We start from the raw sequence: 57671 nt of genomic DNA on the forward strand, positions 1-57671 counted from the left end.
AATTTTCCAGTTCCCAATTGGTCATTGGGTAAAGGATAATTTTGGGGGAAACATGCCGCTTGATTGAAGTATTGGCTAATCGCCAAGTTTTGGCCCAAACCAAGGTAGCTGGTTGAAGAAAGAGTGAAATTTAGATTTCCTACGTTGACATTGAAAAGATCATCGCCTGTTTTCGTTTCATAGGTGATCTGAGTTGAAGCCCCACCAAGATCCATAATACCCGTTGTTTCCTAGTTATTAGCAAAAGACCCATTGTAGTAGTTGGCGGTTAGCCAAGCATAAGCGCCTTCTGTTTGACCCGTGATTGTTTTAACTCTGATATCCGCATCAGGGAAGCGCTTGGCCAACTCTTTGATTAACCAAGTTTCTCTCAGTCGCTGAAATGGTTCTCATGCCAGCGGTAGAATAAAAGTACACGTTATCTGGAGTTGTTTTAGTTTCTACAAATAGGCTATCAATATAACTATCTAAGTTTGCCTCTTTGAGAGTTTGTATACCACCCTTGATACTTTGGTGTTTAATTTGTTCATCAATCACAGGTAGCCCATGATCAGATGATGTGTCTTGGTGGTATTGATATTCGAATAATCTCGAGCCTGAGCTGCCTGCATCAATTACAAACGTACTTTCTGCTAGGGCAGATGACGATACTAATATTGCGACTAAAAAAGATAATTTTCTTATATTCATGAAAGTGCTCGCATGAAAGTGCTCGGGGTCAGGTCTTTCATTTTGCCCTTCAACTAATCCGTTATATTCTAATTTAGTAATGTAGCTGACAAGCTTTTGTCCAGAACTGTGTTACTTAGTTTCATTAAATATCTGTTTCATTAAATATCCATGTTAGTTAAAAATCCGCTTATATAGTGGATTTTTCTTCAGGGTAAGACTCAGACCTTTCATCAAAAGTGTATAGGCACCATCCTATCGCACATTGAAAAACTAGTCGCAAAATAATACTGTATACGTATACAGTTTTTTGTGGTTTTTTATGTCTATTCGAAATCTAAAAGACGGCTCAAAAAAGCCGTGGCTATGTGAATGCTACCCACAAGGGCGTGGTGGTAAACGTGTTAGAAAAAGGTTTGCTACAAAGGGGGAGGCCAAGTCTTTTGAGTTGTTCACCATGAAAGAGGTGGACGATAAACCCTGGCTAGGTAAGAAAGCCGATCACCGTCGTTTGCAAGACTTGCTTGATACTTGGTGGTCGGTGCATGGGCACACCGTCAAAACAGGTAAGAACTCCTATGCTGTGATGGAGAAAACGGTAAAGATGCTTGGCAATCCATTGGCCCGACTGTTTACGGCGAACGACTACCTTCATTACCGTGCCAATCGTGTTAGTCACCACCCAACAAGGCCAGATCTCGTGATATCTGCAACCACTCATAATATTGAACTCAAAACTCTAAGAGCAATGTTCAATAAGCTTATCAAGTACGACTATTGGGATATGCCAAACCCACTTGCTGGTATTGAACTGGTAGCGAGCAGTGAGCGAGAGTTAGCGTACTTGACCAAAGAGCAGATCAACCCATTTCTTGAGCGTGTGCGGAACGATAATAGCCCTTCATCAGAGCTAATATATGTAGCTTGCAAAATTTGTTTGGCGACTGGAGCTCGCATTGGAGAAGCATTAGGCCTAAAGCGTTCTCAGGTAACGGCGCATAAATTATTGTTTACTGAAACAAAAGGGAAGAAGAACCGAACGGTCCCAATTTCAAAACACTTGCATAGTGACGTTCTTAGAGTCGCAGTTAGTGACTTTGAGTTGTTTGATGTGACGTATTATGCTGCATGGGAGTGTGTAAAACGTGCTTTGCCTGAACATGTGCCTAGTGGACAAGCAACACACATTTTAAGGCATACATTCGCCAGTCACTTTATGATGAATGGAGGGGACATTTTGGTATTGCAGCGAATTTTAGGTCACAGTAAAATTGAACAAACGATGGCTTATGCTCATTTTTCTCCTGACCATTTAATGCAAGCTGTTCAGCTAAATCCACTCGAAAATTAGTGGCGACAAAATGGCGACAGCTGTCAATTAACCTCGGTTTTAGTCGGTTATTGTCAGTATGTCGCCAATATTTAACTTACTTCTTTTCTTTATAAATCATTTAGTTATGCAACTTCGCTCTCTTCACCAATAAAACCACCCGTTTGATGAGCCCAAAGCTGAGCGTAAATACCTTCATTTTGAATCAGCTCACTATGTGTGCCTTGCTCGATAACTTGGCCTTGATCCAACACTATCAGGCGATCCATGGCGGCGATGGTGGATAATCTATGCGCGATCGCGATAACCGTTTTTCCTTGCATGAGCTCATTAAGGCTTTCTTGAATCGCAGCTTCGACCTCGGAGTCAAGGGCAGAAGTGGCTTCATCAAGGATAAGGATCGGTGCATCTTTCAGTAAGACTCGTGAAATGGCGATACGTTGCCTTTGCCCGCCAGAGAGTTTGACTCCACGTTCACCCACCTGAGCATCGTAGCCGTGATTGCCAAAGGGGTCATTAAGGGCTTGGATAAACTCGTGGGCATGAGCTTGCTTGGTCGCTCGAAGCAGCTCCTCTTCCGTCGCATCAGGATTGCCATAGAGGATATTGTCACGAATAGAGCGATGAAGTAATGACGTATCTTGAGTGACCATACCTATGTTATAGCGTAGAGAGTCTTGCGTGACATCAGAGATGATCTGGTCGTCGATTTTTATATTGCCACCTTCAACATCATGAAAGCGCAGTAATAGGTTAACTAAGGTTGATTTTCCAGCGCCTGAACGGCCGACTAATCCCACCTTCTCACCAGGTTTTATATTGAGGTTTAAATTGCTAATAACCCCATTATTTTCATCACCATAATGAAAACTGACGTTATCGAATGTAATGGCACCCTGCTTAACATTTAACGGCTTAGCCTTGTCTTTATCTTGAATGTCAATTGGCTTAGATAGTGTTTTCATACCGTCTACCACTGTGCCCATGTTCTCGAACAAGGCACCGACTTCCCACATAATCCACATTGACATACCATTGATACGCAGCGCTAGGGCAATTGCAATTGCAATTGCTCCAATACTGATGGAGCTGTCCATCCACAGTACAATCGACAGTGATGCCACAGCAAAAACAAGAAGATAGTTAGTAATTTCGACCGCAACATCAAATCCCGTAACCAGCCTCATTTGACGATATACAGTGTCGAGAAAGCCTTGCATGCCTTTCTCTGCATAGTCGGTTTCACGCTTACTATGAGAAAATAGCTTTACCGTGGCGATATTGGTATAGCTGTCGACAATTCGACCTGTCATAGTCGAGCGTGCATCCGCTTGTTTTGACGCAACTTTTTTCAGTTTAGGTACGAAATAAAGCTGAATACAGATATAGCAAACTAGCCAAACCAACATCGGAACCATTAAACGCCAGTCTGCCTGAGCTAATAATACGATGATGGCGGTAAAATAAACCGCTACATAAACAAACACGTTCATTGTCTTCATCACGGTTTCACGCACAGCTAGTGATGTCTGCATGACCTTGGTTGCAATGCGACCCGCGAAATCATCCTGATAGAAATTCAGGCTTTGTTTGAGTAAGTAGCGATGCGCTAACCAACGAACAGACATCGGATAGTTACCAAGCAGTGTTTGATGGATAACGAGGGAATAAGCGATAACTAGGATGGGCATTATGATCAGCAGCAACCCTCCATATAGCAGTAGTTCGGTTCTATTTTCCTGCCAAAATGTGTCTGGGCTGCTGCTTGACAACCAGTCAACAAGGTTTCCCATTGCACCAAATAACGAAACTTCTGCAATGGCTATTATCGTTGCCATCAGAGACATGAGTATTAAAGGACGCTCAAAGCCTCGAGTATAATATCGACAAAATGCCAAAACCCCATGGGGTGGCTGTGCTGGTTCTTCGTTAGGAAAAGGTTTTGTAAACCCTTCAAATATCTTAAACATAACTAGCCTTCAAATCTACGACGTTGAAAAGCCATTGAAACCAATAGCGTATTGTGTCAATGGTATCTTGTTAATATTTAGAATGTAACCATCTATCAACTTTTTGTTATCGAAATTGCTGCATAATATCCAGCCGTAAATCGTAAACATGCATATTTGCAGAAAAATTAACGGCTTTTTATGAAATTTTAAGGAATATTATCCGTTCTTTAACCTAAATGGGAGTGATTTCAGTGATTGTTATTTTAACATTTTGTCTACAATTTTCCCAAGTGAGTAATGAACAATGAGTCTATTGCAATGTTAAAACAACAACCAAAACAGCAAAAAGCCGTTTCTACAGTGCAAAACGCCAATTGTGTCGTAATGGTTCCACCTAAAGAATTTGCGTTTAATGCAGAGACTGCACTTGATAATGAGTTTCAGAATCAGGTAAACCAAACGACCGAGCAAGTGCGAAAATTGGCCCTGCAAGAGTTTCGATTGATGGCTGACCAGCTTAGTGATACTGGTATTCAAGTGATCGAATTTGATTATCCAATCGGTCAGATTGAAACGCCAGATGCGGTGTTCCCAAACAACTGGTTTAGCACTACATCAGATGGAGCTTTGTATACGTTTCCGATGGCGTGTAAGAACCGTCAGCAAGAGGTTAGGCCTGATGCTTTATGTGCTGCCTTAAAAAGCGCAGGGCGCAATGTTAAATCACAAGATTCACTCGTTGAGTACTTGGAACAGGATGCGCACCTAGAAAGTACAGGTGTTATGGTTATCGATCACTTGAATAGAACCATTTATGCGGCGCTTTCACAGCGTTGCGATCGTGAAGTGTTAGAAGACTATGCTGAGCGAATTGGCTACGATCGTGTGGTGTCTTTCCAAACCGCGCTACCTTCGGGCAAACCGATATATCACACCAATGTAATGATGGCGATCGGTGAACATTTCTGTGTTATTTGTGATGAAGTTATTCCTGAGTTTGAGCGTCGTTTTGTGACTAAGTCACTGGCGAAAGATAAGCAAGTGATATCGATTAGTCTTGAGCAGATGAACCAGTTTTGTGGCAATATCCTTGAATTGGAAACGAGGACTGGCGATAAGGTGATTGCGATGTCGCAATCGGCTTATGATGCCTTTTCTCCCACCCAGAGGGCGCAATTGTCCCGACATGCTAAGTTGATGCCATTTAATGTGCAAACAATAGAGTCAATAGGTGGTGGCAGCGTACGTTGTATGTTGGGCGAAGTTTTTTTGCCAAGTCGCTAGGCTTGGCTCATTGTTGGTGCTTTTAACAGCGTTTTAATCGCGGAAAGGTTGGCATAGAATATAATCAATACAAAATGTATTATTCAATAAGTCCGACTTCTTTATAGTATTTGAGTGCACCAGAATGAAGTGGGGCTGAGAGTCCACTTTTTACCATCTCTTCTTTTTTTAGGTAAGAAAAGGCAGGATGCAGTTTTTTAAAGTTGCTGAAGTTTTCAAATACTGATTTAACGACATGATATATCACATCCTCTGGTACTGCAGTAGAAGACACAAAAGTGGCACCAACACCGAATGTTTTAATGTTGTCGGGGTTACCTTTATACATACCGCCTGGTACATTAGCGTTTCTGTAGTAGCTTTCATCTGATAATAGCTTGTCAACTATAGGGCCTGAAACGCCGATGATTCTGCTTTCGCATCCTGTGGTTGCTTCTTGAATGGCTGCACTTGGGTGCCCTACAACGTAGATCATTGCATCGATCTTATCATCGCACAAGGCCTTGGATAATTCGGAAGCTTTGAGCTCTGAGGCAAGTTTAAAGTCGTCTCTAACCCAACCATACCTTTCCATTAACACATCCATGGTCCCACGTTGGCCTGAACCTGGGTTACCAATATTGACTCGTTTGCCTTTTAAATCTTCAAAGGTTTTAATACCCGAATCTTTTCGTGCGACAACGGTAAATGGTTCTGGATGGACTGAAAAGACGGCACGAAGCTCTTTAAATGGCCCAGCTTCGGCAAACTTACTCGTGCCTGTATAGCTATGATATTGCCAGTCAGATTGGACAACGCCTAAATCAAGTTCTCCCGCTCTTATGGTATTGATATTATAGATAGAACCTCCCGTAGAAATGACAGAGCATCGAATTCCATGAGTCGCTTTGGTTTTGTTGACCAATCGGCAAATAGCACCACCAGTAGGATAATAAACACCAGTAACACCACCAGTACCAATAGTGACGTATTTATCTTTTGCCAATACAAAAAAGGGGCTGGTTGAAAGAATGAAGGTAACAAGTGCTGGTAAGATGCCTTTAAGTAATGCCATAGTCATTCCTTTTTTCTTATGGTCGGCTACTAAACTAAAGTCTAGCTATTTGTTAGAACTCGTCGAAAACTATATGCATCATGGTAGTTAATATTCAAGAAATTGTCCGATTCTTTGAGGTGCCTCACTTGTTGAGCGTTATTAACTGCAGGCTTGCCATTGCGATCAAGGTGGTTGTTTTCAAAGCCAACGCGAACGTCCATACCTTGTTTAAGGGCATGAGTTAAGCATTGATGTTCTTGATTGCCAAAGGCACAAATTGCAATACGAATATCGCGCTGACGAAGTGCAGTGATTTCTAAATTATCCAAGTCTCGAGGGTGTGGATGCCCTTGCGTTTGGTAACGTCCTAAAACAATTAAGGCGTGTTGGTTTTGGCTAGGTAAAACACCCTGATCGAGCAGTTGTAGATAACGTGATATATCTGATTGGTCATAAAGAATAATTTGGCTGATAATACCTTGTTCTGCTGCCCAATGGAAAAAGGCCTGACTGTCATTGAAATCGGTGTTGTTTGGAAGTAACTCACGTAGCGCAAATGAAGCCGCTTCTGGCTTAACGGTTTTTATTAAGTGTTTTTGTTGGGAGGGGGAGTAAATACCGATCGCTTCAGTGGTTAATTGAACTATCATACTATCCCCTACTGCTTGCTTAACATGAGCATAAAGGTGATTATTAAGTTTTACATCAAGGCTGTGTGCTCCTTTAGCGTCACGGCAGTGAAGATGAACCATAGCGGCTCCAGCATCGCGACAAGCAATAACGTCATCAATGATTTCTGTATCGGTTAAAGGGATGTTAGGGTTATCTTGCTTGGTTTTACGTGCTCCGTTGGGCGCGACAATAATAGCTCTATGTGAGCCGTTGTTATCATATGATGAGGTCAAATCCATTTTTTCGACACCTCATTTAGAGTGCTTTTTAACTTGGTGACTATTTCTTCTATATGTTGGTCTTGAAGGATAAAAGGAGGGGCGAGTAGAATATGGTGGCCTTGTCTGCCATCAATGGTACCTGCCATCGGATAGCACATAAGACCGTTTTGCATAGCCTGAGCTTTTATCATGTTATGAGCTTGAGTCGTGCTGTGGAGCGGCGCTTTACTTTGTTTGTCTTTGACTAATTCAATGCCCAGCAATAGCCCTTTGCCGCGTATGTCGCCGACATTGGGGAGAGGCCCAAGTTCATCAATAAGTGCTTGCTTTAGCTTACTTCCCAAGCGGTTTACGCTGCTAATAAGCTGTTCATCTATTATGGCATTAATGGTCGCCAGTCCGCATGCACAGGCGACGGGATGCGCCATGTAAGTATGCCCATGTTGGAAAAAACCACTTCCATTAGAGATAGATTGGTATACCTTGTCGTTTGCTATTGTTGCCCCAATAGGTTGATACCCAGCTCCTAGACCTTTAGCAATACACACCAGATCTGGCTCGATATTTTCTAGTTCAAATGCGAACAAGCGTCCACTTCTTCCAATACCACACATAACCTCATCCAAAATAAGCAGCACATTATATTGGTCACAAATTTCACGGATACGTTTAAAGTAACCCTGTGTAGCTGGCACTGCTCCTGAAGTTGCGCCGACTATAGGTTCTGCAATAAATGCCATGACTTTTTGTGGGCCAAGCTCAAGAATCTTTTCCTCAAGCTGGTTTGCAGTACGTATTGAATACTCCAGTTCGGTCTCATCTTGCTGTTGGTAACGATACGCATAACATGGATCGATATGGTGGGCAGGTGAAAGCAAGGGTTTAAAAGGTTCACGGCGCCACTCGTTACCACCAACACTTAAGGCGCCTAAAGTATTTCCATGGTAGCTCTGCCTACGCGCTATAAACTCCGTTTTAGTCGACTGTCCTTGTTCAACAAAATACTGTCGAGCCATTTTAAGTGCAGCTTCTACCGCTTCAGAACCCCCACTCACAAAGTAGACGCGATTGAACTGAACAGGCATTAGAGAGCATAGCTTTTCGGCTAACTGCTCACTTGGCTGACTAGTAAAAAAACCTGTGTGAGCATAAGGAATACGTTTAACCTGCTCTGTAATTGCTTGTTTTACTGCTGCATGGTTGTGTCCTAGGTTTGATACAGCTGCACCTCCACATGCATCAAGATAGGAATTTCCATTATTATCAAAAAGGTATATGCCCTCACCATGGCTAATAGTAGGTAAAATGTTGTGGCAATGTCGATGAAATACGTTGGACATGAGAGAGCTCCATAAAGGTCGATACTTTAATACTGTCCAACAATGAGTAGTTCTGCAACTGACAAAATGTCGAGTGGTGTGAGTTTTAGAATGGTCATAGAGGGTGGACAAGCAGCAGATTAGCTGCTTGTAGTATGTGGATAGATTTATTTTTAGATGTTATTGATTTTCGGAATGTGTAGCGAATTTTTCGAGAATTAGAACTAAGGCAACCGCACTCAGCATAAGAAGAACAGCGACCGTTATTTGTGCCGGTTGTGAGGTGATCGCTTCAAAATCAAGTGGGGAAAGATTGCGCTCAATCAAAGGTACTTGCTCGCCGCTAGAGTTAGTTCTCCAAGTAAGTGTTTCTTTCCAAGGCCATATTTTGGGTAATGTACCGATCATTAATCCGGTAAGGAAAATCAAAGTAAGGTCTCTGAAATGTTTGAGCAGCCAAGTAAGTATGTGCGAAAAGCTTAGTAACCCAATAACGCACCCGGAAATGAAAAGTAGCAGAATAGGAATATCCACTGATTTTACTGCCCCTAAGACGGGCGTGTACATCCCAATGAGAAGGAGAATAAAACTGCCCGAGATGCCAGGGAGTATCATGGCACAGATTGCAATGGTACCAGCGAGTAAGATATTTATGCCAGTAGGTTCAAGCTGCAGTGGCTGGAGTATAGCAATACTGTACGCGAAGCCAATACCCAGTAGAAGTAATAGCAGTCGGCTGGGGCTTTTTTTCTCTATTTGCTTGAGCATATGAAAAACTGAAACCACGATCAGGCCAAAAAAGAAAGACCAAAGTGGGATTGGATGAGTGACTAGCAGCCAAGAAATCAGTTTTGCTAGGGTTGCAATGCTCGTGAAAACACCAGCAAATAATGCGAGTAGGAAAAGGCCGTTGATATGCTCAAAAGCTGTTTTAATTCCATCCCGCTTAATAATACCAATGAGCTGTGGATTAATACGGCGAATGCTCTCTAATAGAGTGTCGTATATTCCCGTTATGAAAGCGATTGTACCGCCAGATACTCCCGGGACAACATCAGCTGCTCCCATGGCCAAACCTTTTATGAAAGTTGATAAGTATTTCATTCTTTAGAGCAAATTAATGAGGGTATATGGATTATAGCGATAATGGCTATCAAACAGTACCAAATTATGTACACAGCTCCAGATTAATACGGGACTGATTTTATATTTATTTGCATGTATTTGCAAAATGCGATTAGCGATTTGCAAAAACCTTATAATATCAGGACAGAAATCTGAAGCAAAGTATCATTTTTATGGGTTTAAAATATTGGCACGCATAGTGCATTAATCAGGTTGACCCTTATTAAGCCGAGGGTCACCTAGCCAACTGACGTTGTTAGTGAATAAATTTGTTCACAAAATATATATGCCAATCGCAATTATTGCGGTTGGTTTTTTTTTATTTCTATCGTCGGTTCACTTTACACCAATAAAAGAGACAAATTTCTAGTCAGATCTCGACAAGTCTCTTAGATATTATCCATAATGTACGCTTTATTTTTGCATTTAAACGGCAGCTATTAGGTTGTTGCGTTTGGATGTATTGTGAGTACTGACAGCTGGCGATGGGTTTCAGTTATGAATTGTGCAACTAGTACTTGGTGATTAACCAGGGGATAAGTTGCCAAATATGTCGAAACGTTATGCAGTTGCCTAGTTATGGATGATGGGTGACAGACAACAAAGAGGTTATATGAATCAGGTAATTTCAGTCGGACCATTAGAGTCTTTCTTAATCGCTATTTGTGTATTATTTCTGGGCCATTTTGTAAATTCAAAGCTTCCCATCCTTAAGAAATTTAACATTCCAGAGCCTATAGTAGGCGGATTAATAGTCGCATTTGCCATTACAATGATGCACTTTGAAGGTATCAACCTAGAGTTTTCATTACCATTACAAAACACATTTATGCTGATGTTTTTCAGTACTGTAGGGCTTGCAGCTAATTATACACAGTTGATAAAAGGTGGGGCTAAGGTGTTTGTTTTTCTCGCGGTCGCCTCATTTTACATTATCATCCAAAATGCTGTTGGTGTTTCATTGGCAACGATTCTTGGCCTAGACCCTTTAATGGGACTTATTGCAGGTTCAATTACTTTATCTGGGGGACACGGCACTGGCGCTGCATGGTCCCAGACTTTTTCAGAAACGTATGGGCTAAGTAACACACTAGAAATTGCAATGGCATCGGCGACCTTCGGGCTAATTATTGGCGGAATTATTGGTAGCCCAGTTGCCCAAAAATTGATTAATAAAAATGGCTTTGAGTCTGACTATGGGAGCGGGGCAAACACCCATGAAAGGTTCCCTGAGTTGGTGACCTATAACGAGTACGAAGAAGATAAGGTTACAGCAAAAAAGGTCATTGAGATTTTGTTTGTCTTGTTAATTTGTGTTACCGGCGCGAAGTACCTTGAGCAATGGGTGACGAGCTTGCAAGTGAGTTGGTTAATGATCCCTGACTTTGTGTATGCCCTATTTATTGGTGTATTTATCACTAATGTCATGGAAGTGGCTAAAGTGAATCGTATGGATGTTGAAACCGTAGATATTCTCGGCACTGTATCTTTGTCACTGTTTTTGGCTATGGCTTTAATGAGCCTGAAACTTTGGAATATATTTGATCTCGCTATACCATTTTTAATCATATTGTCGGTGCAATCGGTGGTGTTAGGCGTATTTGCCTACTTTGTTACCTTTAAGGTCATGGGCTCGAATTACGATGCCGCTGTTATGTCTGGTGGCCATTGTGGCTTTGGTTTAGGGGCAACACCGACCGCAGTGATGAATATGGGGTCATTGGTGAGTAAGTATGGCCCATCTCCTCAAGCCTTTGTAGTTGTACCAATTGTTGGTGCATTTTTTATCGATATCGTTAATTTGATTATTCTGCAGGGCTATATATCACTCATTGGTTAAGTCAATTTTGAGCTTCTTTGAACAATAAGCCCCAGCTTGAAAGTTAAGCTGGGGCTTTTTGCATTATGAATAATAAATATACGGGTTTAATAATAGGAATACATATTTAATGGTCGAGATACAAATAGTTCTGCCAGCTTTTCATTCTGATCAGCACTTTGCGCATAATCGAAACATGGGTGAACTTATTGGAATACACAGCGACTTCAACAGCAGTACCCATTGGAAGGTGGTAACTAGATAGATCATCAGTAATTTCTAAGGTGACAAAAACACGGCCACTAGTGCGAAGTGCCTCAGTACCCAATAGAGATCCACGAGCTTGAAATTGGCTCTCACCGATGGCAGGCAATACATCGACAACCTTTCCTTTGAACACTTTACCTGGAATGGCTCTAAAGAGAAATTCAGCTTCATAGCCGGGTTGTAAGCGTTGCAGGGAGTTTTGTCTAAATGCGGCGGCGTATTGGGTTTCCTCTGTATGGACAAAAGTCATTACAGGGGCAAGAGGAAGAGGCACTGCCATCACACCAGGTCGCAGGGCGAGTTGGGTAGCAAAGCCATCCGTTGGTGCTCTTACGATGGTTTGTTCCAAATCGAACTCTGCTTGGCGAAGTTCTGCAAGGTATTGAGCAACCAAAGTATTTTCACCACCTATATCAGAGTTTAGTGCAATTTTTGCTTGGCTAACCCTCGCTTTTGATACATCGACAGCGGCTTCGGAAGCTTTGTATTCTTGACGGCGTGTGTCAAGTTCTTGTTCAGTGAACGCCCCTTTTTCATAGCCACGTTTGTAGCGCGAAAATTCTCGCTGTGCCTTATCCCGATCAGCAATCGATTGGGTTAAAGCAGCTTGGGCTTCAAGAACATCAGCTTGAAGGCTAAGAGCATTTTGACTGGCTTCTTTGATCTTAGCTTTTAACTTATCGACTTCTGCTTCAAAAGGCGTAGGGTCAATAATAAATAGTACATCCCCTTGTTTGAGAGGTTTATTGGCTTCAACAGGCACATCAATAACTCGTCCTCTAACACCAGAAACAATTGGTGTGGTGGAAAACACCTGATTTCCAAGCTGAGTGAAAGGGTGGTTATAATTCATTAGTAAGATCAAAGTGCCGACAAGCACAACACCTCCTAGAGCTGCTGTGGGTACGGTCCACTTATTGAGAGGAATATTGAATACTTTGAAAACAGCTATACATAAAGCGGCGTACGTTAAGATAAGGAGTAAATCCATTATTGTTTCTCCTCATTACTCTCAGAATATACATCTGCCTGGGGCTTTGATGTGGTATTTATCGTATCAAGCTGCTGTTGTAAACGGCCTAACTGTTCACTAAGTCGGTCCATTCTATGATGAATATCATGTTGCTCTTCTTCGAGTTTTTGGAACCCCCAACCTCGTTCTTGTCGCCATAAAGTCGCCCATATCCAAAGAAAAGGCCAAATTGTATGGAGTGTAAATAAACTGACCCATCCTGCATAATGGATGGCATCTTGGTGCGGATGCTGCCTTTCTTTTGCAATCTCATAGGGGATATCGTGGATCACAATGATGCCGTAAAATATGACTAGCGCGACAAAGATCAAAAGACCGAGTGCGAAGTAATCCAAAAACATAAACCTGCTCCCTTTTTATGTTTGTTACCAGTATTAATGATGATTTAAGTGGATATTTTATTAAGAATAATGAATTCGTTATGTTTTATCGCTTTCTCTCTTAACAAATTGAGAAATTTGCTACTCAGTACAAACTTGATTTCTGCCGTTTGCTTTAGCTCGGTAGAGTGCCTTATCTGCACGATGAAAGGTTCGTTGGGTATTTTCGCCTTCAAGGTGTAGGGTTATACCTATACTAACACTTAGGCCTCGCTCGCCGAGTATGGCTTGCCAACCATACTGAAAAATACGTTCGCGGTAGTTTTCTGCATGCATTGAGGCTTGCTCAATAGTACATCGTTCAATGATGACTAGAAACTCTTCACCTCCAAAGCGTACACAGGATGCTCCTCTGAATTTGAAGTAAGTAGCGAGTTCACTTGATACATTTACTATGGCTTTATCACCGACTAGGTGACTCAATTCATCATTAATCGATTTAAAGTGATCGATGTCGACGATCAGCAAGGCAAATGGAACATCATGCAGCAGTAAATCTTTAAGCTTCACGTCTAGCCAACGCCGATTATTTAGATTGGTTAGGGGGTCAGTAAATACATCTTGTTTAAGTTTGGCAACAGTATTTTTCTGATTTTCTGTGGTTTCTTTCAGCTCTCGATTTTCTATTTCAGACAAAATGAGTTTTAGGTGTAACTCAAATCTAGCGAGGCGTCGTAGCTGAGATGCGCCAAGTTCGGCAATAGGTACTTGCTTCATCAAATCGCTTTCAATTCGAAATGCGCGTTTTTGGCATTCTAGCGCTTGTTTGAATTTTTCTTGCTGTTCATATAGCTCACCCAATACCGTATTAAATTTTAGATCAAGAATCGGAGATGCATAGAGAGTCATTTTTTTTTGTGCTGAATCCAATACCCAGTTAGCAAGGTGTGGCTTTTTTGTGTTGTTTAAGCAGTGGGCTAATTCAAAACGAACCATTTTTGATAACCACATTGAATTCATATTCCCAGCCGTATATTGAATATTACCTAAGCACTCCATAGCTTGGTTATACTTATTTTGTTTGCGGTAGAGCTTGGCTTGATAAAGCAGAATTTGACTCATGAATGTTTTATCGCTAACCAATATCGCAAGCTCTGAACATTCTTTGAGGGTATCTTTGGCTGCTGCTGTACGATTGAGTTCAATATAGCAAGCGAGTATGTAAAGTTTGTATTTTAGACGTAGAGAACGACTGGATATAGCATGATCAATAGCGTCAATTTTTTGGTAGTACCTCAGCGCCCGGGCATGGTCTCCATAAGTTCCACATAAATTCCCCATACCTACTACAGCTAACACGTAGGCATCGATATGACTGTTATCGACGGCAATAGTGGAACAGCTAATGTATTCTTGTAGGGCTGCAGAGTACTCGCTGTTTTCTACTAGTCTCTCTGCTAAACAGTGTTTAATTTCAAGAATGAGATCAGAATCATTGGGTAAAATGAGGTGCTCTATCGCAAGTCGGAGCTCTTCAATACATGATTTTGGTTGTTTTAATCGTCTGCGATATTCGGCACTGATGACTAAACACATTGCTTTTTCTTGAGCCGTTGTGGCGATATGTTGCAGGATGTGATTCCAAAAAATAATTGCTTCTTCACCTAATATTGAAGAGGCATCTAACCCAGACTCAGAGATTTTTTTCAGTAAGTCTTCCATTTTATTCTTCCATGAGTTGGTCGTCTTCTAACTGTTCTAGGGTGAAAGGGAACATTAAGATATCTTGTAGTTCAACTTGGGGTAGGGGCTTATCGAGCCCTTTTCGATGCCAAGGATATATTTCGATCATTTTGGCTAACACATGATACACCTGCGTAGCGGGATCGCCTTTTTCAGCGAGGAGTATGCCTAACCGATCGCTGCTTAAACGAGAAAGTAAATCTTTCTGGGTACATAATGAATGGGCAAGTTCAGAGCACACTTCAATGTAGTCGGAATCGTTATGTTGGATAGTAATCACAGCATGATTGGACCGCTTCAATTCCATTTTAGATAGTACTAATTGTTCCCACCAATAAATTTCAGAGACCATCTGGCTGAGCTGTTTTTCTGGGTCATACTCGTGCTGTCCACGAATTCGATTTATGAGTTTACGTGCTCGTTGCTCTAATTGTTTTTTAGATGAGCGAGCTTTATCATTTGTGACCCGTGCAGTCTGTTCTTTTAAGTTGTTTGTCGAATATTTGCGGTATTTCTGAAATGCGTTGAGAGCAGCTTTGTAATCGCTTTGCTCTTCGGCAACTCTTGATTGCTGAAAACAGATTTGCGAAAGTAATTCGCCATTGTCAAAAGTGTGGGCAGAGCGCTCAGCCTGAATTAACAGTTGCGCAGCTTTATCTGGGCATTTTCTCATCAGTTCTAGACGTGCCAAACTGACATAAGAATTTGCCTTCATCCAGACGAGATTATACTCCTCAGCAAGAGCTTGTGCTTTTTCCGTCGCTACTTCTGCATCTTCTATACGTTTTAGCCCAAGTAAAGCAAGTCCTCTAAAATCCCAAACCTCTGCCTGCCATGTTCTATCATCATTTTGTTCTAGTGCCTCAGTCGCCCCATCGAGTATCGTAAGCATTTCGACATAATTGCTGAGAAGATAAAGGTCCCAAGCGAGAAGTACTCGAGCCTTGCCCTCGAGAGAAGTAATACGTGTATTATTGGCAACGGTAACTGCTAGCTCATGAGTCGTTTTAGCTAGGTTGTATTCATGGGTGATTCGCCAAACATTGCCCAAACCAATTAAGCATTCAATTTGAATCTTAATCTCATCAACCAACGTCGCTTGCTCAAGTGCATTGATCCAAAACTGTTGCGCGGAATAATATTTGGCTTGTCCCCAAAAATGGAGGGCGTGGATATGGAGTATTTCAGCTAAATAGTCATCGGTGTCTAGCGTATTGAGTGTATTGTGGGCTAACTTTATGTATTTGAGTCCAAGTTTGTAGTCCATCAAGCACAATGAGCATCGAGACATAATTATCAGGCATTGCACAGCTCCTTCAGGGTATAAGACCTGATTTGCACGAGTGACGCATTGTTCAGCAGTCGCTAAAACTTTCTTCGGTTCATGCTCAATATGTGCTCTAAGCTGTTCAATTTCTGTATCTAAAAGGTTCTGGTTTTTATCCAATGAGCCAACCCCTTCACAGCAAAATATACAATATGTATTCATCGCCATTACACAAAGATTGACTAATACGACTACAGCACGAATACACTCAAGACTTAATGGCTTGCTTCAAATATAGCAACTATGAAAGCAGTTCTCTAAGCGTTAGAGGTGTTTGAGTCAAACCAAGACTCTGTGCTGCTGTCATACCACTCTTACCTTGGTAGCATAAGTTATGCCATGCTCTAAATATATCTAGTAATGGTAATAAACCTCCAGGGCGGAGTTTACGTCTAGGCTCATTGATAAAGTCTTCAAAAAGTGCTTGAAATCTATGCTGATAAAAGGCGGTTTGACGCACGCTCGCTTTGCTAAGCCATTCTTTAGGTTGATTATTATCTCCAGCAAGGTAACAAATGCCCTTAGAAGCGCCATCGGCTGTGGTGATTGCCCAGCGGTCTCGCCACCACCCCATATGAAGGATATCAATTTTGTCGATACTATTGCTACTCCTCCAGCCTTTATCTTCCTCTACATACATCAGGTCGATATTTTGACGCTGGATTCTTGATAGGCCAACGCTCAATGCTGCAGAGCGTAACACAGGATCTTGAGGGAGATACATAGTCACTCTTCGCTCATTGTTACAAAGTGAAAGGACATGTAAAAAATGTGCGTATGAAGTATAGGGTGGCCTGATTAGAGCGCCTTTGGTTGGGTAATGAAGATGACTTAAATTGCCCATGGGATCTTCGACATTACTCCTAGCTAGAATAGCTTGGTATTTTTGGTCAATTCGCTCTTTCAATACCAAAGATCCTGAGGGAATCGGTGTATATGCCTCTAGAGAATATTCATGACTTACAAGCCGAGAAGAGGGTTGGTAGGGATCGTGGTCAATACTGCCCTGCGGCTCTTCATTTCCAGAGTAATTAACGTGCTGGCATAGTATGTAGCCAGTTTGAGCCTCACCAGTAACGAACCAAAGCACACCATTATTGCTTTTAGGTTGTAATGGTAGGTAATCGGATGCTAATTCATATTGATTGGCGTGATTAACCCAGCGAGCATCGAACATAGCCAGTTTTCGACGGCATCTACTGGCAATATGATCTAAATGGTCATAGAAGGTTTTTGGGTTGATTTCTAACTTGCGACAAATCTCACGTACAGAATATCCAGTGAAAAGAAACCCCAGTAAGCTTTCTTGGAAGGATAGTTTATGATTTGTGCCAGACCATTTATCAACAAAGGTTGATTGACATAGTTTGCAACGATAACGTTGGCGGTCACCACTATAGCCAAAAGCATGATATACGTGCTTGTGAGTGTGAACGGAAAGACCAAAGTGTTCACAATAACTATTTCGGCAGGCGGGTAAACCGTCACTGTGAAGTTGTCTTAAACGGTGTAACTCGTTTATGACTTCTTGGTTGTTAAGTAAGGGGGGAAAAGCGCCACATTCCCGACAAACCATCGTAGGTCGTTTGGGATTAGCATGTTGCAGCACATATCTATACGCTTCGCTCAGTCCAAAATTACTACACGCCAATGTTTTACAAAAATTGAGTTGCAACCCATCTGCTTCCATAGGCAGTTTGCCAGATATCACTATTTCCACCTCGGAATTATTAAAGCTACCGAAGCAACCCGCTTGGTAGCAAAATATGATTCGTTATATGTTGATGGCTGTTTCTAGTGCCACTTTCATCATGTCATCGAAAGACTCCTGGCGTTCTTCTGAACTGAGCTTTTCTCCACGTATAATGTGATCAGAGACAGTTAGAATCGTCAGCGCTTTTGCTCCATGATCGGCTGCAACGCCATAAATACCAGCAGCTTCCATATCAATACCTAAGATACCGAGCTTCTTCATCTTTTCGAAAATCTCAGATTCTGGGGTGTAAAAAAGATCAGCTGAGAAAACGTTACCAACTTTGATTGATACATTCTGTGAACGTGCTTGTTTAACCGCTTCTTCTAATAAACCAAAATCTGCAATTGCAGCAAAGTCATGATCATTGAATCGTATACGGTTTACTTTGGAGTCCGTTGATGCGCCCATGCCAATAACGATATCCATTAAATTAACATCATCTCTTACCGCACCACAGCTACCTATACGGATAATATTTTTCACACCATACTCTGTGATAAGTTCATGTACATAGATACTAGATGATGGGATCCCCATACCGTGGCCCATAACAGATATACATTGTCCTTTGTATGAGCCTGTATAGCCGAACATGTTGCGTACATCACAAACTTGTTTGGCATCTTCAAGAAAAGTTTCCGCAATGTATTTAGCCCTTAACGGATCGCCTGGCATTAAAACCGTTTCTGCGAAATCATCTGGATGAGCATTAATGTGTGGGGTTGCCATAGTATTTACTCCGAATAATTAGTCAATATAACTTCTGATCACTAATTGTGTTGATTTGAAAATCGGTAGGGGAATACTAGCCAGATCTGGTTTGCTGCCATGAGATGCACATCACAAAAGTCACTGTTATCGTTACTGTTACTTGTGGTGATAACGTTTTATGTTGAAAGAGTTAAAGCAATCGATTTGCAAAAAAAGATTGTTTTTTATTTGACCTCAAAGTGTTGTGAACAAGTATCTAACCTTAACTTATACAAATTTAAATATTGTACAAATAAAAGAACCTGTGCTATTTCTTATACAAGAATTTTTTTTGTATACCATTCAACTGAGGACTCAGAACATGACAAACTCGATTAAAGTGGGTATCAGCTCTTGTGTTTTAGGGGAAAACGTTCGTTTTGACTCCGGGCATAAAACCAGCAAATTTGTGACCAAAGAATTAACGCCATATTTTGAATTTGTTCCTGTATGCCCAGAAGTTGGTATGGGAATGCCTGTTCCGCGTCCTACGATTCGTTTGATATCTGACCAAGAAAGAGTTGCATTGGTTGAGACCAAAAATCCTGACATTGAACACACGGCTAAAATGCTGGATTTTTCCGAGCAAAAAGTTGGGGAACTTAAGAACCAAGATTTGTGTGGATACATAGTTTGTGCTAAGTCGCCTACCTGTGGTATGGAACGAGTTAAAATATATCGTAAAGGTGGGGCGGAAAACACCGGTGTTGGGCTCTTTACTCAAGAATTGATGAAACAAATGCCGTGGTTGCCTGTAGAGGAAGACGGCCGTTTAAATGATCCAGTGCTAAAAGAAAATTTTATCGCACGAATATTTGTGCTGAGAGATTTTTATGACTCGATGGGAGACGAGCCTACCGCAGGAAAATTAGTTGCTTTCCATTCACGATACAAACTGACTTTGATGGCCCATCATCCTCAATCCTATAAAAATTTGGGCCGATTGGTCGCGAATATTAAAGATTATGACTCAAATACTTTTTACCAAATGTACAGAGAAGGTTTAATGAAAGCGGTTGTTCATCGAGCGAGCAGAAAAAACAACACGAATGTGTTGATGCATCTACAAGGCTACTTCAAACGAGCTCTCGGTAAAGATGAAAAAGTTGAATTATGCAGAGTGATAGAAGATTATCGTCAGGGAATTTTACCCTTATTGGCTCCAATTACTTTAATTAAACATTATTTGGCGGCGTATCCAGATGAGTATCTATCAGAGCAGAAGTTTTTACAGCCTCACCCTCAGGAAATGAGGCTGAGGTACGGGTTATAAAATGAAGAAATACGCCATTAGAGAAATCTCTGAAATGACCGGGGTTAAGCCAGTAACCTTAAGGGCTTGGCAGAGAAGATATAGCTTGATTGAACCTGAAAGAACGCCAAAAGGTCATAGACTCTATACCCAAAAGCATATTGATTTAATTGATAAAATTCAAGGATGGTTGAACAAAGGAGTATCAATAGGTAAGGTCAAAGCTCTTATAGAAGCAGGCAACAGTGAATCTATCAATATGATAGATAATGATACTCAGTTAGAGGATGTTGAATCTGTACTAGATGCCTTAGCCAACTTGAACAAAGGTCAGGCTGAAACTCTTATTAATGCTGTGGTAAAAGAGTATCCGCTCAAGGTCGTCGATAGTCAGTTCATTCAACCAATACTGAAGGCGCTGTTTCCCGTCAGACAATGTTTGCGTACACTTCAATCAGGTTTGTTTCATTCATTAATGTTGAACAAGTTGAACTCGGTCATTGAGTCTGAGAATAAAGCAACTCGCTCTGGCAAGGCTCTGGTTATTAGCATACTTGGCAATACCGATATTGGTTCTCGTTTGATGGCACTGTCGTTGGTTGGAAAGGGGTACAATATTACCATGTTGGATGAAGTTGATGATTTATCGGGATTAGTTATTCATCCTGCAGTTGAGGAGTTTTCTCTTATTAGTATCTACAGTGCTAGAGCTATCAGTGAATCTCAATTGGCGGCGCTTAACCAATTAGAGGCTACGTTTTCTGGGCAAATAATGGTTTCTGAACTTCTACAACAGTTACGGTGTGAACAGTGAAGCTTGTTTGGTTAAGACGAGACTTAAGAACTGATGATAATACGGCTTTAATTGAAGCCCTCAGTTATGGTCAACCTGTCGTCTGTATTTATATCGCAACGCATGAAACATGGAAAAATCATGGTTTAGCACCTATTCAAGCCGACTTAATATTTCGAAGGTTACAGCAACTTAGCCAGGAGTTGGCAGCGCTAAACATTGATTTGTTATACGACGAGGTTCCACAGTTTTCAGATAGTGTATTGCGGGTTGCCGATGTTGCCAAAAGCCTGAAGGCTGACACAGTATTTGTAAATCGTGAATATGAAGTGGATGAATGCCAGCGTGATGATTGCTTGGTCAGCCAATTATTAGCCGATAACATCCATGTAAAATGCTGCGAAGATAAATGTATTTTTGCACCAGGAACAATAATTAATAAGCAAGGTCGTTACTTTAAAGTCTTCACTCCGTATAAAAATGCATACCTTGCCAAGCTTGGTCAACAGTCGTTCGAGGTCAAAAAAACGCCAAAGGGAGTAGTATTACCCACACCAGAAGCGGTGAGGTCATTGCTGTTCCATCAAGATTCTTCTTTTAGCTACCCAAGAAAAAACAGTACGGCATGGCATGCAGATACGCACTCTATTATTGCTGAGCTAAGAGACTTTGATGCCAAGCATGTAGATCGTTATGCTAGTGATCGTGATTTTCCATCCATTTCTGGCACCAGTAGACTGTCCCCCTATCTCGCCATTGGAGCTTTATCAGTTCGTCAATGTATGGCTCGACTTATGTATGGTCAAACACTACCTTTAAACCAAGGACGAGCAGTGTGGCAAAGTGAATTGATATGGCGAGAGTTCTATCAACATCTTATCTATTTTGAAGCTAAGCTCTGTAAAGGACGTTGCTTTCTTACTTGGGGTGAAGGTGTTACTTGGCACAATGATAGTCAATGGATTGAAGCGTGGAAAATGGGTCAAACGGGCTACCCCATAGTGGACGCTGCTATGCGACAACTTAATCATACAGGATGGATGCATAATCGTCTTAGGATGATTGTTGCCAGCTTCCTTATTAAGGATCTCCATATTGATTGGCGAATAGGTGAGAGATATTTTATCAACAATCTTATTGATGGTGACTACGCCTCCAATAATGGAGGGTGGCAGTGGTGTGCTTCTACTGGGTGTGATGGACAACCCTATTTCAGGATCTTTAACCCTATTACGCAAGGAGAGCGATTTGATCCATCTGGAGCCTTCATCCGACACTGGTTACCTGAATTAGCCGAGGTACCAGATTCCTATATTCATAAGCCTTGGGCGTGTCCGGATGTAAGAAACGTGTCATATCCTGATCCAATAGTTGATCATAAGGTCGAGAGGGAAGTAACCTTACGCCTTTATAAGGAAGCTAAGGACGCTTAACATGCTGCGTATTCTTCTCCCTCTTTTATGTTGCTTTAGTCTGAATGTGTTGGCGGTAACTTATCAAATGCCAGCAGAAGGGAGCAATATTGTTGGGCGAACCCAATATCACCAAGTGGTAGAAGGTGAAAGCCTTTCAGACATAGCAAAGCGCTATGATGTCGGTTTTTTATCTTTAATGGCGGCTAACAAAGGTGTCGACCCTTTCTTGCCTGCTGAAAACTATGTCTTGATTATCCCAACTCGTATCATACTTCCGAGTGTACCAAGAGAAGGTATTGTTATTAATCTTGCTGAGCTTCGCTTGTACTATTTCCAGCCAGAAAATAATGTGGTGCATATTTTTCCAGTGGGGATTGGACGAATTGGTAGGGATACGCCGGAAATGGCGACAAGTATCAGTCAGAAAAAGCGTAATCCAACCTGGAAGCCGCCAAAATCAATTCGTAAAGAATACCGAGAAAAAGGTATCGACTTACCAAACATTGTGCCAGCAGGCCCTGACAATCCGCTTGGAGATTATGCAATGCGATTGGCTTATGGTATTGGTGAGTACCTTATTCATGGAACAAACAAAGATTTTGGTATTGGACTTCGTGTAAGCTCAGGTTGTATCCGTATGGATCCGAAAGATATTGATTGGTTGTTTCCCAAAGTGGATTTAGGCGAAAAAGTGAGAGTTATTAATGAGCCAATTAAAGTTGCACTTGAGCCTGATCGGAGTGTGTTTGTTGAAGCACACGAGCCATTGACCCGAAGCGATGGTAGTAAAAAGCCGTTAGTGTTACCTGAGGAATTACGATGGTGGTTAGACGAATTCGAGCTATCTGATGTTAAAGCAAAAGCGGTCATCCTAGCCCAAAATGGTGTACCCGTTGAAGTGGTTTCACCTGATTTTATTGATTGATAAATTTTGACTAAAAAAACAGAAAGGGCCTGTGTTCACAGACCCTTTCTAATCGAATATTGACAGACTTACTTTGTGTAAGACTGGGCAATGTTGTCGATGCGCTCGTTAGCACGTTCAGCTTCTTCACGAGCTGACATTGACTCAGATTTAAGTGCCTGAACATCTTGGCTTAGCTGGCTAACCTGATTGCTTAGCTCGTCAAGTTTTGCTGAAGATGCGTCGTCTGGGCCTGAAGCACAACCTGCGAGAAAAAGTACAGAAGAGGCCGCAGCTGCGATCAACATTTTGTTCATAGAAGAACTCCTTGCATGTAAAGTATCAAAAAGACGTCCTATACTTTTACGCTCATATAGTGACGATTCCTAAAGTGTAGACTCTATTCTGCCTGTCAAAAAGCAAGGGAAAGTCAAAAAAACCCAAGAATTTAAGCAATTATCGAATTAATTGATACATGTCTCACAGCCAGTGGATGTAAATGTTAATGTTCTAACTAGAATGAGTACCAAACCAAGATGAAATGGAAAATTTCTGTGATCTCTACCCACTCCTACACTTTCAGGGTATCATGGCGCGTTTTTTTAATTTCCGTGTTTGGGTTTAAACAAAAGTAAGACTGAGACACACATAAACAGGAGAATACTTTGCACTTTAGAGAGTTAGGGTTAGACAATCGCTTATTGAAAAATCTTAAGCATTTTGATTTTAAGCAAGCTACAGAAATCCAGCAGCAAGCCATACCGGTGTCTATAGCTGGAAAAGACTTGCTTGCTTCTTCAAAAACAGGCTCAGGAAAAACGCTTGCGTTTGTGTTACCTATGCTACACAAGTCCTTAAAGAACAAAGCATTTTCTGCCAAAGATCCCCGAGGAGTTATTCTTGCCCCTACTCGAGAATTGGCAAAACAGGTGTATGGTGAGTTACGCTCTATGTTGGGTGGGCTGTCTTATGAGGCGACGTTAATTGTTGGTGGTGAAAACTTTAACGACCAAGTTAAAGCGTTGCGCCGTTACCCAAAGTTTATTGTCGCTACACCCGGTCGTTTGGCTGATCATCTTGAACATCGTTCGTTGTATTTGGATGGGCTGGAGACTCTGATTCTAGATGAAGCTGACCGTATGTTGGATTTAGGCTTTGCCCCTGAGCTGCGCCGGATTAGCAGTGCAGCCAAGCATCGCCGTCGCCAAACTTTGATGTTCTCAGCGACACTTGATCATGCTGAAGTCAACAGCATTGCGTATGAAATGTTGGATGCTCCAAAGCGAATTGCAATAGGAGTTTCAAACGAGCAGCATAAGGACATTACTCAGACATTTTATCTTTGTGATCACCTCGATCACAAAGAATTGGTTTTAGAACGTATATTACAGGAAGCTGAATATAAACAGTTAATTATATTTACAGCAACTCGTGTTGATACTGAGCGTCTGACTGAAAAACTCAATGCAAATAAATTAAAAGCTGTCGCCTTAAGTGGGAATCTTAATCAAACTCAGCGAAACACAATCATGAGCCAATTTGAACGTGCCGTATTTAAGATTTTGGTTACAACGGATGTTGCCTCTCGTGGGCTCGATATCGCCAATGTGACTCATGTGGTCAACTTTGATATGCCAAAGCATACCGAAGAATACGTCCATCGTGTTGGCCGTACAGGTAGAGCGGGAAATAAAGGTGATGCCCTTTCTTTAGTTGGCCCCAAAGATTGGGATAGCTTTAAACGTATTGAAACCTATTTACAGCAGGATATTACTTTCTCTGAATTAGAAGGCCTCAAAGGGAAGTTCAAAGGCGTGAAACCTAAAAAAACAGACTACCGAGTTAAGAATAAAGTGGTTAAGAAGTCTAAGCCAACTAGTAAAAAGCTGAGCAAAAAACCAGTGCAACGCGACAAAGGTTTTTACCAGAATGTTGCTGTAGGTGATTCGGTCTTTATTCCGAAAAAGAAAATTTTACCTAAAGATGATGATTAAATTTATTTAGTATTTAAAAAACATAAGGTTGAAAGCGAAAATCTTTACTCTTTCAACCTATTATATCTATAAAAACCACCACATTTGGTGGTTTTTTTGTTAGTTACAGCTCAAACTATATTTAGTATTTAAAACTTTAGATAAAACAAAATTTCCCCATACTTTTCATAGGTATCGAGTGCATAAAAATTTCATTTTTAACGGGCAACTATCCAGCCTCTACATAGAGAAATTTTTATCCTAATGTTTGAATTTTTAAATGAAGCCTAAGAATGAAAAATATAATGCCAAAAGATACTTACTGTCTGGCTGCATTTTGATAAAAATAATGATTGCATTTAGAGTTCTGAATGTTTAAACGAGTTCAAACTTTGAGCTTTTAATTCGTTAAAAAGTTCTTTGTCATCACGTTTTATAATTAAGACTATGAATCATATCCTTTAATTTATTTATAACAAATATGAAACATATTTAGTCTAAATTTTAACCGTAAATTCAGATAAAGGAAGATAACATGAGTTTTAAGCTGTGGAAGATTTTGCTAGTTTCACTCGTTGTAACGCCTGTTATGGCAGATACAGACGTATACTTGACCAATAATTCATCACAGCCATTAACCATACAAGTTAGTCATGATGGCTCTGACACATTGGAGTATGGGAAGGAGTGGCAGCAACCTGTAGAGACACTCGGTCCATGGGAAACGAAATTGGTTTTGAGTTTTAATCGTTGGGAAGGGGTAAAGTCGGGCCAAACATATAGATTTAACACAGTAGTCTCGAACTCTGTTGGAGAAGCTATAGAGCTGAACCAAGTGATGGATGGACATTGGTATAATTCATCAATCCAATATGGTGTGTCATCTTCAGATCTGGAACTTGCATTGCGAGATGACCGAGAAGTTCACCGGTTTAGTACTTCTGCATTTGGTGAACACAACTCGGAACTGAGCTTTAAGTCTTCTAAAACTGCTCGCTATGATGACCTTCACTATACGATTACGCCAGTGAAAAGCGGAGAGGTATCCGAACCGGACGAAAATACACTAAAAATCATGACGTATAATATTTGGGCTTTACCTGTCATGGCTTCCCATATAGATGATCGCTTCGATATTATTCCTGATCATGTATTGGGTTATGATGTTTTGGCCCTGCAGGAAGTGTTTGCTAGCGGACGTAATGAATTTTTGCGTGAGTTGGCGAAGGAATACCCTTATCAAACTGAGATGTTAGACAAGAAGGGTGCGAACATACACGATGGTGGTGTCATCATTGTAAGTCGTTTTCCTATTGTGGAGCAGGCTCAGTATGTATTTCCAGATTGTGCGGGCACAGATTGCTTCGCGGATAAAGGTGTTAACTACGCAGAAGTTATTAAAGGGGGTAAGGCTTACCATGTGTTTGCTTCACATACGGCCTCTTCTGATACAGATAAAGCTAGGGAGTACCGACAACGTCAGTTTAAACAGATCCGTGCCTTGGCTAAATCCTTAGAAATCCCTTCCCAAGAAACGGTAGTCTACAGTGGTGACTTTAATGTTAATAAGCTGAAGTTCCCCATTGACTATCAACTTATGATGGAAAATTTGAGTGTTATTGAGCCAGACTACTCGGGCTACACAGAATCAACGTTCGACCCCCGTGTTAATGACTTTTCCGGTAAGGCTTTATCGGGAGGAGAGCATGTTGAATACCTCGATTATGTCATGGTGAGCAACGAATATGCAGTGAAAATGCATAATAATAATCGCGTAGATGTCCCTCGTACTACCGATGAGAGGCTCTGGAAACACTACAACTTGTCAGATCATTTTCCCGTTAGTGCAGTGATCAAGTGATGGCCTATCATTATATTTTATTTATGCTCGCGGTTATCGCGGGCATTTATCTTTGGCCAGAAGAGGAAATGCAAGTTGATGTCGCGGGCAAGGCCAAGATACAGCAACCTAAGCTGGGTGTGGAGACCATGGACAATCACTCAGCTAACCGAGCAGTCCAAACGGTTTCCCCTCATTCAGTTGAGGTACTTACAACCCCTTCTAAGACACTATTAGTCAATAGCCAAGGTAGAGATTTAGTTGCAGCTTTGGAGCGATTTTGGCGTGATTGCCGGCACCTTGATGATTGCTCTCGCCAACTCTCAAATTTAGAACTGCAATTACCTGATTTTCGATATCAGCTGCTCTTGCGCTACCTCGAACTCAATAAAGACTGGCAACAAATTTGGGGAGGTACTGAACTTAATCGTTTCATTTTACTGGCCGATAAAGTAGAAGAATTTAAGCAGATTGCAGTAATGGTTTGGGGCGATTTTGCCGATGTGATTTTTGCCGATGAGTTTGCCTTTTATGATTTCAGTCTTGAGCTGCAAAGTCTTTCTCACGCTCCCTTAGAAGATTTTGTCGATAACTACCAAACATTATTAGATAAATGGCATCCTCAAGCGGAGTTATTGGCACTTGTATCAAATAGTGCAAAATATGAGAAAGGAATTAGTTCAATCCCCAGCTCATACTCTCTAGAACAGGTTCATGAGATAAAAATCCAATTAGCGAAAAAATACCTGACTGATGAAAGTTTTACGGCGATTAAAGCTAGAGAAAAACAAGTTACTCAGCAAAAGAATAGCGTTGAGCAATACCAAACCAAGCTTTTAGCTCTTCAAATATCGCTTGAAAGCCAAAGTATGATGACAGAATTATCAGATAGTGAATGGCAAATCTATGCTGAGCAACAAATTAGTCAATTTCGCAAAGACTATTTTCGCTATCGATAAATTACCGCCATCCCTCGGGACTCTCTCCAAGAGGTACCTCTCATTCATATTTACAATCTTTTGTAAAGATAGAGTATTTGCTCTTCATATATGCCCTCAAACAAAAGAGCTGTAAAGGCTGTAATATTGGATTTACAGCAAGGTACATTTAGCCTCTAACTTACTAATTTAAATGATAATACTATCCCTTGCATATTAACCGATTAATCAATTTTAAAATTCCAAGTCGCCATAGATTGAATTTCGAACAATTTGTTCATTAAGTGATCTCTATCTGAAAAATAGAACAAAAATCGATCGCTTTTGTTCCACTTATTGATACAGGTGATAGGTTGGGAGGGGTAGGGCAAAGCTCTATTAGGGATAAAAATTCAAATAAGGATCATTTTTATGAGACCAAACCTACCTATCAGCTTGATGCTTGCAACAACTATGGTTGGCTTCCAGTTGAACGCAAAAACTGTAAACACAACAGACGCACAATCAAAATCTGAGGAGATTGCACAACAGAAACAAGCGCTTGCTATGCACATCAGCGCTGTCTATGACGACTTAGAGGAATCAATCAAATCACAAATCACAGAGAAGAATCTGGCGACTGGTTTGGATTCTGTAGACAGTGCTCAGCCATACTCTGCATTCAAACAGCAGATGCAACAGGCCGACTTTCAATACCGTCAAACTAAAGGCATTACCCAATATACTGATTCAGTTATGGAGCTAAGAATTGCTGATGCGTCAATGATCAAAGATTGGAAGGGAGGAGAAAGCCCGCTGTTCGCGTTTGAACCTTCTGGTGATGATTCAAATTGGCAATATATCGAAGCTTATGATGTTTACGGGCAAATCCATGAATTGGATATTTACCAAATGCCAGATGTCCCTGTGCTTGTGGTTGACAGTAATGGTGCGAAAGAGCTTCGTGCAGGCTTAATGGCGATGCGGGCAGAAATGAATCGTTTAGGTCAAGATTCTAATTTGATTACCGATGGTAGTTCTACACCACTGACTAAATCCCAGCAAGGCGTTAGGCGCTCGTCTCAACTTAGCGATGTGGAACCACTCAATACCACTCAATTAACTAAAATTCGCCTTGATGATGATGAAGAGCCATGGATCTCAGGCAAGGCAGAAGTGTACGCCATCATTACAGGTGTTGATCCAAGCCGAGTTGAACCTGAAATTGACTTGGTCGATATGCCGTATTTAGATTACGATGGTAAAGATTACTACCCAAGCCAAACCATGATTTTCTGGCCACGTTATCGTTGGGGCGCTGTTGATATGATATTGATGGAACAAGACGACGGAACGGACTATAAAGAGCTAGCGAAAATCTTAGTTAAAGCCGCAGGAGACATTTTGAAAATGATCCCTGACCCAGAAATTCAAGGTTATGCCATCATTGCTCAAATAACGAATAGAATTATTGATGTTATTCCGGACGGAGTATTAACCAACGATGATGACTATCTTGATTCTTACTATACCCTGATGCAAAACACCCCTTATGTTGAGCGACCCGGGGCTGGTGGTAATGTTGTAGCAACCTTTAAGCCAGTGACGATTTCTCCCACCGAATAAATATCGATGATAAAAAAGTAGCGAAAACTAATAACATTCGCTGCTTTTTATTTTTGAACATTTAAATGTTACTAAATAGTAGAAAAACTATTTTACATCCTAATATCATCTGATCTGATGAAATCATCAATATGTATATATCATACATGAATTTTAAATATTAAATCCTGGTTTTTATTTAAAATACAAATAAATCAATCCTATTGAAATCACCGAAATTATAATGTTAAATATATTATTTACTGAATCATACGTCGTCATTATGCTTATGAAATATATATTTATAAAAATAATTTTAATGTGTTACCTGCGTCCTAAATATAAAATAAATAAAATTAAATAGGTAGTAATTATCACATTCAAAAGTCAATTTAACTGCTCATATAGTTATTTTTTTTAGATAAAATTCGAATTTAATGTTTATTATCAAGTTGTGTCTGTTTTTGGTGTCTATTTTTAGATAATTTGCCGTGTTGTTATTCGTTTTATTATAAATATAATTTTTATAGTTTCTCTCAACAAAAATATTCACTATGCCGGGTTTTGGATCTTTTAGAAAATTAATATTTATCGTTGTAACAATATTAATTCTTAGCTCTTGTGGAGGAGGGGGTGGAGAAGATTCATCCCCTCGTTCTCGAAAAATAGCAACAATTACGGGTGTGGTTTTTGATGCGCCAGTATCAAAAGCTGATGTGACAATATACGAATTTAACAATGGTTTGCTAGGGCGTGAGTTAGGCACAGTATCCACTTCTGTAAAGGGGGAGTTCGCCATAGATGTGGAATCATCATCTATGCCTTTATACATTGAAGTGAAGGGAGGGATATATGAAGATCCTCTTTCGGGAGATCACGTAGAGTTTAGTAATGGTAAACCGATACATATGGCCAGTGTATTCAATTATACAGAGGGAATATCTCAACAGGTTATGGTAACCCCTCTGACTTACATTGTTACTGGCTTAGCTGAATTTAAGATAAAAAGTGGGATTCCAGCGGCAAAAGCCATTGATGATTCGATAAGTATAGTGAGTTCTATGTATGGATCTGAAGAGCTTAACGTTAATTCTGTTTTACCCATTGATATCACAAAAGGTGGTGTTTCTGGTATTGCAACTGATGGGCATTTATACGGCGCGTTACTAACAGCATACGCCTCATTTGCATACGATTTATTAAAAGAAGGCGCCAATGGTGGGGATGCGTATACCTCTATGAATTTATCCGACATTGGCTATCGCGATGTATTAGCTGATGGATATCTTGATGGGGAAGAGTTAGATAGAACAGGCTCGTTTCCGCAGCCTATCTATTTTGGTAATGAGCGTATTGATACAGATTTTTATACTAATTCGATTGCTCAGCACGTAATGATTGTCGTCACCGATCCAGAGATTAACTTAGCATCTGGGCTAGATAGTGAACATTTTGACGAATTTATGGATGGTGCGGCTTTTGATCGTTACCAGAGCATGGCAAATTATCTTAATGATAGAGGTGTAGGAGCCAATGAAGGGGTCATTTTATCCAGAACTAAAATAGAGATTGACGAAACTCCCCCTAGCGCTGAGCGTGAAGGCAACTCTGTTCTCAAAGGTTTGGATACAGTAGAATTGCTTATTAGCGATGATATAGGAGTGTCTGATACCCAAATCACCCTACGGCATAGATTCGATGAATCAGAGCAATGGAACGACACCACATGTAGCTCTAACGAGGATAGAAATGATGTTTTATGTTGGGTTGATGACAGTGATTTTGTTGTTGGACCTAGGGAAACCAGCCTAAAAGTCAATATAAATACGACATATTTAGATCCTGAGGATGAAAGTTTATCTCCAGAAGCCTATTTACTGGTTCAAACTTCTGATGTCATGGGTAATGAAGATATGTCCGGCACTTTATTACCATTCACATGGGATAATATAGCGCCGATTATTCAGATCACTTCGGCACAAACCATTAATGAATCAACACCGACCTACATTCTAGAAGGGTTAGTAAAAGAAGACCCCGAGTCGTTAGTTGATGGGTTTGTTTACGTTTCACTATCGAGTGGAGCGCCACAACCTTATTTATGTACGGCAAAAATCTTTGGTTCTCAAACATGGTGTGAATTTAAAACTAATGGCTACTCTACAGCAGCGTTTGGGGATACGGCCAATTTTAAGATAACGACTGAAGACATAAATGAGAATATAGGTGAATCCTACTTTACTTTATATAATGATAACGTTGCACCTATTTTGCAGCTGAAATACCCAGAAGAGTTCTTTAATTTTGAAGATGATCAGGGTATTAGTTTTGAAGCGGAGTATTCAGAGGCAACGTATAATAACTTGTCTGTCGGAAGCTCAACTCAGTATCTGAAGATACTTTATGATTATGCATCAAGAGGGGTATCGGTAGTTCATCCAGAGTTAGATTTTACCGATTTTAATGAGCAGTCATTAATTGATGTCTCCTTACCTTTTGTAAGCGCTACAATCTTTGACGATACTAGTGATGACAATGTCTATGGTTCATCTGCTGATAATTTGACTTTAAAGGTCAAGTATTTTTCAAAGGAACAAGGGGGAGATTCATTCATCTACCAGACAGAAACCACGCAAAAAGCTAGTGACGCTGCATCCGGAAAAAATGTAGCCATTCCGTTTAAGGCTCTTAAGTATGATGTTGATGGTAAAGTTCCTCTAATGACATACCACATACCTTATTCAAAGGAGGTCCTTGATTTATATTTTGGGGATAAGACTTCCGACGATATACAGAAGTTGGCTATTTCGGTAATTGATGCATCTGGCAATGAGAGCGCTCCTCAAGAAGTTTATTTTAGGTCAACATTTGATATGCCAGAGGTGACGATTGTTTCACCCTTTATAAATGCTCAAGTAAGGCTCGAAGGACTTAAGTCTAATGGCGCATTCAATTATCTTAAATCTTGTACTACACAGCAGGTAGGTCAAGCACATGATGTGGCAAGTTGTACGATAACTTATGATTCGGCTGACTATGAGTTTTTCCGAGTATTTGTTAAGAGTGATGGTCGTACTCACTACTATCAGTGGAGTAAAGATGAATCAATACCAGTTGCTATTTCTACAAATGATAACCTTGGTGCGTATTTTTCTTCTGCAGATAATACAACACTTTATATTACCGAGTTTTCAAGTTACCACACAGGATTGTTCGATAGCCAATGGGATAGTTTGGATTCAGGTGAAAAAACGGTAGCGAAGGCTGAACAAATATTAGTGGAGGTAAACAGCGCTTTGAACAATCAAGCAAACTCAATGCTTGGTTTTGATCCTGTTCGGACTCCTTATGCGACTAATGAAATGCTGAGTTCTAGCCTTCCACCTATTTTGAGTGACGAATATATCTACCGCTTTTTACTTGAAAGTTTGACAGAGATGGCACATGAAAACAGCGCAAGTGACGCCAGCTCCATTGATTACGCTAGCGCTTTTTATGAAGACTTATCTTATGATGGTATGGCTGATGGGCAAGGAGAAAGCGGTCAAATCCTTGTTGGTTTTGATGAGCTGAGTTCTGAAACTTATCGTGATAGTTTGGCTAGGTATTATTATGAGATAGTCACTGATGCGGGTATTGAATCTCAGTATGCACTTACTCAAGCCGATCACTTTGCTACAGCAAATCCTACATTTGGAAGTGGTACTGTATTTGATGATGCTGGAAGCAGTATTGATCAAGAACCGCCGCTAGTTACTCTTGCGCCAAATGAGGTACAAGAAGAAGGAGCATTTATTGCGAGTGACTTTGGTAATGATTTTAAAATAGCAGGTAAAGTCACTTCAACATTGATAATTGAAGATTCATCAACAGTTGATGTTGAGAGTTTAAAGGTTTTTGGTGTCGATAATTCAAAAAAAAAATTAATTACTGATATTGATTTTGTGAATAGCGATGAGTCTACAAAATATAGGAAAGTTTATGATTTTATTATTGATTCTCAAGAAGTAATTTTTGAGGATGTCAAACAATTTGAAATTGAAGTCATTGCAAAAGATGGTGTGGGAAATAGAGTCAGCCCTACCATAGCATCAACTTATTATGTTGATAACCAAGTACCACAAAAAGTAAGTGTGCTAGTATCTCCGGAGTTTCCAACTCAGGATGACACCGTTTCTTTTACTATCGAGTTCTCAGAACCAGTAGCTGATGTTGAAGCGACCTTTGATGGGATTGATGTCGTCTTTGAAAAGGCAGATGAATATCAATTAGTTTGGACTGGTGAGACGTCTGAAGCTATCACCCTTAAAGCTGATGAAGTGTCAAAACAACTCATTGTTAAAGAGACTTACCATGATGAAGTGAATAACCACCATCAAGAATTTACCGAAGAAATTCTTGTCACTCCGATGATTACAGTTGATGACGTTACTGAAGACAACATTGTTAATGGTGAAAATGATGATGACATTACACAAGTTACTTTTAGTGGCACAACAAAAGGGTATGAGAGTGGCACAAGTTTGCTTGTCAACGTGCTTTCCGATAAACGTCCTGAAGATAAATTTGGTCCTATAGAGGTTACAACCAATGGCCCTGATGGTAGTTGGATAACGCCTACTCAAAATATGACTTTTTGGGAGGAAGCTGATTTTACAGTGCAAGTCACGGGTCCAGAAATTCCCTCGGTTGGTCAGGCCACCGTCAGCAAACGCTCTAGGTATGAAGACCAAATCCAGCCCCAAGTTGTCCAGTCTGTGATAGAAGTATTGCCTACTACGCTAGAAAAAGTGAGTGACATACAAGAAGTACTCATAGATGGTCAATCCGCTTTAGTCACCTTGACTTTTAATGAGCGAGTTACGCAGCCAACGGCAATACTAAATGGGCAAAATGTTATTTTTGAAGATCAACCTATGATCGAAGACGTTTCAATTAGCTGGGTCGGTAGGGTTGATGTACTGGAGTTACCAACTAATACCGCTACATCTTCATTGGATGTGTCTGGGTATGAAGATACCGCTTTGGAGTCTCATGGAGGTATGATGTTCAGTAAGGATATAGCACTCAAGCCTTTAACTCTCATGGACTCTATTGACGATTTACTAGCAGGTGATACAAGGATAATTTCTGTATCTGGCAGTTCAAAGGGATTTGAAAATAATGCTGAGCTAACGATAAGTGTGACTACAAAAGGCATTCCGAGCCAGAATTATACAAAAAAAACAAATGTCGGGTCTGATGGCCTTTGGCGTACTACTGATGAAGATATTTCTCAGTGGCAACAAGGTACATTACTCATCACAGTAAATGGCGAGAACAGCGTTGGTCAGGTAGCAGATGAAACAAGCCAAGAAGTTCTTTTTTCTGATGAGATAGTACCACCAGTTGATAAGGTTGTGTCTCCCTAACATTTGGATGTAAGGTATATCCAACATACCGGAGTGTAATAGATACAAAACGTCATTTCTGAATAAAAAACAATCAATAAAGCTCAATGGGCATAATAAGAAGTAGACCCCATTGAGTCTTATCACACCTAGTTAGCTCTTTTGGCAAAAAAGGTTGTTTGATTTTGGTATTTGTTACAGTTCTCGACATCTTCACTTCCTCACTGGCTTTGAGTTCTTTGTTGCTCTCGAGATGAAAAAACTTAATTCTCATCACAGTTTTTATATTTTTATTTTATAAACTGCACACTTGATTTTGAGATAAATAAGACCCTAAGGACTTTGCATGAACAAAACATTGATTTCGCTACTACTTGCAAGTGCATTGACACTCGGTGCGTCAACACCTGCAATCGCAGATTCAGAGCAAGCCGTACAAGCCTCTGCGCAATACACAGATTTGGTAACAAAACGTGAGGTAGTCGATAAGCTTTTAAATGATGCGGTAAGCGCATTTAAGTCGCCTGCACGAGTTTCTCACGCTGGTTTTACAGCGAAAATGCCAAGCAATATGGAAATAGTGACCGATCGCCTCTTGCAAGCATACCAACTCGAACCTTACCGAACGGATCTGTTGATTTCAGCGGCGAATGCGCAAATCTATAACAAGAATGTTGATCGAGCGATTGAGTTATTTGAGCAAGCTTTATCAGCCGCGCCTGATGATATTGATTTACACACGTATTTGGCTGTGTGGCAAAAATTTAAGGGTAACGAGGAAAAATCACAAAAGCATAGACAGGCTCTGACTAAACTCAATGCTGGAAAAGCGCAAGACTTAAGCAAAATTTTCCAAACGATTGACCGAGTAGTTGCGACGCCGCTGAAAGATCAAGCGGATAAGGGCGTGCTTAGTGATAGTGGAGCGATCGTAACTTTGGGGTATGCGTTAAACCCTGATGGCTCAATGCACCCAATTTTAATTGAGCGGCTTGAGACTACGTTAAAGCTCTCCAAAGCGAATCCGAAAGCGCTTATTGTTCTGACAGGGGGTGTACCGCAAAACCACAAAACGGAAGGTAAACTCATGGCTGATTGGTTAATTTCCAAAGGAGTGAGTTCCGATCGTATCATTGAAGAAAACTATGCCACTAGCACAGTGGGCAACGCGTTATTTAGCAGTTATGCCCTTGCAAGACACAAAATAAAGCATGCGACAATCATCAGCTCGGCCAGTCATGTCCGTCGTGGTCAGGTGCTTTTTGAGGTTGCAAGTTGGCAAACAGGACCAAGTGGTATCACCTTTGATACACTGGCCTATCCAGATAAAACACTTAATGATCTAAAACAAATCAGTGGTAGTGAACTACTTGGTATTTATCGTGACGCTTTACGCACTTACGGTATGTGGAGCTATCGCTCATACCCGTTGGAATCAAGGTAATAAAATGTTTCACTGGACCAAGTTGTTAATGATTTACTCTCGCCCGAAGAGATTTAGTTTGAGAGCGAGTTCCTTTCGATCTTAGGCGCTTTTCGTTAGCCGCTCTGCTAGGTTTAGTTGGGCGGCGTTTTTTGGGTACTTCTGTTGCACTGCGTATTATCTGTGTGAGTCGATTGAGCGCATCTTCCTTATTTTGTTCTTGCGTCCTAAATTGTTGGGCTTTAAGCGTGATCACGCCTTGCTTTGAAATTCGGGTATCACTGAGTGACATTAAGCGTTCTTTATAGATGGCAGGGAGTGAAGAGTGAATAATATCGAACTGGAGATGTATCGCAGAAGAGACTTTGTTAACGTTTTGCCCACCAGCACCTTGTGCTCGTATCGCAGTGAGCCTAATTTCCCAAGCCTGAAGTGTAACCGTATTTGAAATTTTAAGCATAATAGATTGATGTGTCGGATTGGCACTTAAAGTATAAATTAGAAGTGTATTCAAATCTATCAGTTTTGCTTAAAAACTAATCTTTTTATAGATCTTACTGATTTTTAATATTTATTTTAATATTTCTATTATTGTTTAAATAACAATACATTAAATCATGTATTGTTTTATTTATATTTAAACCTTTAATGTTAGTGGATAATAATCACATAAACATATTAATATATTGTATTTTTAAATTAATACTTGAAAGAGTTCATATAATATTTGATATTGCACCTTGAAATTAAGGAGTAATGAATGAATAAAAATAACCTACTAGCAATATTATTTTTTTCTGTACCATCTATTGCTGATACATTATCTATTGAGCCAGATATAAAAAATGGTTTACCTGCTATTATGAGTGAGCCTGTTTTATACCAAGAACCTCAATTTGATTATTTCGATTTGACAGAAGGTTATTTAGAGCAACGTGCGGAGGCAATAGCAAAACTTCCTATTGCTTTGACTAGTATTGAGCGAGTGTGCATTCAGACATCATACAGTCATATCGATCAATATACGGAATCACCTCAATCTGGTGTACTTATTTATACTTATGCACAAGACAATAATGGAAAAAAAGTCAACAATACGACTATCGGTGATAGAATCAACTTAGACAGAGTGTCTGAACATTGTATTGATGAATCTAACTGGGTATACGAGAATTGGTTAGCCGACAAGAGTATGACCTTTACTCCTTATAGCTCATCATCGTCCGTTATAAATGATGTACGTGTCATTGTTGATGGTACATTATCGTTATCACAGATACCTACAGACTTTATCCAGCAATATTATGATTTTATTAATAAAGTTGGATTTGATCAGTCTGCGGCATTTTATCACCCCGATGATATTAACAGTTTGAAAGACATGGTTGTATTGGGACTTGAAAATAATGATCCCAGTATGAAGCTTATAAGAAATATGGCTTTTGGCAAATCGATCACTAAGGAAGATATTGCTCTAATGGCAGGGGTTGATTTTATGAACCAGTTCCTTTCTATTATTGCCCAGTCATCAGGTAATAACACGGCTAACTTAGAATCGTTTCAAGTAATCAATGTATTTGAATATAATGATAAGAAATATATTAATGTTGAGAAAAGAGAAAAATTAGTTGGTAGATTAATTACAAGGAATGAAGTGGTTATTTTGAGAAAATATGGGAGTTATTGGTTACTAGAACTTCCAGAAAGCTTGACAGGCATACTGAGAAAATAGGGGATAAATATGGTGATGAGCCGTAAGGCTATCACCATTGGATTCCATTAAATAAATCAATAAATTTTTTATTATAAATTAATAGGAAAGATAAAGTTTATTTTTACTCAGATCTATTATTTTTAACCACTTATTTGATTGTTTTTAATTTATTTGATACTTATATTTTTTGCTTTCATTCATTTAGAAATTATATGAAAAAAACAATCGTATTAACGGTTTTATCCTCACTATTCTTTACGTCGTATTCGGTTAATTCAAACGATAATAATGATATCAATTCAGTAAATTCTAGCTATATATTAAGTGTGCCCTTAGATAAAAGTCAATATCAGAAAGGATTTGATGCATTTCTTGATGTCATGCGAAAAACACGTAACAGTGTTATAGCCAGTTCTACAAACCAACAGCTTATACAAAATATTAAAGCCGGTTTAGCCAAAGACGGTCATTGGACGATAAATACGCGGCAAAACTATATCTTGCTTAAAGAAAGGGTACACCAAAGCTTTTATGATGCTTATTCCTCAGATAAGCCAAAGGTGTTACAGCCACTCACGCAGCAGGAAAGTGAAAATGTATATCGGCTATTAACTGAGAAAAGCCAGTCATCAGAACATTTCCGAATCAATATTCAGGGTTTTGATGAGAGCTCAATTGCTAACGTTAGGCAGGATGATTTTATTCGTTATGCCACATCAGCACGTTTTATACCGGAAACTTTTTATACTGAGCCTGAAGTTGATGCTTTGTTCACTTCAAGGTTGACGCTTAACTTTTCAAAACAATATTTACCCCAAATCATCGACGCTTTCTCGAAGCTTTACTCTGGTGATGTTGTTGACGTTGTGAGGCAGGCAAAAATCCTTGCCCCTGCTAAGTTTGGTTCGTTAACAGACCAAGCTGTAATTTACTTAAATGGCGCTGATATAGATAATGCCCAACGAGTGGTCGCGTTTTTGCATCAACATATTCCGGAACAAGCGTGGATTGAGCATACTCCGCTTGGTATGGTGGCGTTAGCAAAAGGTCAAAACTATGCAGAAAGCTCACGCATGGCTTATTCAAGCCACGGTGGTTCAAGATCGGTTGTCGCAACCGATGCGATTCTGGAACACTTTTTTAGTGGTGAATCACTTGGCGTCCTTTTGCCAGAGACACTAAATAAACATGGCTATGATTCGGCTCGTATCCCCTTATTAGATCCTTCTTTCGAGTACAAATCGAAGCAAGCAGCATTTTCTGAGGCATTTATAGACTTTACTCGTGATCCGCAGAGTTTCCTGAAGAACTTTACTTTAGATGTGACACCACTCATGTCTCAATATGCTGTAAATCATGGTCAGCCAATTATGCACTTTGGTGCTGATGGGTATCAATTAAGCATTGTACAAGATGACGTTTTGACGGGTGATAAGCTTAGAGTGCTTAGTGAACCCTTATTAGACAACATGCCGTCTTTTATTGATGTGAAAAAAAACGCTAAATATGGTCAGATGGTTATCGCACCTTCTAATGATGGAGGGACAGTTGTTGTCGTTGATCATGATGCGGACCACTTTAGAATCTATTTCGATAAGCGGCCCCACGCCTATCCACTATATGACAATGTGGTTGCTCTTCGAGATCTCAGTTCAGGGTATCGTGTGGCAGACAGTATTAAGTTCGATAAGGGACTAGATGTTACATTCTTTATCTACAATGAGCAGGGGTGGCAGAGTCTTGTACAGAAGCAGTCTTTTAATAGCTTTAGTGATCTTGAAGTAAGACGTACAGGATCGACGACATCTGTTCCTTTTTCACCCGTTAGTGAAAATTTTGGTCAAGCCTTTGTCGAAAATCGCACAGTCATTCAAGCTCAGTTAATTAGCTTGGCAGAGCGTCTCGGTATTTCAACGGCTAAGATTACTGACTTACCATACAATCCAGCTGAAATAAAACAAATAGAGACACATTCGAGCCTGACCATGTGGAGCGATTTGCGCGCGAAAATGAACAGTAAAATCTCAGCGCAGCGACGGTCACTTGTTAGAGAGAGAATGGTCGAATTGGCCAAACTAAAAATTCCTGGATATCCCAACAAGGCTGCAATTAAGCAAAAGCTTTCTTTATTGCGTTCTAGCCTGCTCGAATTGGATACCAATACCCAAGGTTTAATTGATCTGTCTCGGGGTATTGACCAGATGTGGCTTAATACTAAGCAAAAACAAGAGCAGGGAACCGCTGGCCTTATTGTGGCGGATGAGAGTTTACGAGCGGGCAACTTCGATAAGGGTCAGATTCATCAACAATTTCTAGTTAAAGAAAGAGCAATTCGAAATTTATCTGGCAGTAAGCGAGTCGCTTTTGATGATGGTTATGAGAATTATCACTCAATAGAATTGCCTGATTTTGATGAATCTATGTCCCTGAGCCAAAAACAACTTCTGCTTTTAGGTTCAACCGAAATGGATGCTCGCCAGCAAGGAGCTCTAATACGTTGGATCAATGAGAAAATGAGTACAGATAGGCTTTCTCAAGCACTCAATTCAACGGCTAAGTTTAATCAAGCAATGAAGCGCTTAGGTGGGAAAGTAATAACCAGTATTCCTCAAGATTTTGTCTTAACCTTAATGGGTGACGGTAGTGGTCGTTGTTACCCACTTGTCAGAGCTATGTCGGTTGCCATATCACGCGGAACGGATTCAATTTACCATCTTTCCAATAAACTTTTTATTGGTGCGGCAAATCCTAGTGCGGTTGAAAGTCAGTTTTTTCTTGATGCTCTGCATAATTTGCATTCTAGTCACGAAGCGCGGCAAAGCAGCCAATTGTTAGGGAGTTTCGATATTAATGGTATGGTGGCATTACTAGACAGGAGTTTGTCAGAAAAAGGACGAGTGTCTTTTTCCGTTAATACCAGTATTCATTCTGTTGGTGTCTCTGCGGTAAATGATATGGGGACTAAGCGTTTTTATCTTTATGATCCAAACTTTTCTTTGGTTGAGTTTCCTTCGTTAAAGTCATTAAAGAAAGGCTTGGAAACCCACCTTGTGATGAATGGTTTAGCTGAGTACTACATGGCATCTGGCACTAGAGCTAAACCTGAGTTTAATATCGTTAACATTGATGTAGAAAAAATGGCGCATGTTGAGGTGTTGCCTGGACAACAAGTGGTTGACCTAACCATAGAGCGGCCCTTAAGCCCTGTAGGAGATGGTGATTCTATTGTCACTATTAGTGATGAAGAATCTATAGTGACCATATCTGACTCTGAATCTATTATGACGATTGATGATGATGAGTCAGTGATCGTACTGGAAAGCTCTGAGCAGCAGATTGAGCAAGATTTATCCTTGAGAATGAGTTTAACCAAGATCGCTGCGTATGATCATGCGCGAAAATTGTCTAATGCAGTCAGTAAAGTACGAACTATGTATAGTATTCCAGATGACTGGCTACCAGTTATCGGTAGTATTGCTCAGCCGAAAGAAGGGTTCTCTGCAATCACGTTTATTTCACCAGATAGAAGTGAAGAAAATCGAGTTCAGCTACGTGGATTGGAATTGTTTAAGGTCAGTGAGTATCTGCGCAGGCAGTTCTCAAACATCAATACTCACTTCGATCTTAGAACAGGTCGAAGTACCCAGCCCCTTGGATTTGAGGATGTGCAAGGTTTTGACGGCTTAAATGCAGGTTTTGCGGTGCAATCTGTTATCACGTGGTTTCAAAATGAGCAGCGAAGTCAAGTTGTCGATCAAAGCCGAGACTCCCTTCAACGCGCATTACAAATTCATAGCTACGTGATGGCTGGACAGATAGCGCATGGGTTACTTAACGATGTAAATCATATGGTTGAGCTCTTCAAGGTTGCGACTGTAACTGATACTGAGCTGATTAATGTCACCATGAGTAGTATTTCTGGGATTGCAAACCAAGGTATTGGGCTGGTTTTTGGAGTGGTTAACGTTGGTTTAAGCTCCTATGAGCTTGCGAATGCTAAGAATGCTCAGCAGAGAGCGATTTTTGGAACCCAGCTAGGTTTTAATTCGGTTGGAACGGCTTTAGGCGGTGCTGCCTTAGGCGCTGGTATTGCGGGGGCATCAACGACGGCAATTGTGTTAGGAGAAGCAGGAGCAATAATTGGCGGATTGGCGGTCGGTTTTACCGCTTTGGCAGAGGCGTTTGGAAAAATTGCCCAAGATGCTCAGCAGGTTGGGCATTATTTTCATCAAATAGACAAAGCATATCGCAACGGAGGGTATCGATATGATTCTGATAATGACATTCTTCTTCCCATACCTGGCGCAGTTGTGGATCGGATTGATCTTTCTCATGGAGAAGTGGAATTGGGTAGCCAAGCACTCTATTCCTCAAAGCATGGAAAAACAGGTTCTGGTTGGCTAAATTACTTTTTTTGGGCAGGGGATTTACCTAAGGCGTTGAGAGACACGAGTAAGGCCTTGTCTGTCAGAGAGCGTTTGGGTTATGCCGCTCACCACTCAATAAACCCAAACAGTTCGAAGATTTTACTACCTGCTACTGGGTTTTCATATATTGATTACAACTATGAAATCTTACCAGGTTCTACAACAAGGCATGATGAAGGATTTGACGTTCTTAGATCATTAGAAACTCAGCTTGATTTTGATTTCGACTTCTATGTGTTTCCATCTGAATACGTAATTCGCAATATGAAAGAGGAGTTTATTGCGCATACTGTTGACGTTAATCTTGGTGCTGACGATAGAGTTGTCTTTACTCCTAAGCTGGCTAAATTTGGACATCGTAAACTCCACTATCGTTTGAGTGCACAGGGCGGAAATCAGGAGTTAATCGTGCAGTCTCATGGACGCTACTCTTTAATTGATGAACAGGCAGAAAGCGTTGACTGGGTCATTGATGCTCGTGAGATACAAGATGCGCAGCCTGTTATGAAAGCGAATAAAATCGTTATTGGTTCGGTTAGTTTGGATATTGAATATCTGACACGTTCGACGATGACAATTTATATTAATAACGGAGAAGTTTGGCAAGTTGTAGACTCAAATTTATCTTTGTTACAGGTTGAAGCAGACAAAGAAAATAGTGGTGATGATGTTCTTCATCATTTAGAACAGGTGGCTGCGCAGCATAAATTGCTTGGTGATTATGTAGTCGTAGAAAACTACCAACAAGATCAGCAGTTATTTGGGCGGGCTTATTATGATGTCAAACAAGACAGAATGATTGCTACAAAGGATGTTTCAGTCGAGTTATCCTATTCTGCTCAGCTTGTGAATGATTCTGATGAAAATGCACTGTTTTTTAATTCTCACTACGGTCAGCTTTGGAAGACTGATATTGCCAGTGGTAAAATGATCGAGTTTTACTCCCTTCATCAGCCCATCACACAACCTATATCGGCGGAATTTAATGCTTGGACAGAAGCTGGGTCAGTATTGGTGGCGGCGACTTATCATATGCCAGACCAGTCTCGAATTAAATATCTTTACCGTTTAACGCCATCGGGACTTACTTTAACCGATATCCACGGAGATAAGCAGCTCTATCAAGCATTAAACGATTCGTTAAGTGAAAGTCATCGGCAGTTAATCGCTTTATCTATGCATTCTATGTTGCCATTTTCTATCGGCTTAGATCAAGGCAAGCAAGTGCCTGCAGTGTTATCCGACACTATTGAGATAGGTAAACCATCGAAAACTCCAGTTTGGAGTATCTTATCTGAAGATCAAGTCATTAACGTTGGGTTAAGACGTCCGGTGGAGGACTTAAAACTCTTATTTGTGAATAAAGATACTCACTATTTCTACACTCAGAATCAACAAAGTATAGTGATATTAAATGACACGGGTTTTAAGAAGCTGTCTCTTTCTCCTGGCGATAAAGTCAGTGCCCATGAAGGAGTTTATGTTGTAAAACCCAATGGTGAAATACATATTGTCACCGAGAAAGGTATACTGAATATAGTCGCGCTTAATCGACAATGGCTGGAGACACATCGTCACACTTGGCAAGACAAACTTAGTGTTACACTCAAGGGTATAGCGCATCAAATCATGATATTTGGTTTAACCGATTACGATCAAAAACCGCTAAAAGCTTGGTATTTACCGTCAAGTGATCAATTTGTTTTGCTATCAAACCAATGGAGTGACAAACCGTTTAAACTGATAGGGAAAAAAGATGATCAATCAGTTTGGCTGTTTGATCCCACAACCGGAAAAGCATATACCCAAAATACTTTTACTGTCGATCAAATGTATAATTTTACTGCAGATTTTCGTCTTATTACTGATGGTTTAATTACTATGCCTGAAGAAGTGGAGTTTACTGAGGAAGCCCTTGAGAATTTCTACGTCAGTCACGATGGTTACCGTGTTGTAACTCGTTCTGGACTAGTGTTTGAGATTAGGACGGATACCTCAGCATACCTTACCAAAGTTACTCAGAATTGGTTGAATGGTCATCAAAATGCTCTTGATTTGCTCTTAGATACCTTTCCAGCCAAACCTGTTATCCAATTGGGCGATGATGGTGGGCGTTGGCTCGTTGCTCAAACAAGGCAGCAGGTTCAATTAGCTCATCAAGGAGAGGCCATTTGGATAGGCTCCACTGAAGATAGTCAGAAGCAGGTATTTTTCATTCCTGAAAATGGAGAGCTTATTCGATCCGATCGAGAGAGAGGTAGTGTTTCTCTAGGGTTTTATGATGATGCCTTTAGGAATGAAAAAATTTGGACTTTAGTTCTTAAAGCCACTCAATCAGGCATGACGGAGGCTGTTAAATTGGCCGGAGTCGACACCTTGGTACTTGCGATCTCAGGGCGCAGTAATAGCTATGGATTAAACGATGTTGTAGGTCAGTATAAAACGGTTATTGTTCAAGACTCTGGTTATTCAACGGTTATTGATTTGTCTGGTTTTCATCACAGTCAAGTGGTGGCTCAACATGATCAAGATAAGCTCAAACTTGTGATAGATGGAAGTACTTTAGTTATGGTAGATAATGCGTTTTCCTCGTCCAAAAATAAGCTTGCTTTAACGTTTGCAGAAGATACGCAGCCGATGCGCTTACTAACGTTCCTCATTAAGCTTGATGCTTATTGTATCGATGGAGTAAGTAGGTTAAGTGATATACTTAATTGATTATGTGTTGAATTTATTTATTGATTCACAGAATGAAAATTTAATCCTTAAGCATGATTGTAATTGGTTCACAAAACAGGCATTAAAGCGTTAATAAAATCAATGTAAGGGAATACAAATGCCGCTTTCTTATGTGGATACTCAAAGGCTTAGGGATTTATATAAAGTGTGTACTGAAAGTCAGCATCAGATGCTTGGTTATCCAGTCGCAACTGATTATGACTATCGGGATTTATGGTCGTTTTTTCAGTTTTCGATTAATAATGTCGGTGATTGGGCAGAGCCATCAAATTATCCGCTGAATACCTTTGAGTTTGAGCAAGATGTAGTTGAATACTTTTGTCATTTGTTCGACACCACATTTGATGAAGCATGGGGCTATGTAACGAATGGTGGCACTGAGGGTAATATGTATGGCTGTTATCTTGCCAGAGAAAAATTCCCATCAGGTATTGTCTATTTTTCTGATGATACCCATTATTCAGTGATGAAAATTGTCAGATTCCTAAATATTGAGTATCAGATGATAGCATCGAGTGCTATGGGAGAAATGGATTATGACGATCTTGAATCTTCGCTCAGAGCAAATATAGGTAAATCACCGATTATATTTGCGAACATAGGGACCACTATGCTGGGTGCCATTGATGACTTGAAGCAAATTCAGCAGCGTTTGCAAAAGGTCGGCATTTCTCGCGAGAAATACTATATTCATGCCGATGCTGCTTGCCATGGTATGATCGTTCCATATTTAGATAATCCTCCAGGATTCTCATTTAAGCATGGCATTGATTCTATATCTGTTTCGGGCCATAAAATGCTGGGCTCGCCTACTCCCTGTGGCATAGTTCTAGCGTTAAAAAAGCATACGGACAAAGTCAGTCACCAAATTGAGTATATTGCCGCACCAGATAAGACATTAACCGGTTCTCGCAGTGGCTTAACAGCATTATTTTTGTGGAAGTTTATCCGAAGTAGTAGTGAACAGGAAAAAAAGCAGCGTGTGTATGACTGTTTGGAGCTTGCAGAGCAAGTAGTTATAACATTGAATAAAAACGGTATTGCTGCGTGGCGTCATGCAAACTCTCCGATAGTCGTGTTTCCGAAGCCCTCGGAGGAGTTGTGGCGTAAATATCATTTAGCGGTTGCCAACAATATTGCGCACATTATTATTGCTGGACAAACTGCCGCAAATCCCACTCAGCTGTACCAAGTTTTAGATGAATTGATCGCAGAAAATCAAAGCGAGATGCAAGAAGAGGGGATAGATGAAAGGGTAATAGACAATGATTTAGTAGTATAGTATTAGGTATGGTTGATTCAGCAGAAAAACTTACTCCCAAGAGTAAGTTTTTCTTTTATTCGGTTTGCGTTTTTTTGCAACTTGAGTTGCGCAGAGATAATCTTCACGAAAATCGGGATGCTCTTTTATGGCGTGTGGTACAAACAAACGAATTTTAGTTCCAGCAATGACCGTTGTTCTTTTACCCATCACTGCGATATCACCACTGTGCAATTTGACCCCTTTTTTTGTCTTAACTGACTTCGGATTAGTCGAAAACACTATCGGGTATCCATATAATGTGAGATCTTGATTATTAATAGTCACCGTTTCTTTAAATGTGACCTCTACATATTGCTCTTCAGAACGAATAATATTTTCTAGTTCACGTACTTTATTTTCTACAGACGCTGAAAAAACCCACTGACCGAGAATGGGTTCCCATTTCCCCCCTAATTTCAAACATTTCTTATAGATAAATTGATTCTTTCGCCCACTGCTTAATGTGCATATATCGATATCTTTTTGCTCGGCTAAGGGTAAAGTGAGCTTAAAAATAGCCTCGTTTGAATAGTATTTATATTTATTGGAGACTTCTTCGGCATGAAGCGAAACCTCTCCAACTGGCAGATCTCGGCTAAAGTCATCGATAATGATTTTACAATGAGACTTACCCGTCGAGGCGAGAAAAAAATCTCTATCTTTCTTTAAAATATTAAACGTTCTCATTATCACCGTTAGTCTCGCGTAGAATTTGCTCCATTAAAGCTTGCTGTTCATTATCAATTTTCTCTTTGTTAACATCTTGGCTTGGTTGAGCTGAGTTTTGCCATAAAGGTTGAGGCTCTTGAGAAATTGGGCGGTGATCATGGCGAAGCTTGTCGATTCGTGAAAGAAGGTGACCTACGTTTCCATTTGGCCGAATGCCTTGCTCTATTCGTCGCTGCACCTCAAGATCGATTTGAGTCGGTTCTATTTTGAGGACATTTTGTTCAACGTCTTTTTCTTTTTGGTTCAAGCTCAGATCAAGGTTATTTTGTACTTCCTGATAGGCGCTGATATATAACAGCTTGAATTCTTCAGAAAGGTTCTTCTCGGATAGGGACTTGAGGTAGCTGGTCTTACGATTAAAAATATACTTTTCCACTCGAGTGGCCGGTTCTTTTTTGATCAATATTCTGTGGCGAGCTTCCAGAATCTCAGTATTGAGTGGTAAGTCTTTTAACATTGAAAGCAAAGCGAGTGCAGGCGGCCATTCTTTACCAGCGAGAAGACGTTCACGTAGATGATGAACGATCCTTTCAACGTCCTCGATAGACAATTGAGAAGCAAATGCGGCAAATTCGTCGTCAGGCTCAGAACCATACATATGTGTGAATTGAGTGGAAAAATTTTCCTGCATTTTGCCAAAAAAAGCGATGATATGCTTGCGTTGATCCACTGAGTAAGGGCGTAAGACATCTTTTAGATTCTGATTGAATTCACCACTTATTTGCATTGGTACAGGAGATGTTGTTACAGACGAAGCTGTTGTTACGTTTGTGGTATTTTCTTTTTTAGTGGTTGGCTTAGTAACTTGAAAGGATGTACCTTGTCCTTTTTCCTGCCAATTAGAGGCGATTTCGTTGATGTTTTTCATTGCTTACCTAATCGTCAAAATCAAAGTTGAAGTTCGCCATCTTTTTCTTGAAGGCCTGATTGGGTGACATTTTGCTCGTATTTTGTTTGTTTTTAAATCCTTTATTTTGTCCATAGCTTTTTTCTGAATGTAAATGAGCATGAAGGCGGCTATTAATATCATCTTGACTCATCAAAGGCTTTCCAAGATCTTTCACTTTGTCAACAAAACTTGCCCAAATATTGGTTTGGTTGGCGAAGCCAGATCTAAACATAATCACTTCAGCCCAAGATTCTATAATATTCGGAGATAGCTCTAATATGTTGATGGTTTTTACCGTGGATTCTGATTTCTGTAGCGGTTTAACTTGCGTTTTATGAAACTGAGGGACTTTTGCAATAGGCTCAGACGTTGCATAAACAGGGAGCGAATGTTGATTACCGACATTGATTTTGCATTTGATACTTCCCTGTTTACGAGTCTGTGTTTTGCTCAGTGATATAATGGCTTGCTCAATAGCGAGCTTTCCTAGTATATGATCAATGTTTGATTCAGATCCATTGGTCATAGTCTGTAGTTCGGACATTGTGGTTATAACCGCCCCACTGCGATCAGACAACTCTGCTAATGCGAGCAAAACGAGTTTCTCTTCCATAGTAACGCAAGAGTGAGACCAAGCTCGTTCAATAAACTTTGAAGACATATGCTGAATCCAGATACAACAGGCTAATAATGAAATTATACGATTTGCACGAGCGAACACCAACATTTGATCGCCTTCTTAATGGTTATTTTGAGTACAACCTGACCGTTCAAGCAAATTGTACTCATATTCAATGCCTATAGGCCTATGAGGTATAGCTCAAACTATATTGATAATTACACATTCAGAAATTTTGAATGAGTGGGTCGATGATTTGTGATTTAGTTTCCGCTTTTAAGCAATAGACTGTAGATATCAAAACAGAGGAGCTTTGTTATGAATTTTCGAAGAGATATTGTTCAAATCATCCGTTCTCGACTGACTTCTGATGATGAAGGGGTGAAAATTAATCGTGTTACTGGATTTAGTCAACCCAATTTTTCTCCATTCCTAATGATAGATGAACTTAAGTCAGATAGCCGAGATGACTATATTGGAGGTTTTCCACCGCACCCCCACCGTGGTATAGAAACCTTAACGTATATGAGAAAAGGCCACTTTCAACATAAAGATCATATGGGCAATATTGGCGAATTACGCTCAGGTGGGGCTCAGTGGATGGCTTCTGGTAAAGGGGTTATCCATAGTGAAATGCCGATTATGGAAGATGGTGATCTGCATGGTTTTCAAATTTGGATCAATCAGCCAGCAATAGACAAAACAAAACCAGCCCAATATAGAGACTTTCAATCTGAAACCATCACCGAATATACAGACAGTGAGTTAGGGCTTGTTCGTGTATTGGCTGGTAATATGTCTATCGGTGAGCATGTATTAAGTGGTCCACTTAACCAAACTGGAGTGCCTTTATCTGTATGTGACTGGCAGGCAAAGACTAACCAAAGCTTAAAAATGACGACAACGGCCACATCTAATCTCATTTTATATGTCTATGAGGGACAGGTCGATGTTCATGATCAAAAGTTAAGGCAAGGTGAACTCGCGGTATTATCATCAGGAAACTACATTGAAGTTATGTCTAGAGAGTCTAGTGGCGTAATGGTACTTCAAGGTGAGCCGATTGATGAACCTATCGTACACCACGGTCCCTTTGTTATGAATTCAATGCAGGAGATCGAACAAGCAATATTAGACTATAGCAATGGAGAGTTTGAAACGTATTGAATGAACCAACTAAAGTTACAGGTGTATTCTAAACTCTATGTACATGGATTTTCATGTTTTTTATTCAGTTTTTCAACACTATTGAATAGTTCATTGTTGGAGTATTATTGTTTCTCCAATTGTTTAGCCTTTGCTAGCGATCTACGCGACTCGACTAACCGTTTTGCTGAGCTTTCAAGTCGTTCAAGTAGATGAACTTGAGAGGAGTGAATGTAGTGATAAACATTCTCTTTGGATATGATAGGGCTGGATATCTTGATATCTGGGTAAGCATTTTTCACTAAATGATAGCTCGGCAATGGTGCGAGCCAAAGGTCAGCTCTTCCCTTGGTTAACATCAGCGCAGCTTGCTCCTCCGAATGGATTAAGTGTAATTTTTTAGTATGCTTTAACGTTTCTATATAACGTGCACCATGAAGTGCAACAACAGTTTCATTTTTAGCCTCATCGACAGTATTGATGAAGCGGTCACCTCTTGAGAGAAAATAAACATCAAATGATCCTAAAGGTACATCGACTTTGATGATATTATTTTCACGTTCTAGGCCATCTATTCTTAAACCAAGCGCATCATATTGTCCTGAAATCACAGATTGAATGGCACGTTCATTTGGCAAATAGATGAATTCGAAGTCGATCTTGGCACCTTTGTACAGCTGAGAAAGGTAGGACTCGACATTATTTCGATTACTGGGTACTTTCGCTAAACTTTTATGCCCTTCTCCTATAGCGATCCTAACTATTCCCTCGTTTCCGGTGACAATACAGGCCCATGTCATAGACATAGTGAATAAAATCATATGGGGTAACATTGAAGTCAAGTTTTGTGTTTTCATCCATTAAACCTCTGACTGCTGGTGATGTTATTTTGTTGCCATCACACAAGGCAACGCCTTATTTAGTTTAGCTGCTGTTTTGGTGGAAATTTAATCATATTCACAAGTTTTCAGAGCTTTTTCAACTTATATCAGGACTGAATCTCTAGTGTGGTCTTTGTCTTAAAATTATGATTATAAAGTATATTTTACTAAAACTATTATTTCACAATGATTCATTGGCGCTGTGAGTAACGAATAATTAGTATAAGCACAAAGTTTAATCTTCACCTGTTAATAGTTAAGAGTTATTTGAGAGGAATAACAATGCCAGATCTAATGATTGAGCAGATTCAACCTTCTGTGCTGGAAGAAACCTTCAATAATGTTGGCGAGGGTTTTCAAGAGATTCTGGATAATATTGATCAAATAAATGCTAATCAAGAAGCAATGACGGTTCAGGATACTTTTGCACTTCAACAATCTGTATTTCACTACAGCCTTTTCCAAGAAACGGTGACAAAAATTGTATCTAAATCGGCAAATGCCATCAATGAAGTGATGAAGGCTCAATGATGAAAAAAATTTGGTTTTTACTATTACTTGCTCTCACTGGTTGTGGTGAACAAGGTTCTATTCAAATAGCCAATTTTGAATCTGCTGATGTCGCAAACAAGGTAATTGTTCTGTTGGCTCAGCATCAAGTTCCAGCCAGTTTGTCGTCTGAAAAAGAGAACTTTCAGATTTATGTTGACAAGCCAGATGAAGCGAAAGCTCGCGAGTTATTGACTGAGTTTAACTTTTATTTTCAACGTGAAGACCTTAACGACTTACTTGAGTCCAAATTTGCTAGTTTGAGCAAACTAGAAATGGTGAAAAGTAATTTACTTGAGAGCCGTGAAATCTACAACAAGTTGAGTGTTATCCCTAATGTCCTTCGCGCTAGTGTTGTAGTTACAGGTGAAAAGAGTAAACGTATTTCAGTCTTGATTATGAGTCTAAACGAGTTTGAGAGTACAAAAAAAAGTAATATCGAGCGATTTCTGAAAGGATTGGTCGCTGAATCGGACACATTAACAGTAAGCTACTTTGTTCAATTGGCAGGCAATGAAAACGTATAAAAAGCGTCATCAAAAGTTACTTCATCATTGCTTGACTCAGCGCCAGCTGAGTCAAGACTCATTTTTGGTACTGACCTCTCTTACCGATGAAGAAATTTATTTGTGGCTGTCAAGTAGCGTAGGACAAGTCAGACAAATCGTGATGACTTTAGGTTATTTGGTTGAGTACCAGCTTTATCGCAACACAAGAAATAGCCAGGCTGTATTGGAACTCAGAAGTATTTTGGAACAAAGGATGTGCCTTTGGTCCAATGCAGCGGGTATTCAAGATGTCCCACAAAATATGAACAGTTTACAACTTGGGCTTTTGATGCTGGCACATTATAACAAAAGGCTCGCAATATTGTGGTCAATTCGTTTAGGTATAGATATACCATCTAAGCCTTTGAAGACTAGTAGCCCCTATCGATTGTCTAATGTGGTTCATCAAGTATTAGTCCCCATACTCGTCCAGTCTGATGCGATTTAATTGCAATTATTAAAGGTGAAATAAAATGAAAAACCAAGCGATTAATTTTGGTAAGCCAGGAGATGATTTTTTTTCTTTACTTGATGGTGATGAAATTTTACAGGAGATCGCTGCACAGCGTGATTCCAACAAAATCACAACAACTCACTTAAAATCCATCTTTGATCTTGGCGTTGAGTTTTATAATAAGTTTCAGTTTAAAGAAGCTGAAATTGTCTTTGTCTCCTATTCATCACTGAACCCATATGACCATCGGGGACCTGGGTGTTTAGCAGCAATATACCTAGAAAAAAGCGAGTTCAAGAAAGCGTTAGATATGTTGAATATTTTAAAAACCTATCCAACGAATGACCTTAATGAAACCATGCTCAATATTTCGCTTTGTCATTACAAACTCAAGGATAACATGCAGGCTGCGGTTCATTGGCTGATTGTTAAGCCTGAAAATTTAAGTGAATTTAATATCAAGCGTTACGAATTTTTAAAGCAGCAGCTATCACCTCATTTGTCCTAAATGATGAGTGAGTCAGGGAGTACAAATAGATGATTAACAATATCAATGATCTGATGTTACATGACGTTTCTAGTGTTGATGAAACGATAGATGTACAAGCGCTGAATAAAAAGATTGATGCAACTAACAAGGCCGAGACAGAACTGAAAAAGGCCGATAATGCCATTACTGCTATAGGCGCTAAACCTGCTGATGCAGAAACCTTAGCTATGATAGCGAATCACCAAAAACAAGTGGTGATGACAATGGCAGGTGGTAACCCTGAAGATGCCATTGCGATTCTTTTAGCTCAAGGAATCGAATCGTACAGTAAACAGCTAGAAATAATTAAAGGCTGGACTACACCAGGTTTGCCCATGTTTGAGAGTGCCATGGCTGTGATGTTTGAAGGTATAAAGAATGGTGGTGAAACGTCAGGTTATGCACTTGAGGACCTATTTCAGCTTGCCATTATGGATTTTATGTCTCACGGCTATGGTGAGGGAAAACCCGGATATAGCGGAAATAACGGTTTTGAAGCACAAATGCGCCATTTCCTTGAAAGTACGGGCTCGGGTTCTCATGGTTACCATGAAAGCTACAATGGTAGCCGCTTTGCGAGTGAGTGTGAAAATATATATAAATTCATGATGGACAATTCACCACAGGACAGCTTGTGCCATGAAATCCTTACGTACATGGATGATAAATGTGGTGGAGTCTCTTCGCTAAAAAGTCAGTATATAAACAATTATGACGATGCTGGTGGTTTTGTCTGTGATTCGGGCTATTCTGGAGATTTGTCTCCTATGCTCCGGATGGCTTTGATGGCGGGGTATTTGGCCATTGAGCCAAAAGTTGAACAATCCGTGATTGACATGTTTCTTACTGCACCTATTAGCGAATTAGATAAGTACATTAATGAGAACACAGCTAATCCCCATTACGATTCCGCAATAGATTTTGTCTTTGATAACGATGGTCAAACTGGTAGTGATGGTTGGAGGGAAGTAACTCAAAATGACTCTAGCGGTAATTCTCACCAAGTTATTGATTGGTATGGTAACGGCTTGGGCGCTAAATATTTTGAAGATATGTATACCAACTTCCCACAGCGTGAACTTACGGATGAAGATATAAAAGAGATTAACCGTATCGGTGACCAAGTTAAGATGCTTCAGCAAACGCTGAAATACTGGCTTTCCATTTGTCGAGATGAGCAAATGGCCATCGCTCGTAATATATAGCGATTAAATGACAGCATAAATGGGCATGACATCGCCGGGGACATGCCGCTCAATCATTGAGAGTAGAGAGCATGCCGGTTTGGCTGCTTATTCCCGGCCTAATACATGAAGGGAAAACGTAATGAGTACATTCATGAATCCCGTCTCAGCAACGACTTATGTCGCTCCTGTAGATGATAGCACCAGCGAACAGCCTGGTAATGCTGAAAAAGTGGCAGCAGAACAAGCGTCACCGAGTCAGCCACTGCCGGGTAGCTCCGTTACGCTAAGTGCGTTATGGCGCTTACTGGAAGAGAGTAATAAAAAAGTTGCAAATGCGGTTTCACAAACAGGCGAAGCCAACTCTGAAGCGAAGAAATCGTTGATTGATCTGCAAAGAGATTCAACTATCGGTGCAATTAGGCAGCAATCAGAAGACCTTAAAGAGCAGCAGAAGTCTGAGAAAAAACGGGGACTGTTTGCAAAAATTGGTATGGCTTTGGGCATACTTGCCGCTGTTGTTGGGTCAATTTTGACTTTTGGTGGTGCAACTGGACTGATAATAGCGGCTGTCGCCGTTACTTTGGTCGTTTTACCGACTATTGCTGATAAAATTATGGAAGCTTGTGGCGTACCGGAAGAAAAACGTCAGAAGATAAAAATGGGCCTCGAAATCGCCTGTGCGGTTGCTGGGCTACTCATTGCTTTCAATCCAGCCAAGCTAATAAGTGGTATTGGTCAGGCTGCAACTAAGGCTGTTACTAAGGCAGCGACACTTGCCAAGCAAATCTCTGAAACACTGGTGAACATGCTGACAAAACTTAAGTCGGTTAACTTCGCAACCTTACTCGGTAAATCAGCATCGAGCGCGCAAAAAGCAACTAAGTTACTTGATGATGCAATTGCCGCAGTTAAATCGTTTAAAGATATTGCTACTACCGCGACCAAGCAGGTCATACAAAAAGCGGGAGACATGGCATCTAAAGCGGTGAATAAAGCTCTTGAGGCAATTAGCCAACTAAAAGCAAGTGTAGTTAAAGTATTAGATACTGCTTCCGACGCGGTTAAATCAGCTGGGAAAGCCGTTCAAGATGTGTTGGCTGGAATCAAAGATGTTGTCGCACAAGCATCTAAACTGGCTGATGATTTCTTTAATGCAATCAAGAACCTTAGCCCTGCGAATATGCTTAAACAGCTAGAAGCTCTTGGCAGCAAAGTGTCTGAGATGCTTGTTACGCTGAAATCACTTAAACCAAGTCAGCTTCTTAATAAGGCTAAGAAGATGTTGGATGATGTTCTAGAGTCCATCAAAGATATTGGGAATTCAGAGAAAGCTGCATCTCGTGGAGCTCGCGTTGCGCAGGTGACAGAAGTTAGCTCCACTGCAGCTGATGTTGTGAGTACTGGCTATGGCGTTAAATCTGCCAAAATCATGGAAGATATGGAGAAAGCACAGGCAGAGCAGGATGCATTGGAAGCGGCTATCCAGCAAATTATGAACATGCTTAGTCAAGCTATGCGTGCGGTTACCCACGCGTTTGAGTCTTTGTTTAATACTAACCAATCTCATCGTGAATTTAACGATAAGATGATTTCAATTCATATGTAAAGGCTAGGGGATAATTTAATGTTAGATACCAATATTAGTGTATTATCAGCTGCGAATGCTGAAAGTGTACAAAATGTACCAGCGACATTTTCTTCACCAGAAGCTAAAGCGTCACTTAAGCAGCTAGGCTCACTTCTTAGCACTGTAACAGGTGGACAGATCACTCAAATCCCTAACTCTGTGATGGAATTGCTGGTTACTCAGGCTCAAAACCCAACCAAAGAGAATCGCAATAAGGTTGACGCTGCACTTTTAGCGTACGTACCTGAGACTGGCGAATATGATGCAAATACTGATCAAGTGACGTTCAAGAATACCTCTGGCGATACAGTGTCAGTTGTATCACTTGCTGAACTTCTTGCTTTGTTAGCGCAGATTATTGAATCAGAGCAGAAGCTGCGTAATGAAGTGATGCAGAATAGCATTGCGGAAGGTGTAGCAATCAAGGACTTTGCTCAACTGATTGCTTCAGACAAATGTGGTGATGCCCAGCGTAAGTTTGGTATTACATTGGCAGTCTCTGTTGCGACAATGGCTTTGTCTACTGCAGCAACCGTTAAAATGGCACAGCCAAAAGCTTTATCAGATAAGCATCTTGCCAGCACTTCTGGTCAGTATAAGGACGCTGCTGATCTTAAGAAGAATAATCCCAAACTGTTTGATGAAATGAGCGCGACATTACAGCAAAATCGCACGCATAAGTATCAATCAGTGGCACAGATGAGCAACACTGGTGGCCAGATGGCTGGTAATGCCAATGAGATCCAACATGCTGACCAAGTGCGTCAGCAAGAGGAAATGCAAGCTTCTAAAGACTTCCAAGAGAAGCGCGCGGCTCAGCTTAATGAATTCATTCAAAACCTGACTCAGTCTTCGTTTAAATGGAATGACGTTCTTGATGCAGTTGCTAAAGCAAGCTTGGCAACGAACCGTTAAGGAGCAGAGCGGGTTCGCCCGCTCTTTTTAGACTATGCGTAGTGTATCATTTTCAATGCCGCAAAGAACCGAGCGTGTTCATGACGTAACGCCAACAAAGCAAACTCGGGAAGAGAGTCAAACCAAGCGTGTCAGAGATGTAAAGCAAGCAGAAAAACGAACCAAAAAAAAACCACGCTTGTTTCGTATTCGCCGTAAGCCGATGACGCCTCAACATCAGAGGCAATTTGCGAAAATGCTGAATAGCTATCAACTTAAAGCGCTGCGTGATTGGCATGGTTTTAGTGAGGCACTACCAGATAAAAAACTGCTTAACGATGCACAGCTATTTATTTTACAAGCAGCCAATCATTGCCAACACCTTTATCCTGCTTCCTTACGCAAGAAGATGAAGCAATATCTAGAGTCATTGGGTGAGCTTGGTGAGGGAATGGAAGCTGATAGTGAAGCATTGCAGCAGCTAGTTGCTTATGAGCACTATCTTGAAGGTCTGCTGTCTATGCTGGTGCTTTGCCGCAAATATGACAAGCGCGAGCGTAAATATAAAAACAAGCAACGCAAATTAAATGATGTAGAAGAAGGGGAAAACGATGAGCAGCCATACTCGTATCGCACATTGTGATTTAAAAGATAGACCTCTTGACCCGTATGAGATGATCAAGAACAAATCACAGCGCTTAAGTTGGAACCAGATGTCGGATGCAGATGTATATTTAGATAAGAAAGCTGTGATTGCGTGGTTTGAACGTTTGCGCGACTACTCTGAAAATACAGTAAAATCCATTGTTATTGATGGAATTTTAGAAAGCGAATTTCATAACATTACGTTTATTTTACGATTGGTACAAGATGATGATTTTAGAGCGATGACTTCTAAAGAGACCTACCAATTGATTTATGACTTTGTGTGTGAAATCCCCCAAGGAATAAGGGATTGGGTAGATGAAAAGGACTATCTTATGAGTCGTGATGTTTTGGCCTTGTTGTCTCGAAATCGGTGAATATTATGAAGTATGATGCGGTAAACATAATTCCAAGTTGCACTATATCGAATGAAGTGGCGAGCAAAGTTAACCTTGTTGCGGGAACGCGCTTTGATAACCAAGCAATAAATATAGACTTTCGCCAGTTAAAGTTAAACTCAGGTGAAGGACAAGACTGGATAGAAATCAGCCTTGTTCATATGGGTGTTGAAGCAAAAGGCTATTTGCAGGTAGCGGAAATTGAGCGCCTGTTAGGCCTTGAAATTAAACATCTAGATAAAGAATATATTGCGTATC

General features: G+C 40.4%; 44 protein-coding genes and 1 pseudogene (1 of these 45 running past the window's edge). 27 read left to right on the forward strand and 18 right to left on the reverse strand.

Features of this window, described 5'->3' with window-relative positions:
* Nucleotides 1–690, reverse strand: a pseudogene (locus KO511_RS22220) (hypothetical protein); the annotation flags it as partial.
* A gap of 301 nt (nt 691–991) precedes the next feature.
* Here KO511_RS22220 and KO511_RS03885 point away from each other — a divergent pair.
* On the forward strand, nt 992–2020 hold the full coding sequence (locus KO511_RS03885) for a phage integrase (RefSeq protein ID WP_215986158.1): 1029 nt from the start codon (nt 992–994) through the stop codon (nt 2018–2020).
* A gap of 104 nt (nt 2021–2124) precedes the next feature.
* On the opposite strand, the gene KO511_RS03890 is transcribed toward KO511_RS03885, so the two are convergent.
* Entirely contained in the window at nt 2125–3969 is a 1845-nt protein-coding gene (locus tag KO511_RS03890) for an ABC transporter ATP-binding protein (protein WP_215986159.1), read from the reverse strand.
* A gap of 300 nt (nt 3970–4269) precedes the next feature.
* On the opposite strand from KO511_RS03890, the gene KO511_RS03895 reads away from it, so the two are divergent.
* The gene (locus KO511_RS03895) at nt 4270–5235 is read left to right on the forward strand and encodes an arginine deiminase-related protein (RefSeq protein ID WP_215986160.1); all 966 of its coding nucleotides are present in this window, start codon (nt 4270–4272) and stop codon (nt 5233–5235) included.
* A gap of 79 nt (nt 5236–5314) precedes the next feature.
* Here KO511_RS03895 and KO511_RS03900 read toward each other — a convergent pair whose 3' ends face one another.
* From KO511_RS03900 to KO511_RS03915, 4 genes are all read right to left on the reverse strand, one after another.
* A complete protein-coding gene (locus KO511_RS03900; protein ID WP_215986161.1) occupies nt 5315–6289 on the reverse strand; it encodes a TAXI family TRAP transporter solute-binding subunit in 975 nt (324 codons plus the stop codon).
* Nucleotides 6290–6330: 41 nt separating this feature from the next.
* Entirely contained in the window at nt 6331–7182 is an 852-nt protein-coding gene (locus tag KO511_RS03905) for a 3-keto-5-aminohexanoate cleavage protein (RefSeq protein WP_215986162.1), read from the reverse strand.
* Nucleotides 7173–8504: an aspartate aminotransferase family protein gene (locus tag KO511_RS03910; protein ID WP_215986163.1), complete on the reverse strand. Its 1332-nt coding sequence runs from the start codon at nt 8502–8504 to the stop codon at nt 7173–7175. Before KO511_RS03910 ends, KO511_RS03905 begins: the two co-directional genes overlap by 10 nt.
* A gap of 159 nt (nt 8505–8663) precedes the next feature.
* Nucleotides 8664–9587 (reverse strand): DUF368 domain-containing protein, encoded by a 924-nt coding sequence (locus KO511_RS03915; RefSeq protein WP_215986164.1) that lies wholly within the window; start codon nt 9585–9587, stop codon nt 8664–8666.
* A 634-nt stretch (nt 9588–10221) separates the two neighbouring features.
* Here KO511_RS03915 and gltS point away from each other — a divergent pair.
* Nucleotides 10222–11448: a sodium/glutamate symporter gene (gltS, locus tag KO511_RS03920; protein ID WP_215986165.1), complete on the forward strand. Its 1227-nt coding sequence runs from the start codon at nt 10222–10224 to the stop codon at nt 11446–11448.
* A gap of 106 nt (nt 11449–11554) precedes the next feature.
* On the opposite strand, the gene KO511_RS03925 is transcribed toward gltS, so the two are convergent.
* The 6 genes from KO511_RS03925 to deoD all read right to left on the reverse strand — a co-directional run bounded on the left by KO511_RS03925 (nt 11555) and on the right by deoD (nt 18602).
* On the reverse strand, nt 11555–12685 hold the full coding sequence (locus tag KO511_RS03925; protein ID WP_215986166.1) for an HlyD family secretion protein: 1131 nt from the start codon (nt 12683–12685) through the stop codon (nt 11555–11557).
* Complete coding sequence (locus KO511_RS03930) at nt 12685–13068, reverse strand: DUF3302 domain-containing protein (RefSeq protein ID WP_215986167.1); 384 nt, start codon at nt 13066–13068, stop codon at nt 12685–12687. The genes KO511_RS03925 and KO511_RS03930 overlap by 1 nt, the downstream gene beginning before the upstream one ends.
* Nucleotides 13069–13188: 120 nt before the next feature.
* Nucleotides 13189–14769, reverse strand: coding sequence for a GGDEF domain-containing protein (locus KO511_RS03935; protein WP_215986168.1), 1581 nt, complete (start codon nt 14767–14769; stop codon nt 13189–13191).
* A gap of 1 nt (nt 14770) precedes the next feature.
* Nucleotides 14771–16237 carry a hypothetical protein gene (locus KO511_RS03940; protein ID WP_215986169.1) on the reverse strand — a complete coding sequence of 489 codons (1467 nt, stop codon included), beginning with the start codon at nt 16235–16237 and terminating at the stop codon, nt 14771–14773.
* Between the two features lie 121 nt (nt 16238–16358).
* Entirely contained in the window at nt 16359–17828 is a 1470-nt protein-coding gene (locus KO511_RS03945; protein WP_215986170.1) for a lactate dehydrogenase, read from the reverse strand.
* Nucleotides 17829–17891: 63 nt separating this feature from the next.
* A complete protein-coding gene (gene deoD / locus KO511_RS03950) occupies nt 17892–18602 on the reverse strand; it encodes a purine-nucleoside phosphorylase (protein WP_215986171.1) in 711 nt (236 codons plus the stop codon).
* A 343-nt stretch (nt 18603–18945) separates the two neighbouring features.
* Between deoD and KO511_RS03955 the strand changes: the two genes are divergently transcribed.
* From KO511_RS03955 to KO511_RS03970, 4 genes are read left to right on the forward strand one after another with little or no spacing between them, the layout of a single operon-like run.
* Nucleotides 18946–19896 (forward strand): YbgA family protein, encoded by a 951-nt coding sequence (locus KO511_RS03955; RefSeq protein WP_215986172.1) that lies wholly within the window; start codon nt 18946–18948, stop codon nt 19894–19896.
* 1 nt (nt 19897) lies between these two features.
* Entirely contained in the window at nt 19898–20689 is a 792-nt protein-coding gene (locus tag KO511_RS03960) for a MerR family transcriptional regulator (RefSeq protein WP_215986173.1), read from the forward strand.
* Nucleotides 20686–22101, forward strand: a complete 1416-nt coding sequence (phrB, locus tag KO511_RS03965) for a deoxyribodipyrimidine photo-lyase (protein WP_215986174.1) — start codon at nt 20686–20688, stop codon at nt 22099–22101. Before KO511_RS03960 ends, phrB begins: the two co-directional genes overlap by 4 nt.
* A gap of 1 nt (nt 22102) precedes the next feature.
* The gene (locus tag KO511_RS03970) at nt 22103–23008 is read left to right on the forward strand and encodes a L,D-transpeptidase family protein (RefSeq protein WP_215986175.1); all 906 of its coding nucleotides are present in this window, start codon (nt 22103–22105) and stop codon (nt 23006–23008) included.
* Between the two features lie 68 nt (nt 23009–23076).
* Here KO511_RS03970 and KO511_RS03975 read toward each other — a convergent pair whose 3' ends face one another.
* Entirely contained in the window at nt 23077–23304 is a 228-nt protein-coding gene (locus KO511_RS03975; protein ID WP_215986176.1) for an Lpp/OprI family alanine-zipper lipoprotein, read from the reverse strand.
* Between the two features lie 348 nt (nt 23305–23652).
* Here KO511_RS03975 and KO511_RS03980 point away from each other — a divergent pair, with 348 nt between their 5' ends.
* The 6 genes from KO511_RS03980 (at nt 23653) to KO511_RS04005 (ending at nt 36156) form a co-directional block, all read left to right on the forward strand.
* A complete protein-coding gene (locus tag KO511_RS03980) occupies nt 23653–24981 on the forward strand; it encodes a DEAD/DEAH box helicase (protein ID WP_215986177.1) in 1329 nt (442 codons plus the stop codon).
* A 514-nt stretch (nt 24982–25495) separates the two neighbouring features.
* Nucleotides 25496–26821: a sphingomyelin phosphodiesterase gene (locus KO511_RS03985; protein ID WP_215986178.1), complete on the forward strand. Its 1326-nt coding sequence runs from the start codon at nt 25496–25498 to the stop codon at nt 26819–26821.
* Entirely contained in the window at nt 26821–27759 is a 939-nt protein-coding gene (locus KO511_RS03990; protein ID WP_215986179.1) for a chromosome segregation ATPase, read from the forward strand. The genes KO511_RS03985 and KO511_RS03990 overlap by 1 nt, the downstream gene beginning before the upstream one ends.
* A gap of 390 nt (nt 27760–28149) precedes the next feature.
* Complete coding sequence (locus KO511_RS03995) at nt 28150–29343, forward strand: DUF3103 domain-containing protein (protein ID WP_215986180.1); 1194 nt, start codon at nt 28150–28152, stop codon at nt 29341–29343.
* A gap of 533 nt (nt 29344–29876) precedes the next feature.
* Entirely contained in the window at nt 29877–34733 is a 4857-nt protein-coding gene (locus tag KO511_RS04000; protein WP_215986181.1) for a hypothetical protein, read from the forward strand.
* Nucleotides 34734–35058: 325 nt separating this feature from the next.
* Complete coding sequence (locus KO511_RS04005; protein ID WP_215986182.1) at nt 35059–36156, forward strand: ElyC/SanA/YdcF family protein; 1098 nt, start codon at nt 35059–35061, stop codon at nt 36154–36156.
* Between the two features lie 25 nt (nt 36157–36181).
* Here KO511_RS04005 and arfB read toward each other — a convergent pair whose 3' ends face one another.
* A complete protein-coding gene (arfB, locus tag KO511_RS04010; protein WP_215986183.1) occupies nt 36182–36595 on the reverse strand; it encodes an alternative ribosome rescue aminoacyl-tRNA hydrolase ArfB in 414 nt (137 codons plus the stop codon).
* A gap of 300 nt (nt 36596–36895) precedes the next feature.
* Here arfB and KO511_RS04015 point away from each other — a divergent pair, with 300 nt between their 5' ends.
* From KO511_RS04015 to KO511_RS04025, 3 genes are all read left to right on the forward strand, one after another.
* Complete coding sequence (locus KO511_RS04015; protein ID WP_215986184.1) at nt 36896–37867, forward strand: hypothetical protein; 972 nt, start codon at nt 36896–36898, stop codon at nt 37865–37867.
* 194 nt (nt 37868–38061) lie between these two features.
* Nucleotides 38062–44994 (forward strand): TcdA/TcdB pore-forming domain-containing protein, encoded by a 6933-nt coding sequence (locus KO511_RS04020; RefSeq protein ID WP_252724242.1) that lies wholly within the window; start codon nt 38062–38064, stop codon nt 44992–44994.
* A gap of 118 nt (nt 44995–45112) precedes the next feature.
* Entirely contained in the window at nt 45113–46297 is a 1185-nt protein-coding gene (locus tag KO511_RS04025) for a histidine decarboxylase (RefSeq protein WP_215986185.1), read from the forward strand.
* A gap of 30 nt (nt 46298–46327) precedes the next feature.
* Here KO511_RS04025 and KO511_RS04030 read toward each other — a convergent pair whose 3' ends face one another.
* From KO511_RS04030 to KO511_RS04040, 3 genes are read right to left on the reverse strand one after another with little or no spacing between them, the layout of a single operon-like run.
* Complete coding sequence (locus KO511_RS04030) at nt 46328–47005, reverse strand: hypothetical protein (protein WP_215986186.1); 678 nt, start codon at nt 47003–47005, stop codon at nt 46328–46330.
* Nucleotides 46992–47915, reverse strand: coding sequence for a hypothetical protein (locus KO511_RS04035; protein WP_215986187.1), 924 nt, complete (start codon nt 47913–47915; stop codon nt 46992–46994). The genes KO511_RS04030 and KO511_RS04035 overlap by 14 nt, the downstream gene beginning before the upstream one ends.
* 7 nt (nt 47916–47922) lie before the next feature.
* Entirely contained in the window at nt 47923–48597 is a 675-nt protein-coding gene (locus KO511_RS04040; RefSeq protein WP_215986188.1) for a hypothetical protein, read from the reverse strand.
* Between the two features lie 276 nt (nt 48598–48873).
* Here KO511_RS04040 and KO511_RS04045 point away from each other — a divergent pair, with 276 nt between their 5' ends.
* A complete protein-coding gene (locus KO511_RS04045) occupies nt 48874–49722 on the forward strand; it encodes a pirin family protein (RefSeq protein ID WP_215986189.1) in 849 nt (282 codons plus the stop codon).
* A gap of 104 nt (nt 49723–49826) precedes the next feature.
* Here the strand turns inward: KO511_RS04045 and KO511_RS04050 are convergent, their stop codons facing one another.
* Nucleotides 49827–50558: a substrate-binding periplasmic protein gene (locus KO511_RS04050; protein WP_215986190.1), complete on the reverse strand. Its 732-nt coding sequence runs from the start codon at nt 50556–50558 to the stop codon at nt 49827–49829.
* 306 nt (nt 50559–50864) lie between these two features.
* Between KO511_RS04050 and KO511_RS04055 the strand changes: the two genes are divergently transcribed.
* The 10 genes from KO511_RS04055 to KO511_RS04100 all read left to right on the forward strand — a co-directional run.
* Nucleotides 50865–51113, forward strand: a complete 249-nt coding sequence (locus KO511_RS04055; protein WP_215986191.1) for an EscI/YscI/HrpB family type III secretion system inner rod protein — start codon at nt 50865–50867, stop codon at nt 51111–51113.
* Complete coding sequence (locus KO511_RS04060) at nt 51113–51658, forward strand: type III secretion protein (RefSeq protein WP_215986233.1); 546 nt, start codon at nt 51113–51115, stop codon at nt 51656–51658. The genes KO511_RS04055 and KO511_RS04060 overlap by 1 nt, the downstream gene beginning before the upstream one ends.
* Entirely contained in the window at nt 51645–52127 is a 483-nt protein-coding gene (locus tag KO511_RS04065; RefSeq protein WP_215986192.1) for a hypothetical protein, read from the forward strand. Before KO511_RS04060 ends, KO511_RS04065 begins: the two co-directional genes overlap by 14 nt.
* A 25-nt stretch (nt 52128–52152) precedes the next feature.
* A complete protein-coding gene (locus tag KO511_RS04070) occupies nt 52153–52641 on the forward strand; it encodes a tetratricopeptide repeat protein (RefSeq protein WP_215986193.1) in 489 nt (162 codons plus the stop codon).
* Between the two features lie 29 nt (nt 52642–52670).
* Complete coding sequence (locus KO511_RS04075; RefSeq protein ID WP_215986194.1) at nt 52671–53867, forward strand: hypothetical protein; 1197 nt, start codon at nt 52671–52673, stop codon at nt 53865–53867.
* A 121-nt stretch (nt 53868–53988) separates the two neighbouring features.
* Nucleotides 53989–55455: a hypothetical protein gene (locus tag KO511_RS04080; RefSeq protein WP_215986195.1), complete on the forward strand. Its 1467-nt coding sequence runs from the start codon at nt 53989–53991 to the stop codon at nt 55453–55455.
* Nucleotides 55456–55473: 18 nt separating this feature from the next.
* Entirely contained in the window at nt 55474–56391 is a 918-nt protein-coding gene (locus KO511_RS04085) for a type III secretion system protein (RefSeq protein WP_215986196.1), read from the forward strand.
* A gap of 34 nt (nt 56392–56425) precedes the next feature.
* Nucleotides 56426–57013: a hypothetical protein gene (locus tag KO511_RS04090; protein ID WP_215986197.1), complete on the forward strand. Its 588-nt coding sequence runs from the start codon at nt 56426–56428 to the stop codon at nt 57011–57013.
* The gene (locus KO511_RS04095; protein WP_215986198.1) at nt 56982–57392 is read left to right on the forward strand and encodes a hypothetical protein; all 411 of its coding nucleotides are present in this window, start codon (nt 56982–56984) and stop codon (nt 57390–57392) included. Before KO511_RS04090 ends, KO511_RS04095 begins: the two co-directional genes overlap by 32 nt.
* Nucleotides 57393–57397: 5 nt before the next feature.
* Nucleotides 57398–57671 carry the beginning of a hypothetical protein gene (locus KO511_RS04100; protein ID WP_215986199.1) on the forward strand. The gene runs 299 nt beyond the window's last position, so only the first 274 of its 573 coding nucleotides appear in the window; it begins with the start codon at nt 57398–57400; the stop codon falls past the right edge of the window.

The organism is Vibrio hepatarius, assembly GCF_018860525.1.
GTDB classification, from domain to species: Bacteria; Pseudomonadota; Gammaproteobacteria; order Enterobacterales; family Vibrionaceae; genus Vibrio; species Vibrio hepatarius_B.

Coding starts and splice junctions, on each gene's coding strand:
- KO511_RS03885 (WP_215986158.1), top strand. CDS start 992: ATGTCTATTCGAAATCTAAAAGACGGCTCAAAAAAGCCGTGGCTATGT.
- KO511_RS03890 (WP_215986159.1), bottom strand. CDS start 3,969: ATGTTTAAGATATTTGAAGGGTTTACAAAACCTTTTCCTAACGAAGAA.
- KO511_RS03895 (WP_215986160.1), top strand. CDS start 4,270: ATGTTAAAACAACAACCAAAACAGCAAAAAGCCGTTTCTACAGTGCAA.
- KO511_RS03900 (WP_215986161.1), bottom strand. CDS start 6,289: ATGGCATTACTTAAAGGCATCTTACCAGCACTTGTTACCTTCATTCTT.
- KO511_RS03905 (WP_215986162.1), bottom strand. CDS start 7,182: ATGGATTTGACCTCATCATATGATAACAACGGCTCACATAGAGCTATT.
- KO511_RS03910 (WP_215986163.1), bottom strand. CDS start 8,504: ATGTCCAACGTATTTCATCGACATTGCCACAACATTTTACCTACTATT.
- KO511_RS03915 (WP_215986164.1), bottom strand. CDS start 9,587: ATGAAATACTTATCAACTTTCATAAAAGGTTTGGCCATGGGAGCAGCT.
- gltS (WP_215986165.1), top strand. CDS start 10,222: ATGAATCAGGTAATTTCAGTCGGACCATTAGAGTCTTTCTTAATCGCT.
- KO511_RS03925 (WP_215986166.1), bottom strand. CDS start 12,685: ATGGATTTACTCCTTATCTTAACGTACGCCGCTTTATGTATAGCTGTT.
- KO511_RS03930 (WP_215986167.1), bottom strand. CDS start 13,068: ATGTTTTTGGATTACTTCGCACTCGGTCTTTTGATCTTTGTCGCGCTA.
- KO511_RS03935 (WP_215986168.1), bottom strand. CDS start 14,769: ATGGAAGACTTACTGAAAAAAATCTCTGAGTCTGGGTTAGATGCCTCT.
- deoD (WP_215986171.1), bottom strand. CDS start 18,602: ATGGCAACCCCACACATTAATGCTCATCCAGATGATTTCGCAGAAACG.
- KO511_RS03955 (WP_215986172.1), top strand. CDS start 18,946: ATGACAAACTCGATTAAAGTGGGTATCAGCTCTTGTGTTTTAGGGGAA.
- KO511_RS03960 (WP_215986173.1), top strand. CDS start 19,898: ATGAAGAAATACGCCATTAGAGAAATCTCTGAAATGACCGGGGTTAAG.
- KO511_RS03970 (WP_215986175.1), top strand. CDS start 22,103: ATGCTGCGTATTCTTCTCCCTCTTTTATGTTGCTTTAGTCTGAATGTG.
- KO511_RS03975 (WP_215986176.1), bottom strand. CDS start 23,304: ATGAACAAAATGTTGATCGCAGCTGCGGCCTCTTCTGTACTTTTTCTC.
- KO511_RS03985 (WP_215986178.1), top strand. CDS start 25,496: ATGAGTTTTAAGCTGTGGAAGATTTTGCTAGTTTCACTCGTTGTAACG.
- KO511_RS03990 (WP_215986179.1), top strand. CDS start 26,821: ATGGCCTATCATTATATTTTATTTATGCTCGCGGTTATCGCGGGCATT.
- KO511_RS03995 (WP_215986180.1), top strand. CDS start 28,150: ATGAGACCAAACCTACCTATCAGCTTGATGCTTGCAACAACTATGGTT.
- KO511_RS04000 (WP_215986181.1), top strand. CDS start 29,877: ATGCCGGGTTTTGGATCTTTTAGAAAATTAATATTTATCGTTGTAACA.
- KO511_RS04005 (WP_215986182.1), top strand. CDS start 35,059: ATGAACAAAACATTGATTTCGCTACTACTTGCAAGTGCATTGACACTC.
- arfB (WP_215986183.1), bottom strand. CDS start 36,595: ATGCTTAAAATTTCAAATACGGTTACACTTCAGGCTTGGGAAATTAGG.
- KO511_RS04015 (WP_215986184.1), top strand. CDS start 36,896: ATGAATAAAAATAACCTACTAGCAATATTATTTTTTTCTGTACCATCT.
- KO511_RS04020 (WP_252724242.1), top strand. CDS start 38,062: ATGAAAAAAACAATCGTATTAACGGTTTTATCCTCACTATTCTTTACG.
- KO511_RS04025 (WP_215986185.1), top strand. CDS start 45,113: ATGCCGCTTTCTTATGTGGATACTCAAAGGCTTAGGGATTTATATAAA.
- KO511_RS04030 (WP_215986186.1), bottom strand. CDS start 47,005: ATGAGAACGTTTAATATTTTAAAGAAAGATAGAGATTTTTTTCTCGCC.
- KO511_RS04035 (WP_215986187.1), bottom strand. CDS start 47,915: ATGAAAAACATCAACGAAATCGCCTCTAATTGGCAGGAAAAAGGACAA.
- KO511_RS04040 (WP_215986188.1), bottom strand. CDS start 48,597: ATGTCTTCAAAGTTTATTGAACGAGCTTGGTCTCACTCTTGCGTTACT.
- KO511_RS04045 (WP_215986189.1), top strand. CDS start 48,874: ATGAATTTTCGAAGAGATATTGTTCAAATCATCCGTTCTCGACTGACT.
- KO511_RS04050 (WP_215986190.1), bottom strand. CDS start 50,558: ATGAAAACACAAAACTTGACTTCAATGTTACCCCATATGATTTTATTC.
- KO511_RS04055 (WP_215986191.1), top strand. CDS start 50,865: ATGCCAGATCTAATGATTGAGCAGATTCAACCTTCTGTGCTGGAAGAA.
- KO511_RS04060 (WP_215986233.1), top strand. CDS start 51,113: ATGAAAAAAATTTGGTTTTTACTATTACTTGCTCTCACTGGTTGTGGT.
- KO511_RS04065 (WP_215986192.1), top strand. CDS start 51,645: ATGAAAACGTATAAAAAGCGTCATCAAAAGTTACTTCATCATTGCTTG.
- KO511_RS04070 (WP_215986193.1), top strand. CDS start 52,153: ATGAAAAACCAAGCGATTAATTTTGGTAAGCCAGGAGATGATTTTTTT.
- KO511_RS04075 (WP_215986194.1), top strand. CDS start 52,671: ATGATTAACAATATCAATGATCTGATGTTACATGACGTTTCTAGTGTT.
- KO511_RS04080 (WP_215986195.1), top strand. CDS start 53,989: ATGAGTACATTCATGAATCCCGTCTCAGCAACGACTTATGTCGCTCCT.
- KO511_RS04085 (WP_215986196.1), top strand. CDS start 55,474: ATGTTAGATACCAATATTAGTGTATTATCAGCTGCGAATGCTGAAAGT.
- KO511_RS04090 (WP_215986197.1), top strand. CDS start 56,426: ATGCGTAGTGTATCATTTTCAATGCCGCAAAGAACCGAGCGTGTTCAT.
- KO511_RS04095 (WP_215986198.1), top strand. CDS start 56,982: ATGAGCAGCCATACTCGTATCGCACATTGTGATTTAAAAGATAGACCT.